Consider the following 57,671-nt stretch of genomic DNA (forward strand, 5'->3'; position numbering starts at 1 on the left):
ACGGGTCGCCGCGCAGCGCGGCGCCTTCGCGGAGGAAGTCGAACCACGCCACACCCGGGAGCATGAGCGTGCGGTACACCGCGTGCTGCGCGATGGGCGCCTCGGCCGGACCGAAGACACGGGAGTACGTGTACCCGGCCGCCCCCTCGTCCGACACCAGCTCCGCGGGTGATCCGGGCTCGGCGGAGCGCAGGGGCTCGGCCAAGTTCAGTGCACGGCCGCGCGGTTGGGCGGACGGCAGCAGGCGTTTGCTCCACTGCACGCCCGTGGATTGCTGGAACGCCGCCCAGTCGATGTCCTGGCCCGCCTGGAAAAGCTCGGCGGCGATCGCGTCGAGCACCACGGTGACCGCCCGCTCGTCGCGGGCTTCTGCGAGGCGTGCGCCGACGTCGTTGCGGTCGCCGGGAGCGGGAGCGTGACCCCGGACGTCGCGCGCGAGTTCGTTGTCGCTCCGCAGGATGTCGGCCAGCGCCTGCTCCAGCGGGACTCGTCCTCGTACGAAGTCCCCGACCGCCTCCCAGCCCGGGGGCAGGTCGACGGCGCCTGCGGGCAGTCCGAGGTCGCGCAGCGCGACGGCGAGGGTGATCCCGGCGGCGATCCGCAGCAACTCACCTCCGAATGAGGCAAGTTGGGTGCCGGTGGCCGCTTCGAACTGGCCGATGACCTCGTGGACGGCCGGTGTGGTGCGGTCAAGGGCGATCAGCCACGCGGGCGGTGCATCGGCCGCTTCGGGACGTACGTGGACGGTTGTACGGAGTTCCTGGGCACCGGCCCGCAGGAGCCAGGAGCGCAGCGCGGCTGCCAGTTGACGCGCGTCGGCGCCGACGACGGCCAGCCGCTCGGTACGGTGCGGCCGGGCCAGGCGGGCGGTGGCGCACACGTCGCCGAGCTCGCGGGGTCCGTCCGGCAGGGTCGGCAGGAACTCCAGCCATTGGGCGGCCAGTTCGCGCAGCGCGTACGGGCTGTCGGCGGACAGCGGCAGCACGTGGACGACCGGCGCGGGCTGCCCGGCCGGGGTGCCGGCAGTTCGCGGGGCAGCCTCGGCCACCACATGGGCGTTGGTGCCGCCGAAGCCGAATCCGCTCACCGCTGCCCGGCGCACCGGGGCGTCCGGCCAGGGGAGGCATGTCTCCGGCAGATGGAAGGGACTGTCCGCGAGGTTGAGGCGCGGGTTGGGCGAGTCCACCGCCACGGCCGGGACGGTACCTTCGCGCATTGCGACGATGATCTTCGCGAGTCCGGCGAGCCCCGACGCCGAGTGCAGATGGCCGATCCGGCGCTTGATCGAACCGAGTGCGACGGAGTTCCTCGCCACTCCGTGCCTGGTGAACACCTCGGTGAGCGCCCGCACTTCGATCGGGTCACCGATGGCGGTGCCGGTGCCGTGTGCCTCGACGTACTGGACGGTCGCCGGGTCGATGGTCCGGTACGCAGTGCCGAGCAACTCGATCTGGGCTTCCAGGTTCGGTGTGGTGACACCCATGGTGCGGCCGTCGTTGTTGACCGCGACGCCGCTGATGGCCCCGAGGATCACGTCGCCGTCCGCCAACGCGGCCGGCATCGGCTTCAGCACCAGCGCGGCGGCTCCCTCCCCGGGCACATAGCCGTTGGCCCTGGTGTCGAAGGTGTGGCAGAGCCCGTCCGGGGAGAGCGCCCCGGTGCGGGAGAGGAGTACGAACGTGAGCGGGTCGATCAGCAGGTCGACCCCGCCCACCAGGGCGAGTTCGGACGTCCCGGCCGCGAGGCTCTGGCAGGCGAGCCAGACCGCCGACAGCGAGGACGAGCAGGCGGTGTCGACCACCAGGCTCGGGCCCGCCAGATCGAAGCGGTCCGACAGCCATGCCGCCATGAAGTTCTGCGACCGCCCCCACAGGGCGGCCGGCCCGGGAATCCCGACGGGACCGGCCGAACCTGGCGGGCCGGGCGGAATCGTGCCCCGGCCCTGGTCGAAGCCGTACGCGTTCATGCGCGCGGCGATGAACACGCCTGCGTCGAGCCGACGTCGGACCCCCCGGTACCCAGAGTCCTCCAGGGCTCGCGCGCCGACCTCCAGCATCACGCGCTGCTGCGGGTCGAGGAGCACGGCGTCCTCGGCGGTCATGCCGAACGCCTCGTGGTCGAAGGAGAACGGGTCCACCAGGAAGCCGCCGCGATGGTGCGTTCCCTGGTGGGGCCCCTCGCCCCGGTACAGCTCACGGGCCCACCGGCTCGGTGGGACCTCGCCGACCTCGACCCCGTCGCGGCCGAGCAGGGCCGTCAGATCGGCGGCGTCCTCCGCGCCCGGGAGCCGTACCGCGAGGCCGATCACGGCGATGCGGGTGTCGCGCTCGCTCACAGCAGTCCTTTCGTTCGGCTCTCCGGTCATGCCTGGCCCACTCCCCGCTGTCCGTCGTGCACGAGCAGCGGACGCAGCAAGGCGCTCAGAGCGGATGTCGTCACGGACTCGGGATCGGGACGGACAGGGTCGGGATCGAGATCGGGGTCGGGGTCGGGGATGGACGGACGGGAGGAGGGCGTGGGCTCGTGGGCGGCGAGGTCCCTGGCGATCTCGTCGGCCGTACGCGCCCGCATCAACAGCGAGGGATCGACGGTCAGTTGGCTGCGCTGCTCAAGGGCCGTGGTCAGTTCGGCGATCACGAGGGAGTCCAGCCCGAGGCTCTGGAGCGGACGGTCTTCCGGGTCCTCTCCGAGCACCTGGACGAACGCGTCCCGGACCCGCGCGCGCATCCCCGCGACGTCCTGAACGGTGCGCGCCGCAGGACGTACGGGTGGTTCGACCGGTGCCACCGACGGCGCGGGCTCGAACGACTCGGCTGCTTTCGGCGGGGTGTCGGGAGCGCTGCCCGGGAAGATCACGGCGCCACCCGACCGCAGGTGGCCGGAGAAGGCGTCCAGTGCGTGCTCGGCGCTGACCGAGTATGCGGCGGAGAAGGACGCGTCCGCCTTCATGCCGATGCCCGTCCAGTTCGGCCACGCGTGTGCGGTGACCTTGGTGACGGCGTCGTTCTCCCGCTCGGCGAGGGCCAGTTGGTAGGCGTTGGCGAGGCTGTAGTCGACCAGGCCGCGACCGGCGGACGCCTGTGTGCCGGCGATCGAGGACACCAGGACGGCGAAGTCGGCGCCCTGTTCCTTGGCCAGCCGTACAACGTTGAGCGAGCCGGGGACCTTGGGGGCGAGTACCTTCTCGGCGTCGCTCCAGGCCCGGCGGTGCATCGCCCCGAACGGGTTGACCCCGCCGGAGGAGTGCACGACGCCGACCAGCCGGCCCCAGCGCCTGCCGAACTGCCCGGCCACGGCTGCGAGCGCCATCGGGTCGGACACGTCGCAGGCCAGATACTCGACCTCGGCGCGCCGCCTCAACTCCCGCAAGGGGGTGGAGCTTTGGGGATCGACGACCGACCGGCCGATGATGCCGACGCGGGCGGCTCCCCGGTCGATCAGCCGCTGGGCCAGACGCAGCCCTACGGCGCCGAGTCCTCCGGTGACCAGGTAGTACCCGGAGGCCGGCGGGGTGTACGGCGGGCCGGCGGGCGCGGGAACGGGTGCCTGTTCCGGGACGTGTCTGACGCCTCGCCGGTAGGCGACGATCGTCGTGTCCGCGTCGTCCCCGGCCGTGGGGTCGGTGCTGAGGGCGGCGTACTCGGCCGCCAGGCACAGGGCCCGCGCCTCGGCGGGGTCGGCCGGGTCCAGCTGGACAACGGCGGTTGGCTTACGGTTCTCGGCCCCGGCCGCCCGTACGGCCATGGCCATGGCGGCTCGTACGGGGGACAGGCCACCGCGCTCGTCGGGGTGCACTGCCACGCCGTGGTATCCGGCCCAGAGCAGTTTGCCGTGCGCGGGCAGCGACTTCATCAGTCCCGCCAACTCAACCCAGAACGCACGCAGTTCGCCGTCGTGGTCCGGTCGGCCGCCGGGGGCGTCGACCACGATGGTCGTGTCCGCCTGTTGACCGGGCTCGACAACGGTGACGCCCCGGTGCCGGAGGACCGTCGTCAGCGCGCGCCCGATCTCGGGGTCGGCGGCGACCAGCCGTACGGTGGCCGGGCCGGCCGAGCCGGTCGGAAGCGCGGGCGCCAGTTCGCGGGCCCGCCACTCGATACGTACCGCCGCGGCGCCGCCCTCGCCGCCCGTCGGCCGTCCGGGGCCCGGCAGGACCACGGGGTCGGTGGTGCGCCAGTAGGACCCACGTGAGAACGGGTAGGTGGGCAGGTCCGTGATACGTGCGCCAGCGGCGGAGAGCGAGGCCCAGTCGGTGTGCGCGTAGCCCGCTCTGACCAGTTCCACCGTGTCGGCGGGCCGGGGCGCGGCCGTCGCTTCGGCGGTCAGGTCGATATCGACGCGGGCCACCGGGACGTTCCCGGCGGCGACGGAGCGCAGGGCGGCGGCGAGTTCGACGGCCGTGGATCCGTGCACCGCCGTCTGGAACTCCATCGGGGAGCGGGCGGTGTTGGCGGTGTGGCAGAGGTCGGCGGTCTCCCAGGCGTCGCGTGCCGTATCGAACCGGTCGGCGTAGGCGTCGGCGAGGGTTCGCAGCGCGGTCTCGTCGGCGGCGCTGACCCGTACGACATACGAGTCCTGCGCGGGCGCCTCCCGCCTGGGCGGCTTCGGAGGCTCTTCCACGATCACATGGGCGTTGACACCGCCCATGCCGAAGGCACTGACCGCGGCCCGCCTGGGTGTTCCGTTCCTCGGCCACTCCACCGCGCGATCAGCCAGATAGAACGGCGTCTCCTCAAACCGGATGTGATCGTTGGGCCGCACCACATGCAACGACGGCGGAACCATCTCGTGCTCCATCGCCAGCAACACCTTCACCAACCCGGCCAACCCGGCCGCCGGCTCCAGATGGCCCACATTCCCCTTCAGCGAACCGATGGCGCAGAACTGGGACTTGTCCGTCACTCCACGCCAGGCACGCGTCAGACCCTCGACCTCGATCGGATCGCCCAGGCTCGTGCCTGTCCCATGGGCCTCGACCAGCCCGATCGATTCCGCCGGCACCTCCGCGTCCCCCAACGCGGCGCGGATGACGTCCTGTTGGGCCGAGCTGCTCGGGACCGTCAGACCACTCGTACGGCCACCGTGGTTGACCGCGCTTCCCCTGATCACACCCCGGATCCGGTCACCGTCACGCAATGCGGCACTCAGCGGCTTCACCACCACCGTCACCACACCCTCCCCCGGCACGAACCCGTCCGCACCGGAGTCGAACGGCCGGGACGCGCCCGACGGGGAGAGCGCGCGCAGGTTCTTCATCGCGACGTAGTGCAGCGGGGACAGGGCGACCCGGACACCGGCGACGATGGCCTGCTCGCACTCGCCGTCGCGGATACTCCGCACCGCCGTGTGCAGGGCCACCAGCGACGACGAGCACAGCGTGTCGATCGTCATGCTCGGCCCGTGCAGATCAAGGAAGAAGCTCACGCGGTTGGCGAGGAACGCGTTGTGGTTGCCGAGGCCGCTGGGCGCGTCCAGCTCCGGCGCGATGTTGTAGTCCCGGTAGTGCTGGTAGCTGGCGCCCACGAACACACCGGTGGACGGGGCCAGTTGGCGCGGCGGGAGGCCGGCCGACTCCAGTGCCTCCCAGGTCGTACGGAGCAGCCAGCGGGCCTGGGGATCGAGCACCTCCGCCTGCTTGGGGAAGAAGTCAAAGAACCGGGCGTCGAACTCCGCCACGTTGTCGAGGAATCCGCCGACGTCGGACTCGGACCCGTCGGCGTACCTCCCCCAGCGGTGGTCCGGCGCCGGACGGATCTCCTCGCGGGAGTCGGCAAGCAGCGACCAGAACCCTTCGGGGTCCGGGGCGCCGGGGAGCGCCAGGGCAAGCCCGATGACGGCGATGTCGTGTTCCCGGCCGTCGGCGGTGCCGGGTGCCGGCTCGCGGACCGCGGCCGTGTCGCGGACCTGAGCCGCGTCGCGGACCGCGGCTGGGGCGAACACGGCTTCGTCGTCGGCGAGTTCGGCGACATGCGCGGCGAGAGTGCGGCAGTCCGCGGCGTCCAGGACGTCCGTCGGGCTCAGCTTCACCCCGTACGTCTCCTCGACGTCGGCGGCTATCGCCGTCGCCAGCATGGAGTCGAGCCCCACGGCGGACAGGGAGGTGGTCGCCGTGACTCCGGGGTCGTGGAGGACGTCGCGTACCAACGCGACGATCGCCGTCTCCGCCACCGCCGCCTGCGGCGTGCGGCGGGTGGGGGCGGACGGCGAGCCGGTGGCGGCGGTCACGGTGCGGTACTCGATGGCGTCGAGCCGGACGAGCACCTGGCCGTCGGCGGCGAGCAGGGACGCGTCGCCGCGTCGCGTGCCGTCGCTGTCGGGTTCGGCACCTTCGAGCAGGACGAACGCCGTCCGCGCCGGCTCCGCCCAGCGCACCACCCGGCCGATGGAGACCGGCAGATGGGTGGCCGACGGGGCCGCCGGATCCGCAAGCGTGAGTACGGCCATGGTCTGGAGGGCGGCGTCGAGTGCCACCGCCTCGGCCTCCAGCATGTCGCCGGCCGGGATGTCGATCCGCGCGAGTACCCGGCCTGGCCCGTAGTGGATCTCGGCGACGGACCGCAGCGGTGCGTCGAGTTCCATCCCCTTCGCGGCGAACCAGGCGTAGAGACCCGCCGGTTCCAGCGTCCGGTCGAGCGCGGCGCGCAAGGCGTCGAGGTGCACCGGAGCGGGGGGCGTGGCCGGGGCTTCGGTGGTGGTGAGCCGGGCGATCACCCGGTCGGCGTGACGGAAGGTGGCGGGCCCGGTACGGGTGGGGTCGGCCAGGTTGTTCGTGAGGGGATGGTCTCCGGTCCCCCGGCCGGTGAAGGTGATCTGCCGCAGGGCGCCGCTCGTCCGCAGACCGAGGGCCACCGGCAGCGCTCCGGGGACGGTCTGCTCGCCCAGCACCCGGTGGGCGCGGGACAGGCGCCGTACGACGTCGGTCGTGTCCGGTGGGGCGGTGACAGCCGGCTCGGATCGCGCGCCGAACGGGTAGGCGGGGAGGGCGGGGCGGCCGGACTCCGCGGGTCCCGGATACACCGTGGCCCAGTCGACGGTTCCGCCGGCCGCGTAGCGGAAGGCCGGACCGCTGAGCCCGGTCGACGCGGCGTCGAGGACCGTCGCGCCGCGTACGACAGTGCCGTGCGCCCGGTCCCCGAGGCGCAGTGCCTCGGTCAGCCCGGCGCGCAGCTCGTCGGCCGTGGCTCCCAGGACCGCGACCCGGTGTGCCAGGTGGTCGCGTCCGACGGCGCTGGAACGGCACAGGGCGCTCAGGCTCGCCGCGTTGTCCTGCCGCAGCAGTGACCGGACGTCCGCCATGCGCCGGGCCAGGGTGTCCGGGGTGTGAGCGGACAGGACCAGCAGGTGCTCGTCCGGTACGGCGGGGGTGGTACGGGTCTGGGTACCGTACGTCTCGTGCCGGGACCGGGACTTCGCGGCGCGGTCCTCGTACCCCTCGTACCCCTCGTACTCCTCCACCACGATGTGCGCGTTGGTGCCGCCCATCCCGAAGGAGCTGATTCCCGCGCGGCGCGGCCCGTCGGAGGTCCACGGCCGTGCCTCCACGGGGATCACGAACGGCCCCGCGGACAGATTCAGATGGCTGCTGGGAGTCTCGAAACCGGCGACGGGCGGGATCTCCCGATGCCGCAGGCACAGCAGAACCTTCAGCAGTCCGGCGAGCCCGGCCGCCGGCTCCAGATGCCCGATGTTGCCCTTCACCGTCCCGATGTGGCACGGCTCGCCACGGTCCGGGTCGCCGCCGAAGACCTCGGTCAGCGCGGCGATCTCGATCGGGTCGCCGAGCCTGGTCGCCGTGCCGTGCGTCTCGATGAGGGAGACGTCCGCGGGGGCAAGCCCGGCGTCGTCCAGCGCCGCCCGTACGACGGCGGCCTGGGCCTCGCTGCGGGGCACGGGCATGGCGCTGCCGCGGCCCCCGTGGTTGACGGCGGTGCCGCGGATGACGCCCCAGATCCGGTCGCCGTCACGTTCGGCGTCCGCGAGCGGTCTCAGCATGAAGGCCAGCGTGCCTTCGCCGGGGAGGAATCCGTCGGCCCGCTCGTCGAAGGGTCGTGGCCGGGTGTCGGAGAGGGCACCGAGCTGGCTGAGGCTGCGGTAGTACCAGGGAGTCAGACCGACCTGGCAGGCCGCCACGATCGCGGCGCCGCAGTGTCCGGCGCGCAGTGCGGCGACCGCCTGCTGAATGGCGACGAGGGACGACGAGCACAGGGTGTCGACGGTCTGCGAGGGACCGGTCAGGTCCAGTGTGTAGGAGATCCGGTTGGCCAGTACCGCGTTCATGGAGCCGAGCGCGGTGTGCGGTCCGACGGTCTGAAGTCCCTGGGTGTCGCGGTGATGGGTGTAGGTGGCGCCGACGAAGACGCCGATGTCGCGGCGGCCGGCGAGACCGCTGTCGTCCCGAACCGTCCAGGCGTGCTCCAGCAGCAGCTTCTGCTGGACGTCCATCTCCTCGGCCTCGCGTACGGAGATGCCGAAGAAGGCCGGGTCGAAGCGGTCGATGCCGGTGACGAAGGCACCGGTACGGCAGTAGGTGCCGGTCATTCGGGGGCCGCGCTGCTCGAAGTGGGCGTCGATGTCCCAGCGTTCGGCCGGGATCTCGGTGAACGCGTGCCCGCCGGAGCGGAGCAGGGGCCACAGCTCCGTGACCTCGCCGACCGCGCCCGGGAGATCACCGGACACGGCGACGATCGCGACGTCCGTGTCACGGGAGGCGGGCGTGTGGCGCTGAGGGCGCGGGTCGGCGGCTGCCTCTGTCGCCTCGCCCGCCTTGACGGTGCCAGACTCGGCGGTCTCCGGCACCTCAACAGCGGCTGCCGCGCCGTAACGGCCGGTCAGGGCCTCGACCAGCTCGTCGAACTCGCCGTACTCAAGGAAGAGCGTCGCCGGAAGGTGGACTCCCCATCTGCTGGACAGTTCCTCCGACAGCTCGACGCTCATGATCGAGCTCATGCCGTAGTCCGAGAGCGGGGTCTCGCGGTCGAAGGACGTGACGCCCAGCCGCTCCGTCAGGAACTGCTCCAGCGCTTCCCCGACTCGCTCACCGTCCCCCTCCCCGGCCGAGCCGACGTTAACTGACATATCGTCAGGAGTCTTTGTGTGTACGTCGGAAGGGGCCCCCGGCTCCTCGATCACGTCGCCCGCGTCCGGGTGGGCGACGATCACCTGGCGGAGGTCGTCCGCCGCTCCCAGTACCGCGATCAGGGCGTCCAGGCCCTCCGTGGTGCCCAGTGGCCGCACTCCGCGTCGCCGTAGCTGCTCCGCGACGGCGGTGCCCATGCCCACCTCGCCCCACAGGCCCCAGTCGACGCTCAGCCACGGCTCGCCGTGCGCCTGCGCGAAGCCGTCCAGGTAGGCGTTCGCCGCCGCGTACCCGCCCTGGCCGAGGTTGCCGAACGTGCCGGAGACCGACGCGAACAGTACGGCGAAGTCCAGGTCCCGCCCCGCGACGGCGGCTGCCAACTCCCGTACGCCGTCCGCCTTCGGCCTCATCACGGCCGCGATGTCCTCGGCGGTGGCGCTGCGGATCAGCCCGTCCTTGAGCGTGCCGGCCGCGTGGACCACGCCGTGCAACTCGCCGAACTCGGCGCGGAAGCGTTCCACGACGGCCGCCAGGGCGCCGGGCGAGGTCACGTCCGCGCCGTACGACACCACTTCGCACCCTCGCGCGCTGATCGCGCCCGTCCGGTCGTCGTCGGCAGGGGCCGCTCCGGAACGGCTGACCAGCGCGACGACACCGGCACCCTCCCGTGCGAACCGGTCGGCGACCTCAAGGCCCAGCCCGCCGTGCCCGCCGAGGACGAGGTAGCGGCCACCCTGTCTGATCGGCCCCTCCGCGCCGGAGGGCGCGGTGTACGCAGACCGGTCGCGCACCCGGACGGGTACGTGGCGAACGCCCCGCCGGTAGCCGACCTCGGTGGGGCCGTCGGCCGCGCCGGCCTCCCTCAGGACGGCGCGGAGCGTGTCGTCGGAGGGCTGGTCGATGTCGATGAGGCGGGGGCGGAGGCCCGGGTACTCGATGGCGGCGGTGCGGAGGAAGCCCCACAGGGCGGCGCGCGCGGGTACCGGCCGGTCGCCGGTCCCGACCGGCTGACCGTCCCTGGTCACGGCGTGGAAACGGGACTTGCGCTGCCGCTCGCCGAGGGTCCGCAGGGCGGCGAGGCAGCCGTACAGTCCGAGGCGCAGCTCCGTCTCCTCCCCGGAAGCTTGCGCGTCGTCGGGCGCGGCATCGGCGTTCCACAGGTGCAGCACACCCGCGACCGGATCTCCGATCTCCTCCCAGAGCCGCCGGAACGCCTCCTCGTCCGGCCCCGTGAGCGTCCGGTGATCGGGGTCGTGCGCCGGTGGCCCGGCGGGTCCGACGCCGACCTCCACCACGCGGGCGCCGTCGGCCCGCAGTTGGCGGGCGGCGCGCTCACCGAGACCGCCCGTGCCGCCGTTGTGCAGGACGACCCACGTCCCGGTCGCCGGGTCGGTCCGTTCGTCGCCCGCCGGTGCGGGGCGCCAGTCGATCCGGGTGATCGGCAGCGTGTCCGCGCGCGGCCGGGGCCGGGTGGCCGCAGGTGGCGACACGGCGGCCGTACGGCGCATCCGCAGTCCCTCGAACTCAGCGACGACGTCGTTCGAGGGGCCGAGGAGCTGGGCGTCCGCGGTCGCGTACGCGCCGTCGACGCCGGTACGGCGCACCACGACGGTCACACCGGCCGACAGAAGCGAGAGGTCGGCGAAGACGGTGAGCCTCGCGACGCCGATGGGCAGCATGGGATACGGGCCGGCCTCACCCGTGAGGTCCTGGAGCGCGCAGCTGACGACCTGGAACACGCCGTCCACCAGAAGCGGATGGGCGTACCAGGGCACCGGCTCGCTGTCGGACCGCAGCGTGGCGCGGGCCACGCCGCTCTCGCCGAGGGCGAGTTCGCGGACGGTACGGAAGTCGGGACCGTACAGCAGCCCTTCCCGCGCCCAGCTCTCGTACAGCCGCTCCGGGGGCACCGTCCGCGTGGCCGCAGGCTGCCGGCCGGTCTCGGCGGGCGGGGGCGGGACGGCGTCCGGGAGCAGCCGGCCGGTTCCGGTGGACAGCGGCTTGCGGTCGCCGGCCACCACGGTGCTCAACTCGAAGCTGGTCTGCGGGCCGAAGGACACGTCGAGGCGGACAGGGGCCGCCGCGTCGTCGGCGATGGTGAGGGGGCGCAGGAAGGTCACACCGTTGAGTTCCAGCGGGATGAACGGCCGCCGCCGGGCGACCCCCACCATCGCCATCTCCAACTGCACCGCCGCAGGCAGCAGCCCGATACCCGCTGAGCGATGCTGGGCGATGAAGGGCTCCTGGCCCGTGAACGTCTTCTCGTAGGTCTCGCCCTGATTCGTCACTGTCCCTCGCTCCGGTGCTCGTAGTGACGGTCGAACAGCGGGTGGCTGAGGGTGCTCGTACCGGTGCCACCACGGCGTACGGGTGGCGCGGTCAGCTCCTGTCGGTTGAAGGGGTAGGTGGGGATGGTGGTGGTGCGGCGGCCCTTGTCCTGGTGCAGCCCGGTCCAGTCGAGGTCGGTGCGGGTGTGGTTGTAGTAGTTCGCCACGGCGCTGTGGAGCTGCACCTGATCGGTGCGGTCCCGGCGCAAGGTGCTGAGCCACATCGGCTGCGTTCCGCTCCACGACGCGCGGGCGAGGGAGGTGAGTTGGGGGTGGGAGCCGATCTCCCAGGCCACCGCCGGGCCGGCCTCGGCCAGCGTCGTCAGCGCCTGCGAGAAGTGCACCGGCTCGCGGATGGCGCGGCCCCAGTAGTCGGGGTCGGTGGCCGTCTCGGCCGAATGCCAGCCGCCCGTCACCGTCGACGCGAACCCGATCACCGGAGCGGAGAGGGACCTGCCCGCCACAGCTTCGACGAAGGGGGCGACGGCTCCCTCCATCGCCGCCGAGTGGAACGCGTGACTGACCGTCAACTGCTGCGTGCGCAGGCCCGACTCCTGACAGAAACCCTGCACCGCCTCCGCCGGACCCGTGACCGTCACCGATCGACGCGCGTTGAACGCCGCGATCTCCACCCCAGGATGAGCCGATATCGCAGCCACGACAGCCTCGGCATCCGCATGCACCACCGCCATCGCACCCGCACCCGGCTGCGACTCCATCAACCGCCCACGCACCGCCGTCAACTCCAGCAGATCACCCAGATCCAGCACACCCGCAACCCACGCAGCCGTCAACTCACCCAGACTGTGACCCACCACCACATCCGGCCGCACCCCCACCGACTCCAACCAACGCACCAACCCCACCTGCACACTCACAATCGCCGGCTGCGCATACCCCGTACGATCCAACCGACCACCACCACCCACCTCACCGAACAACAACTCCCCCAACGGCACATCCACATGCCCCGCCAACACATCCGCACACTCGTCCAACGCCGCCCGGAACACCGGCTCCACCCCGTACAACCCACGCCCCATACCCACATACTGCGAACCCTGCCCCGTGAACATGAAGGCCGAAGGCTGTGCCTTGCCGCCCTTACGGGACAGTGCGCCGCGACCCGTCACCACTTCCTTGAGTCCGGCGGCGAGTTCGCGAGTGTCGGCACCTTGCACGGCCACGCCGTAACGGTGGGCGGCACGGGCGGTGTTGGCGGTGAACGCGAAGTCCCCGAGGTCGTCCTCCGACGTGTCGATCAGAGTCTCGGCATAGGCGTCGGCGAGGGTTCGCAGCGCGGTCCCGTCCGCCGCACTGACACGCACCACATACGAGTCCTGCGCGGGCGCCTCGCGCCTGGGCGGCTTCGGAGGCTCTTCCACGATCACATGGGCGTTGACACCGCCCATGCCGAAGGCACTGACCGCGGCCCGCCTGGGTGTTCCGTTCCTCGGCCACTCCACCGCGCGATCAGCCAGATAGAACGGCGTCTCCTCAAACCGGATGTGATCGTTGGGCCGCACCACATGCAACGACGGCGGAACCATCTCGTGCTCCATCGCCAGCAACACCTTCACCAACCCGGCCAACCCGGCCGCCGGCTCCAGATGGCCCACATTCCCCTTCAGCGAACCGATCGCGCAGAACTGGGACCTGTCCGTCACCCCACGCCAGGCACGCGTCAGACCCTCCACCTCGATCGGATCACCCAGACTCGTACCCGTCCCATGAGCCTCCACCAGCCCGATCGACTCCACCGACACCCCCGCATCCCCCAACGCGGCGGAGATAACCTCCTGTTGGGCCGAGCTGCTCGGGACCGTCAGACCACTCGTACGGCCACCGTGGTTGACCGCGCTTCCCCTGATCACACCCCGGATCCGGTCACCGTCACGCAATGCGGCACTCAGCGGCTTCACCACCACCGTCACCACACCCTCCCCCGGCACGAACCCATCAGCACCGGCGTCGAACGGCCGCAGGGCGTTGGAGGGAGAGAACGACCGCAGTCGTGCGCCCAGTTGGAAGTACTGCGGTGACATCGCCAGGTGCACACCGGCGACGATGGCCTGTTCGCACTCGCCGTCGCGGATGCTGCGCACCGCCGTGTGCAGGGCCACCAGCGACGACGAGCACAGCGTGTCGATCGTCATGCTCGGCCCGTGCAGATCAAGGAAGAAGCTCACGCGGTTGGCCAGGATCGCGTTGTGGTTGCCCAGTCCCGCCGCGGTCTGTACGACGTCCCCGACGACCATGTCGCGGTAGTGCTGGTAGCTGGCGCCGACGAACACACCGGTGGACCGTTGGGTGTCTCCCGCCAGACCGGCGTCCTCCATGGCGCGCCAGGCGGACTGGACGAGATGGCGCTGCTGGGGGTCGATCCACTCCGCCTCTGCGGGCGACAGCCGGAAGAACCCGGCGTCGAAGTCGGTCAGCCCTTCGACGAAGCCGGCCCGCCTGAGGTAGACGGTGCCGGGCTTGCCCTCGGTGCCGTAGTACGAGTCGATGTCCCAGCGGGACGCGGGCACCTCGCTCAGGCAGTCCACGCCTTCCAGGAGTACCCGCCACAGCTCGTCGGTGTTGGCGGCGTTCGGGAACACGCCGTCGAAGCCGATGATGGCGATGTCATGCAGGTCGGCGTCACCGGGCACCGGGGGGTCGGACGGCTCTGCCGTCCGTATTTGGGCCGGGGCCGGGGCCGGGGTTCGGACCGGGGCCGGCTCGGGCTGCTCATCGGGCACGGCGTCCGGCCGGGCAACGCCCGCGTCGACGGGCTCCGAGGCGACGGACGGCGCGGTGGCCCCGTACTCGTCCCTCAGCTCGGCGGCCAGGCGATCGACCGTGCCGACCTCCAGGACCAGCGTCACCGGTATGTCCACGTCCAGCTTGGCCCGGATGTCCTGGGCCAGCGAGACGGCGAGCATCGAATCGAGCCCCTGCTCCTGGAGCGGCCGGTCCGTCTCCAGCTCGTCGACGTCCAACTCCAGTGCGCCTGCCACCCATTGGGCGACGGCCGCGTCCAGATCCCCGGCCGCCGACCGGCTGGGGGCCGGCCCGGGACGGGCGCCGTTGGAGACATGCGCCGGGGTCGGGATCCGGGTGGGTGCCGGGGTGCGCGACGAAGGCGGCGCGGCACGGTGCCCCTTGCCGGTGTCGCCTCCCGTGGCGTCCGGCGACGGCGCCTGGGAGAGCCGCTTCCAGGTGATCCCACGGGCTTCCAGTACGGGTTCGTCACCGTCCAGGATCACCAGACTCGCCGTCAGCAGACCGGAATCCGGGGCGGTGTCCCGGTCCCGCCTGGCGTACACCCGGACGGTGTCGGGTAGCCGGCCGAGGACGGTGAGCCGTGCCACGGTGAAGGGCACGTACAGTCCCTGCGCCCCGCACGCGGCGAGCGCGATCTGGAAGGCGCCGTCGAGGAGCCTGGCGTCCACCGCGCCCGTGCTCGGCGCCTCGCCGCGCAGCTCACCCGTCGCCTCGCCGGGTGCCACGGACAGCGTGGACACGGTACGGAAGCCGGGGCCGTAGCTCAGTCCGGCGCGTTCGAACGCGGCGTACATCGCGTCGACCGCGACGGGGGTGAAGCCGTCGGTCGTCGGCGCGGGGGTGAGTGTCGTCTGCTCGGGATCGGTCAACTCGACAGTGCAGACGACGGCGCCGGCGCCGCCGCCGGCGCGGAAGGCGACGGTGGTGTTGTCGCGTTCGGCCTTGAGGGTCGTGGGCGCCTCGACGGCCGCCCGGAAGGTGAGGTCACGCAGACCGAACCGCTCCCGGCCGAGCAGCTCGGCCACCTTTCCCGGATATCCGGCGCCGGGCAGTGTCGGCCTGCCGAGCACCAGGTGTTCGGCGGCCTCCGGGTGCTCCGTCCAGGTGTTCTTCGTGCTCGGAGCAGCAGCCGGCGTGTTCGGCGGCTCCGCCGGTTCCAGCCAGAGGTACTTCTCCGCGTGCGGCGCGGTCGGGAACCGTACGCCCGCTCGCTCCCGCCGCCCGGCGGGCAGGGTCGCGCCGGCGGCGAACGCGCGGGCGGCCCCGGCCAGGGCCTCCCGGCCCGCTCCGGCGCCGATCGGCCGCGTGGCAGCGGTCTCGGCCGTCGCCACCCCCACGTGGAGGGAGCGGATGTCGGCGACCCCGGCCAGGAACAGCCGCAGCTTGTCCTCCAACTGCTCGACGCTGTCCGCCACGCAGGCCAGCCGGTGTGTGGCGGCGGGCCGCCGCCGGCTGGCCTCGCTCAGGTCGTCCAGGGACGGGCAGTACGCGGAGCGCAGCATCAGCACGAGCCGGTGGGCCAGGGTACGCAGCGCGTCGTCCGATCCGGCGGAGAGGACCAGCAGCCGCGGACCGGACTCCGTACCGTCCGATACGCCGACGGGTCCCGCCTCGACCACCGCATGGGCGTTCGCGCCACCGAAGCCGAAGCTGCTGATCCCCGCGACGCGCGGGCCGCTGCCCCACGGTTGGGGCCGGTCGGCCACGAACAGGGGCGAACCGTCGAAGTCGAAGGAGGAGTTCGGGGTGGTGAAGTTCAACGACGGCGGGATGTGGCCTGCTTGGAGCGTCAGGATCGTCTTGATCAGTCCGGCGATGCCGGCGGCGGGCTCCAGATGACCGATGTTGGTCTTCACCGAGCCCACCGCGACCGGTCGTCGGCCGGCCGGTTCGCCCAGGACCGCGTGGAGGGCTTCGAGTTCGACGAGGTCGCCCAGTTGCGTGCCGGTGCCGTGAGCCTCGACGTAGCCGATGTCGGCCGACGTACGCCCGGAAGCGGCCAGCGCCTTGCGCAGCACCGCCTCCTGGGCCGGCCTGCTGGGTGCGGTGAGGAAACCGGCGCTGCCCCCGGTGTGGTTGACGGCGGTGCCTCGGATCACGGCGAGCACGGGGTCACCGTCGCGTTCGGCGTCGGCGAGCCGTTTGAGGATGACGGCGCCGGTGCCCTCGCCCCGTACGTAACCGTCGGCGTCGTCGTCGAAGGTGCGGCACATGCCCTGCGGGGACAGCATCCCGTTGCGGGCGAAGGAACGGGACTTGGTCGGGGTGAGGACGAGGTTCGCGGCCCCGACCACTGCGGCGTCCACGTCGCCCGCCCGCAGATGCATGGCGGCCTCGTGCAGGGCGACGAGGGAGGACGAGCAGGCCGTGTCGACGGTGAAGCTCGGGCCCGACCAGTCGAAGACGTGCGAGAGCCGGTTGGCGATCATGGAGGCGGCCGTGCCGGTCGCCACGTGCGGGTCGTGGTAGCCGACGCTTCCCGCCACGATCTCCGGGAAGTCGCTCGCGATCACGCCGACGAAGACGCCGGTGGCGGCGCCGAGGGACGTGTGGTCGTGGCCGCAGCTCTCCAGGGCCTCGGCCGTGACGCTGAGCAGGGTCCGCTGGAGGGGGTCCATGCGGCGGGCCTCGCGGTCGGTCAGGCCGAAGCGGGCGGCGTCGAAGTACTCGGCACCGTCCACCCAGGCCATGGGCACCTCGTCGGCGTCGGACCACAGGTGCGACCAGCCGCGCTTGCCCTCCGGGGCGGGTCCGACGCTGGACACGCCGCCGACGAGGTTCTGCCAGAACTCGTCGGGTGTGGTGGCGCCGGGGAACCTGCATGCCATGCCGATGACGGCGAGGGCGCCCTCGTCGGCGGGTCGTGCGGGCTCTGCGGAGGCGGGTGCCGCCACGGGAACGGCGGGCGCCACGGGCTCGGGCTCCGCCAACTCCTCTACGATGACTGCCTGTTCGGCCCCCGGTTCGAGCAGTCGTACGACGCCTTCCGCACCCAGCAGCCGGGCCAGCTTCATCGGCGTACCGGTGGCGAAGATCGACGGGGCGGTGACGGTCGCGCCCAGCTCACGCCCGAGTTGTACGGCCGCGAACGTGACGTTGGCCGATTCGCCGCCCAGGTCGAAGAAGTTGGCGTGGACGTCGAAGGCGGGGTGGTCCAGCGTGGCCGCGAACACCCCGGCGATCGACTCCGCCAGTGCCTCCACCGTCACGCTCACCGCCGACACGGACGTCGGCACGGACGCCGACACCGATGCCTGCTCCGACAGCGCCCCGGACCGCTCCGGTGTCGCGGCGGGCGCGGCGGGCGCGGCGGGCGCGGCGGGCGCGGCGGCCGAGCGGATGACGTTGTCCCTCGTCGGCAGCGGCAGCCGGGCACGCGCGACCTTGCCGTTGTCGGTCAACGGCAGCGCGTCGAGGGTGACATAGGCGTCGGGCACCATGTAGCGGGGCAGGACGTCGCCGACGAACGCGTCCAGTCGGGACTTGGCCGGCGTACCGTCGCCCACCAGATAGGCGGTGAGCCTCGGTTCGCCGCGTCCCTCGAACTGCGCCGCGACGACCACGGCGGCGGTGACGCCGTCGAATCGCTCCAGCACGCGTTCGATCTCCGCGGGTTCGATGCGATTGCCGCGCACCTTGACCTGGGCGTCGCCGCGCCCGAGCCACTCGATCGAGCCGTCCGCGTGCAGTCGTACCTCGTCACCGGTCCGGTACAGACGTACGCCGGTCTCGGGGTGGACGACGAAGACGTCGTCCGTCAGATCCGGCCGCCCTGCGTAGCCGCGCGCGAGTCCGGTGCCGGAGAGGTACAGCGCGCCGGTGGTTCCGGCCGCACTCGGCGCCAACTCCGCGTCCAGCACGTGGAGTTCCATGTTCGGCAGTGGTTCGCCGAGCGGCAGGAAGGAGCCGATCGCGGTGACCTCGTGGCACGAGGCCCAGATGGTCGCCTCGGTCGGGCCGTACAGATTCCAGAGGGCACGGGCGGGTCCGTGCAGACGTTCGGCGGTGGCGGGCGGCAGGGCCTCGCCGCCGGAGAGCACGGTCAACTCCGGATGCGGAGTCCAGCCCGTGCCCAGCAGCAGGCGCCACAGACTCGGGGTCGCCTGAGCCACCGTCACATCGGTGGTGAGTTCGGCCAGTCGGGACGGATCGCCCGCGGTCTCGCGGGACGCCAGGACGACCGTGGCGCCGACCGTGAGCCCGAGGAACAGCTCCAGCAGGGAGATGTCGAAGGCCACGGTGGTGTGCGCCAGCAGGGTGTCGTCGGGCGAGACTCCGAGGCGGTCACCGATCCCGGTGAGGAAGTTGGCCAGCGCGCCGTGCTCGACCTCCACGCCCTTCGGGTCACCGGTCGATCCGCTGGTGAAGAGGAGATAGGCCAGGCCGGAGGGGGTGACCTGGGGCGGCACCGCCTGCGCCGAGCCGTTGGACCCGGGCACGCTACGCGCGTCACCGAGCGACGTGCCGAGGTCGTGCGTACGAGTGTCGGTGAGGATCAGATCGCAGCGCGAGACGTCCACGTACCGCCGCAGCCGCTCCACGGGATATCCGGGATCCAGCGGCAGGAAGGCCGCTCCGGACCGCAGGATTCCGAGCATGGCCGGGAGCAACGGGAGGTCCCGCTCCATCAGTACGCCGACCACCGAACCGGACTCGATGCCCTGGTCGTGCAGGTCGGCGGCGATGGCGTCGGCCCAGGCGTCCAGGCCGGCGTAGTCCAGCGTGCGGGTGCCGCTGCGGACGGCGACGGCCTTCGGGCGGTCGGCCACCGTGGCCTCGAACAGGTCCAGTACGGTCCCGGCGGTCGACGGCTCCGCGACCGGCTCCGGGGACCGCGCCTCGACGAGCGGCTCGGCGGCCGATCCGGGGGCCGACTCAACGGCCGGCTCGGCGAGCGCCTCCGCGAGCGGCTCGGATACGGGCTCCGAGACGGACTCGCCGTGGAGCAGAGCCGTGAGGACCAGGTCCTCGACTCGCTCGGTGAACTCCAGCGCCTCGTCCTCCCCCATCGCCGTCTCGCGTACGAAGACGGTGGGCGGGCCGTCCTCCAGGCACAGCAGCGCGATCTCGGTGTGCGGTTCGGCGGACGCCTCCTCCCCCGCGACCCGGTCCAGCACCATGACGCGGGTGAAGCTCGGCTCGTCGGAGCCGAGCGGCCGGCCGGCCAGGCCGAGCCGGACTTCGAGGTCGCCCGCGTAGCCCTCGCGGGCGGTCGCCTCCGCGAGTTTGTCCCGCAGGGACCGGGAGGAGTCGCCGTCGAACCGTACGGGGAATCGCGCGGCGGCGATGCCATGGGTCCGCTCCGCGAGGACCCGCGCGGCGGCCGGTGACCAGGCGAAGTCGAAGGTCCGCTCGCCGGTGCGTTCGGCCACGACGGTGAGGAAGGCGCGGGCGACCGCGACGGCCTCGTCCCGCGACCGGGGGATGAAGGCCAGTTCGTAGCGGCCGTAGTGGGCCCCGGCGGCGGAGAAGTCGGCGACGGTCAGCGGCGCGGGGCGCAGCGACTCCAGCCGTGCGCGCCACCACGGTTCGTGTGCCCGCAGCGGCTTCTGGGCGGCGGCGATGTCCGCCAGCCGCCGCTCGGAGGCGGCGGGCAGCGGCGAGCCGGGCGCGATGCCGAGCCGCTGCGCGGCGGCCTGGCCGCTCAGCGCGCTTCCGTCGACCGCGACGCAGTCGCTCAGTACGAGGTCGGCGTCCGGGGCGGACAGCGTGATGGCCGACGTGGTGACCGAGAGCACGGTGGTCTCGGTACGGGGGTCCTCGCGCGGGATAAGTCGGACCTGGCGGGTGAAGACCGCGCCCTGTTCGGTGACGAGGGTCGGTACGCCGAGCGGGTTCGGGAAGGAGCCGTAGTCCAGCGCCTTGGAGATGCGTACGGCCTCGCCGGCGGAGGTGCCGGCGTGGATGACACCGCCGGATGCCATGCGGGCGGAGCGTCGGTAGAACCGTCTTTCGCGGTCGCTCGTGTCGACCGGTTCGGGCAGGGTGCGTGCCACCACGTGCGGTACGAGGCCGGCGAAGAGGTCGATGCCCACCTCGGCCGTCTCGTACGTCAGTGACAGGGCGGTGGAGTGGTCGCGGATCGGGAACCAGCGTTCCAGCAGCACGCCGCCCGCGTCGACGGCCTCCGTCATCCGGTGCCAGGTCGCCGCGTGCCGGGACGCGCCTTCGTACAGTGCCCAGGCGGGCACGTGGCTGCCGGAGTAGCGGGGCAGCGGCCCGTCGTGGAAGTTGACGGCGGCCGTGGTCGGCAGGTCGAGGATCGCGGCGGGCAGGATCCGGAAGTTGACCATGCTGAACAGGTAGTCGAAGGGCTGGGCCGAGAGCGTCGCCGACAGATCGCCGTGCGGGTCGAGAACGGGGATCGCGTGCGTGTCCGCCCAGGCGGCCACGGCCGGGTCGTCGCTGAAGACGCCCTCGATCCGTACGCCCGCGTCGAGGAGTTGTGCGGCGCACTGGGTGAGGACCCGGGTGCCGCCGATGATGAAGCAGTTCGTCGGCATGCTCACTCCGCGGCCTTCCCGGTCTCGGAGGTGCCCGCGCCGTTCGCGCCGTTCTTGACGGGTCCGGCCTCGGCGGTGTCCGGGTCCTCCGCGTCCGCCGTCTCGGCGACGACCCAGGAGTCGATCTGCGAGACGACCTCTTCGTCGAGCGAGAGCTGGCCGGGCGTCCAGAGCGGGTTCGACAGGCCGCGGTGCGTCCGCTCGCACATCTCCCAGTCCTCGTAGTTCGCCTTGTCCCACAGCGCGAACACGGCTTCGTGGGAGAAGTCGCTCTTGGCGGTCTCGGAGGGGTGGAAGAGCCAGAAGTGCCGGACAAAACACGTGCCGGGGCTCTCCGGCCAGACCCACTGCATCATCACGTAGTCGGCCGTGAACCCGAACAGCAGATTGGGCAGGATGGTGATCCAGTTGATCTTCTGCCGGTCCGCCTCGGGGACCAGTTCCATCGGTGTCCGGCCGCTGCGTCCCGTCATGGAGACGGAGTTGTAGGCGTTCCGGATCCCCTGCCACGCGCCGACGATGTCGCCCTTGAGGTCGTACGTACCCGCGTCGTCGAAGTCGGTGATGCGGTGCAGGTCCTTGTGGGCCGTGGGGAAGTGCAGGCTCTCGTTGACGTTGTGCGCGACGAGCTTCCAGTTCGAGGCGACCGGGTAGTCCTTGGCCTCGGCGCACTCCAGGTCGGCCAGCTCGTAGACGCGCGCGAACTCGCCGAACTCGCCCAGTGAGGCGTCGAGATCGGGGGCGTCGTCGGAGAGGGCGATGAACACGACGCCGAACCGGATCTCGGTCCGTACCGGCAGCAGACCGTTCTTCTCCTTCTCGAAGAAGTGGTCGAAGTAGGTGCCGTTGAGGCTCTTGAGCTTGCCGTTCCGGTCGTACACCCAGCAGTGGTAGAGGCAGACCAGGCTCTGCCGCTTGCCGGTCGCCTCCTCCACGAGCTTGTAGCCGCGGTGCCGGCAGTAGTTGTGATACGCCTGGATCCCGTCGTCCCCGTGGATGATCAGGACGGATCCGGTGCCGATGTTCAGGGTGGTGTAGGCACCCTTGTCCTTCAGCCGGGAGACGTGGTCCACCGGGAGCCAGCGTCGGCCGTAGATGCGGGACATCTCCCGGCGGTACTGCTCCTCGCCGGTGTAGAAGCCGTGCGACCTGCCGATGCCGCCCGTCTCGAAGTACGGCCTTTCCTCGCCCTGGTCACTGATGAGATCGAACATGCTGGACGCGCGCGTCATCTGCTGGTCTCCCTCAGGGGGTCAAGCGCATGGGATGCGGTGCGGGAACACCGAGGGGGGTCGGGACGCGAGAAGGCCGCGCCGAACCCCGGCGATGGTGGGGCTGCGTGACGAGTGACTACTGGGAACCGCCGCCGAACACGGGCCGGACCGACCAGTTCTGACGATGCGTCAGAAAGATCGACCGCCGCACGCACACCTCTCGGTGAGAGGTGTGCGTGCGAACCGGTGACGACACGCGCTCTCGACTCACGGCACCCGGCTCGATGCGCCCGGGGTTCGGGGTTCGGTGAGTGCGGCGGACGACGGGCGGTCCCGGTGGGCCGTGGGCGGACGGGTGCGAAGAACCGGGGACCGTCAGCCGGCCGCCGGGTCGTAGATCCGCTTCTCCTCGGGGACACCGGCGGCGTCGTAGAGACGCTCCAGGGCGTCCGGCGCGTAGACCTCGTAGTCCGGTACGACTCCGCCGATCAGGCCGAGCATCTTGTTGGTCCACTCCTGGGTCGCGCTCATCGCGGACATCGTCGCCTCGAAGAACGGCGGCAGTTCGGTGAGTTCGCCGAGGGTCGTCGTGAAGTCGTAGACGCCCGCGCTCTCCTCGTCGCGCACCTTGTTGTACTCGGCCAGCGCCTCTTCCATCGGCCGCTCGCCGGCCAGACCCTGGTGGATGCGCTCGGCGAGGAGTTCACCGTGCGTGAAGGCGTCGGTGATGCCCCACCCGGTGTACGGGTCCTTGTGATACCCGGCGTCGCCGACCAGCGCCCAGCCGGGGCCGTGGGCGCGGCGATAGTAGTTGTCCGGGTAGCGCATGGGCTTGAAGGGCTCTTCGCGCCTGCCCTGCTCGCGCAGCTGGACGCCCATCTCCGGGGCGACGTCGTCGAACACGGCCTGGAAGCCGGTCTCGACGTCCTGGCGGAACTCCTTGAGGTGGCGCTTGGTGCAGATGACGGCGAGCATGCTCACGTCGTCGTTCGTCGGCCAGGTGCCGAACCACTTCTCGTTGAAGCCGGTCTTGTGGTGCAGGCCCCAGTCGAGACCGCTGTAGTACGAGTAGTAGATGAAGCCCGCCGCGGGGCGCACGTTGTACAGCTCCGCGCCGACCTTCTTGGCGACCGTGGAGTGGAAGCCGTCGGCGCCGATGACGACGGTGGCCCGGAACTCCCGCTCCGGCCCGTCCCCTTCTCGTCCCCGGATGCCCGTCACTCGGCCGTCGGTGAAGACGACGTCGGAGACGGTGAACCCTTCGATGACCTCGGCGCCGGCGCGGCGGGAGGCGTTGACGAGGATCTCGTCCAGCACGGTGCGGCGCGGGCAGTAGACGGCGTCGACGCCGTCCACCGGGTCGGCGAACCCGTTGAGTTCTATGCCTCGGTAGGAGTAGTTCATGTGACGGAGCGCCGGGGTCTTGGCCCCGATGATCTCGTCCAGCAGACCCCACTCCTGGAGCCGCAGCAGTCCCGCCTGGTGGATGTAGTGGGTGGACACCGCGTCGCTGGGGAACGAGGCCCGGTCCACGACGAGGACCCGGTGCCCCTCCTTCGCCAGCAACATCGCAACCGGCGACCCGGCGCAGCGTCCACCCACAACGATGACGTCGTACATACGATCCCCCATCAAATTTGGTTTGAAGGAACTGACGCACCGCTGTAAGCGGCAGGAGCACGAACCGGAGGCTATGAAAATCGACAGATGAAGGTCAAGTAGGGGTAATAGCGAGGCAATGGAAGGGCGTCGAAATCTCGCCAGTTGAATGATCCATTCCGCCCAAACTCCGCCCGTTATGCACTAGTTGGTATGCTTATAAGCAGTCAAGAATGTGGCGTGCATCACAATAAAATAGGGACCCAGATCCGGCCAGCCAGGGCGAGAAATTCAGCCCTTCTAGCAAAGCGAAGTTTTTTCGTTCTGAACTAAATAACGAGGCGGCGAGGGAACGTCTTGGTTAATTCACCAAGCCATACGTTTGATGACGCCCAGCCACATGAACGCCGAGGCCACAGCCACCTTCCGGCCCGTCACCCCGCACCGTCGGACAGGTTCTGCCACCACTCGGCGGGGACGACCCCGGCCTCCTCGATGCCTACTGTCCGGAATCAAGCGATCACGATCGCAAAGTGGGAGCTTTCCGGGCCCACTTACCCACGGTCCGGCACCAGCTCGCGCGGCTGGAAAACGAACTCACCGTCGGAGGGCGGTAGTTGGCAGGCGGCGGAGGCGGGAGCGCCCACGCTGTGGCAAAGTCCTCCAGGTGGATGAGCTGCGACCCCAGGACCCCGCGCGCATAGGCGTGTGGCAGATACTCGCCCGGCTCGGCGCGGGCGGCATGGGACAGGTGTACCTCGGCCGGTCGCCCGGTGGCCGGCTGGTGGCGGTGAAGGTGATCCGGGACGAGATCACCGACCATCCGGAGTCGCTGGGGCGGTTCCGGCGAGAAGCCGCGGCCATGGAGGCCGTACGCAGCCCGTACACCGCCCAGTTGATCGAGGCGTCACTCGACGCGTCCCCTTACTGGCTGGCCACCGAGTACGTACCGGGACCCACCCTGCGCGAAGCCGTACGCGCGAGCGGGCCGTTCCCGGCCGAGAGCGCGCTGCGGCTGTTCGCCGCGCTCGCCGAGGGGCTGGCCACGGTCCACCGGCACGGGGTCACACACCGGGATCTGAAGCCGCAGAACGTGATCCTCGCGCCGCAGGGACCGCAGCTGATCGACTTCGGCATCGCCCGGGGGCTGGACTGGACGGCCCTCACCCAGACCGGAATGGCGCCTGGTACACCCGGCTACGCGGCCCCGGAGGTGCTCCTCCGTAATGAGGTCACCCCGGCGGCGGACATCTTCGCGCTGGGAGCGACGATCGCCTCCACCGCGACGGGCCGGCCCCCGTACGGAGACGGGGACGCCTCGGCGGTGAGTTTCCGGACCGTGCACGGGGACATCGACCTCGCGGGCGTACGGGACGGTCTGGCCGCGCTGATCCGGCGGTGTGTCGCCAAGGACCCGGCGGATCGGCCCGAGTTGGCCGAGGTGATCGCCGGATGCGCGGTGGACTCGGCGCTGGCCTCGGACGCGCACTACCGGTCGGTGGCCCGCGACACCGACGCCGTCCCCGGATTCGTGAAGGACGCTCCGGCGCCCTCCGGGGCCACCGGTGACGAGCCGGGCGCCGTGACCGCCCCCTGGCGCTGGGGAGACCCCGAGACCACCCCGCACGCCGTGCCGCGGCCGACGCCGGGGCCGGACCGTCAGATTCGGCCCGCCGCCCGGTCGCGACGGCACAAGGGTCTGCTCGTGGTGTGCGCGACGGCGGTCGTCGTATCACTGGCGCTCTGGCTGCTCCCCGGACTCGGCGACGACGACCAGGGCACCGAAGCGGCGCCCAGCACCGAGACCTCCACGGGGACCGGTACGGGAACCGCCACGAACCGGCCGGCCGCCAAGGACGACGAGCCGGAGGGCCCACCGAGCCACATCCTCAACGACCGTGAGTCGAAAGACCGTTGGGCCCTGTCGGAGGACCCGGAGGAGGCCGGCCAGGGCATCGGCCGCTGCGACCTGGCCAGTCTCACCGATTCCTTGCCGCCGTCTGGACTCCAGTCCTCCGTCTCGCACACCACGGGCTCGGGCAGCGCGTCGGTGGAGATCCGCCCCAAGAACGCCGGCAAGGGGAAGCGTCCCGCGCCGTACTACGTCTCCGTCGGAGTACGCCCTCCGCACGAGACCGACCGCACCACCGGGCGCCCCCTCGCATCGGAGGGCAAGGGCATCGGCTTCACCAGCAAGCCCGTCGACCTCTACTCCCAGTGGTCCTCGGGAGGATCCGTCAAGCTCCAGTACCCGGACGACTTCCGGGCCCACTTCGACAAGAAGACCGTCGACGCGATTCCGGTGAGCGAGGATCGGGGCGACTGGACCGTGGTGATCTACCACGTCGAGGGCGGACCCACGAAGTTCAGCACGATCAGCTGCAACGGCTTCCACGCCTGAACCCGCGCCCGTCCCGGCTCCCGGCCTCGGGTCAGTCGCTGCCGCCTTCGGCGCGGGTGTGTACGACAAGGGCGTTGGCGTGCCCGTGGCCGAGCCCGTGCTCGGACTTGAGCCAGTTGACGAGTTCGGTGTGTTTGGTCAGGGGCGAGGCGCGGATCAGTTCCTTCCACTCCTCGATGGGGCGGCCGTACTTCTTCTCGATCGACGGGAAGTAGCTGGCAGGGCCTTTTACGGGTGCGGTCATGACGCGCCGTCCTGTTCTGTCCGAATCGCCTGAGTCATGCGGGACCCCTCGTGCGGAAGCACCGCCACTCCGAGAACTGGACGGTACAGTACCCACCAGGAAACTGGACTGTCCAGTACTCGAAGTTCGAAGGGGGAGGGCATGGCAGCGATCGAACCCGGTGGCCGTTCGGCCCGTAAGCACCAGGCGATCATGGAGGCCGCGACAGCGGCGTTCATGGCGAAGGGCTACGCCGGTACGAGCATGGACGACATCGCCAAGCTGGCCGCCGTCTCCAAGCAGACGGTGTACAAGCACTTCGCGGACAAGGAGAAGCTGTTCGCCGAGATCGTCCTCGCCACCACCGACCGGGTCGATGCCATGATCGACCTGGTGGCGGGCATCCCCACCGACGCGGACGCGGACGCACTGGAGGAGCACCTGCTCCGGCTGTCCCGCCAGTTCCTGACGGCCCTGACCCAGCCCCAGGTGCTCCAGCTGCGCCGCCTCATCATCGCCAACGCCGACACTTTCCCCGACCTGGGCGCCGCCTGGTACGAGCAGGGCTTCGAGCGGGTACTGGCCACGCTGGCCGCGACCTTCCAACGCCTGGCCGACCAGGGCCTGTTGCGCATCGACGATCCCCTGCTGGCGGCGAACCACTTCTCCGGCATGCTGCTGTGGATCCCGGTGAACAGGGCCATGTTCCACGGCGGCCCGCAGCACACCCAGGCCGAACTCGACCACTACGCCGACGAGGGGGTACGGGTCTTCCTCGCGGCGTACCGGTGACCGCGAACCGCGAACCGCGACATGGCGGGATCACGCTCGCCGCGCGCCGTTCACGACCGCGATTGGAAGTCGAATGACCGACCTTGAAGCCCTCGTCCGGCTGTGTCCTCCCCCGAACCCGCCGATGCACATCAACTGGGACGGGATCGATGCCAGGCTCGGGATGCCCGTGCCGGAGGACTACAAGGCTCTCGCGGACCGGTACGGGCCCGGAGGTTTCTGCGACTACCTCACCCTCTACCACCCCCATGGGCCCACGGAGTACGTCAACCTCACCGGCCCCATGCCGGCGCGGATCCGGTCCTACCTGCGCACGGACTACGACCGCGGCACGTACCCGGTTCCCTACGACCCCGACCACCTCTTCACCTGCGGTGTGACCGGCAACGGCGAGTGCATCTTCTGGATCACCGACCCCGCCACCGATAGCAGCCGCTGGCGGATCGCGGTCAACGAGGCCCGGGGTCCGGTCTGGTTCACCTACGACGGAACTGTGACCAGCTTCCTGATATCGGTCCTCACCGGCGAGACGCGCGTACCCCAGTTCCCGGCCGGCCTGCTCGACGAACCTCCCACGTTCTCGCCCTCACATCCCGTTCTCGTCAAACCCCAGCCCTACGTTGCCCCCGTCGCCCACGACACAGGGGCTCTCCGCGCATGGGCTCGCGAGAACGGCTACGACGTGCCCGCCCGGGGGCGCGTTCCCGCCGGCGTCCGCCAAGCGTGGGAGGACGCCCACAACCACTGATTCCCCCGTGCACCCTCAGGAGAGGGCAGTTGGCCTGCGAGGTGGTGGGACGGCTCGTAGCAGTTCCCACAAGGGGCGTGAGCCGGACGCCCACGCCGCGAGGGTGTGGCGGTCGACGACGTGGAGCCGTTGTTGTTCGGCGAAGGCCACGGCCGGGGCGGTGACCCGGCCGTTCGTCACGATCACCGCGACGTCGGCGCCGTGGATCTGGCGGGCGGTTCCGTTGAGGACCTGGAGGTCCGGCGTGCCCACGGCGGAGCCGGAGAGGCCGGCGCGCCGGTGTTTGCACTGAATCACCCAGCGCCGGCCGTAGGGGTCGGTGGCCTTCACATCGGCGCCCAGGTCTCCCCCGCCCCCGACGCGAACCGCGTTCGGGCAGCCGTCACGGCGCATCAGTTCCCGCACAGCGTCCTCGAACTGGCTGTGGTGCAGGGCGTCCAGCTGGTCCAGCCCGTAGCGCAGGCCCCGCACCCGAACGGCCTCCCACCGCGCGGCCTGCCGCCTCTGGTGGAACCAGCCACCGCCGGCCAGTACCGCCAACGCGCCTATGACCACCAAGATCCACCAGTGGGCCAACAGCCAGTTGACGACGGCGACCAACAGCGCGACGGCCAGGGCGGCGGCCACCAGGAGGACGATCAGCCGGTCGTTCGCGCGCCGACGCCGCCGCAGCGCCGCCGCGCGCCTGGCTCTGCCGGTCCGGCCCTTGCGCGCACGGGGGCTCATTCGCCGGCCCGCGTGATGCCGCTCGCGAGTTCTCGCAGACCGTTCAGGATTCCCTCGCCTACATCGTGGACGCCTCAGCCCTCTGTGTATCCCGAACCCGCCCTCCACGCCCGCGAGTTACGAATGGTTGACGCAAAGTGATCCACTGGCCGGATCAACTCCGCCTACCACTCACCGTCCGCATGCACCAAGATACGGAACGTATTTTCCGGCGCTGGAGGTGGGAGGTTCGTGGTGGCAGATGACGCAGCGGGTCACGCGGTGGTGGTGGGCGCCGGGCTGGCCGGGCTGCTGGCCGCTCATGTGCTGGCGGAGCGTTTCGAGCGGGTCACGGTGGTCGAGCGGGACGCGCTCGCCGACGGGGCCCCGGTGTTCCGGCCCGGCGTACCGCAGTCCAGGCATGTGCACATCCTCTGGTCACGGGGCGTCGCGGCACTGGAAGAACTGGTGCCGGGCGTCATCACCGGGCTCGAAGCGGCCGGTGGCACGGTCGTCGGCGCTCCCGAGCAGATGCGGTGGCTCTCTCCCGCGCGGTGGTTCACCGGCGTACGCGGAACGCCCTACCTGTCCGTCTCACGCGAACTCCTGGACACCACCCTGCGCCGCCGGATCGCCGACCGGTCCGCCGTCACCGTGCTGCCCCGCCACGAGGTGACCGGACTCGTGGCGGCGTCGGCCGGGCGAGGGGTGGAGGGCGTGAGGCTGCGTGAACGGGGCGCGGACGGAGGGGAGTTCACCATCGACGCGGGCCTGGTGGTCGTGGCCGGCGGACGCAGTTCCCGTACCGCGGACTGGCTGGACGAACTCGGCTGTCCCGCCCCCGTGACCGAGCGGATCGACGCGCGTCTCGGCTCTTCCTCCCGCTACTACCGGCGCCCGGCCGACCGGGCCGCCCCCTGGAAAGCCATGTACGTGCAGGGCAACCCGGACGTACCGCGCGGCGGCGTGATCGTTCCGGTCGAGGGTGACCGATGGCTGGTCACCCTCATCGGACAGGGTGAACACCAGCCACCCACCGGGGAACAGGAGTGGCTCGCCTTCGCCGCGTCGCTGCGTTCCGGTGAACTGTCCGACGCGCTGAAGGAAGCCGAGCCGCTGTCGGACGCGGTCGCGTTCCGCGCGACGGCCAACGAGTGGACGCACTTCGAGCGCGTACGGCCGTGGCCGCGCGGGCTGCTGGTGGTGGGGGACGCGCTGTGCCGGTTCAACCCCGTGTACGGCCACGGAATGACGATCGCGGCTCTACAGGCCCAGGCGATCGCCGGCCGGCTCACCGGCCGTGAACCCGCGGACATCACCGCCCGGACACCGGGAATCCAGCAGGCGGTGGCGAAGTGCCTGAAGCCGGCCTGGCTGATCGCCACCGGTGAGGACAGCCGCTATCCGGACACGGACGGACCGAGGCCGGGCCGGCTCGGCAGAATGCAACAGGACTACCTGGCAAGGGTGTTGGCCGCCGCCAACACCGACCCGGTGGTCGCCGGGGCGTTCTTCGCGGTCCTGTCGCTGAACCGCCCGCCCCAGACACTGCTGACGCCCCGGATCGCCACCCGCGCCCTCCGCACCCCGTCACCTCGCGGATGAACCTCCTCGGCCCGGCGCGTTCCGCGCGTACGGTCACAGGCTCAGCGTCTCCAGGTGGTCCAGCTTCACGAAGCGGCTCCCCGGGCTCGCCTCTCGTACCGCCGTACGGAGCGCGTCGAGCCCGCCCCAGTCCACCGCGGGCTTGTCCAGCGGCTCGTCGAAGTCGTCCCAGTGGGTGGGCACCACATAGGCGGGGTGGCCCAGCAGATCGAGCAGCCGTGCCACGTAGTCGGGCACGTTGGCCCCGCCCGGCTGGATCATGAGGAGGTCGGCGCGTACCCCTTCGAAGTCGTGCTCGCTGAAGTTGGACGAGCCGAGATTGACGATGTCGAAGCCGCCGACGCTGATCCGGTACGAAAGGCTGCCGCCCTCGACCAGGTCCGCGATCGTCGTGGGGGCCTCGGGGATCCGCTGCCCCGGCCGGGTGCCGGCGAAGGCGACGCGCGGGTGGTCGCCGCCCATGGAGTGCAGCGACCGCAGCACCTGGACCGAGTAGCCCTCGTACTGGAGCCGCTCCCCTCCGGAGACCACCGACAGCTGTTCCTCGGGGGCACCCATGGCCCGCATGAGGTTCGCGTGGGTCTCGGTGCCGAAGACGGTGGCGCCGGTGGTCTTCGCGAGGTGCGGGACGTCGGTCATGTGGTCGTAGTGGCCGTGTGTGACCAGGATCTGGTCGGCGCGCAGTCGGTAGCCGTCGATCACGCCGGTGTCGACCTTGATCGGGGTGTCCGGGGCCGCCCCCGCCTCGGAGTAGGTGCCGGTCCGGAAACGGGTCAGCCAGGGGTCGATCAGTACGGTGGGGGCCGAGGCGCCGGTGCCGACGCGGATCTCCCAGCTGTTGTTGCCGAACCAGCGCAGGCGCAGCCCGCCGGGCGGCACGGGGCGGGGGGCACGGTCGGCGGCCGGGCCCGCGGACGCGGTGGTGCCCTTGCTCATGGCGGTGGCGGCCGTGCCGGCCCCCACCGCCGCCGTGGCACCGAGGAGTCCCCTCCGCGTCAGGAATCCCCGTCGCCGGCCGGTGCCGTTCAAGTCTTCGGTCTTGGTCATGGCGCGTCAGTGCCTTCCGTCGTCCGGCCGGCTCCTTCGAGGGGAGCGGCCGGTGTGGCGAACAGGACGGGATCACAGCACGCGTGTGTCGCCGGGGTCCAAGACCCTGACCGGCGGCGACTCATATCGAGGCCGATATCGTCGCAGCGTGGACCTGTTGCGACAGCTGCGTCACTTCACGGTGGTCGGCGAAGAACTGCACTTCGGCCGGGCCGCCGAACGTCTCGGTATGGCCCAGCCGCCGTTGAGCCAGCGCATCCGTGAACTGGAGCGGGAGCTGGGCGTGGAGCTCTTCGACCGCTCCCGCCGACAGGTGCGGCTCACACCGGCCGGTGACGTCCTGCTCGGCGAGGCCCGTGAACTGCTCGCCGGGGTCGGGCGGATGCGGGAGCTGGTGGCCAGGGCGGCGCGCGGCGAGTACGGCACGCTGCGCGTGGGGGTGCCGCCCGAGCTGCCGGGCAGCGTACTCGGAGCCGTACTCACCGAGTTCGCGGCCAGGACGCCCGAAGTCCGCCTGGAACTCCGGGAGTTCACTTCGGCCGAACAGCTGGAACTGCTGGCCGGGCACGGCCTCGACGCCGGTCTGGTCCATCACCCGCTCGACCCCGCGGCAGGGCTCCACAGCGGCCCGGTGATCGAACCCCCGTGGGGAGTGGTGCTGCCGCGCGTCTCCGCGCTCGCGGGCGCCGGCTGGGGCGGTGAGATCGCGCTCGCCGAACTGGCGGGGCAGGCGCTCGTCACACACCCGCGCGAGGCCGCGCCCGCGCTCTACGACGCGACGCTCGCGGCCTGCCGCGAGGAGGGCTTCCACCCGGTCCGGGTGTCGACGGCGCGCAGCCCCGAGGTGATGCTCGGCCTGGTCATCGCGGGGCACGGTGTCGCGTTCAGCCACCCCGCCATCGCGCGCAAGGAACCACGCGTGGTGTGGCGCCCGTTGCGGCCCCGCGCACCGCTGTGGCGCCTGGTCTTCGCCTGGCCGGCCCGCGCGCCGCACCCGGCTGTGGCGCCGCTGGTGGAGGCGGCGACCGGCGTTCTGCGCGGCCACGGGGCCGGCGCCCTGTCGGCCGCCGGTCCCGGAGACGACAGCGCCGGCCACGCACCGGGCGGCCCGCCCGTCCCCCGGCCCTGGAACGCGGTGTACGACAGATCATGACGATGACGGACCTCAACCGCCCCGCAGGCCTCCCTCGCCGCTTCGAACTCCTCGACGCCCGCGTCTGGTTGCACGCCCGCTGCGTCGACTGCGGACGCGGCACCGGCCACGGCCAGGACGAGCCCGTGGTGCTGGCCTCGGTGGTCAAGGTGCTGCTGGCGCTGGAGTTCTGGCGGCAGGCCGCCGCCGGGCAGCTCGATCCGGCCGAGGTGGTCGTCGTACGCGCGGCCGACCGTCTCGGCGGCACGGGGACGGCCGGCTTCCACGACGACGCGCGACTGAGCCTGCGCGACCTGGCCCTGCTGATGATGTCGGTGAGCGACAACACCGCGGCCGACATCCTCTTCCGGCGTGTGGGCCTGGACACGGTGCAGGCCCTGGCGCGTCAACTGGGCCTGGACCGGGCCCAGGTGACGGGCGCGCCGCGTGAGGTGCTGGAGACCATGCTGGAGGACCTGGGAGCGGCCGACGCGGGCGCGTTCGCGTCGGCGTTCGCCGCTCTGCCCGCCGAGGACGTCCACCGGCTGCGCGCCCTGGACCCGGCGCGCACGACGAGTGCGACACCGCGCGAGATGACCCGGCTGCTGAGCCTGGTGTGGAACGACCGCGCGGGGCCGGCCGTCGCCTGCGCGGGCGTTCGCGACCTCATGGCGCAGCAGGTGAACGGAGCCCGGCTGGGCGCCGCGTTCGACCGCTTCACCACGGTGGTGGCGAAGAGCGGCACACTGCCCGGCGTACGCAACGAGATCGGCGTCGTCACCTGCCCGGACGGCGCGCGCTACGCGGTCGCCGTCTTCACCCGCGCCACCTCCCTCTCCACCCGGCGGCCCGACCTGGACGCGGCGATCGGTGAGGCGGGACGGGGCGCGGTGGAGGCGCTGCGGGGCTGCTGCGGGCGGTAGGGGACGGCGCTGTCAGCCGTGCACGGTGGGCCGGTAGACCAGCTCCTGGGTGTGGTTGTCGAGTGTCCGGTGCGCGATCAGTTCAAGGTCGAAGTCGGCCGCTCCCGCGAAGATCGGGGACCGCCCGGTCTGCCCGGTGATCACCGGGAAGATGGTCACCTGGACGCGGTCGACCAGACCGGCGGCCATCAGCGCGCGGTTCATCGCGAGGCTGCCGTGCGAGCGCAGCGGTACGTGAGACGCCTCCTTGAGTCTCGCGACGGCGTCGACGGCGTCGCCGCGTACGAGGTCCGCGTGCGGCCAGTCGAGGGGGCCCTCCAGGGTGTTCGACACGACCGTCGCCGGGAGGTTCACCATGCGGGTGACCCATGGGTCACGTACCTCGGACTGCTCGGTGCTCGCGGCCAGCATCTCCGCGAACGCCCGGTAGGTGTTGGCCCCGAGGACCATCCGCTGCTCCCCGGCGTAGAGGCCGAGGCGGTGGTCGAGCAGTTCGGGGCCCTGCTTGCCCCAGTAGCCGCCCCAGTCGCCGACGGCGGCACCGAAGCCGTCGAGGCTGGAGAAGACGTCGAACGTGTAGGTGGCGGTCATGGTGATCTCCTTGGGTGCGGATCGGCAATGTGTCTGGGATAAAGACCGGCGGCCACGGCAGGACTCATCGCCCCCGGCCGCCCGTCATACGGAGCATGGTCAGGCCGCCGGTCCGCACGAAGCGGAGCAGGAGCACGGCCGCGAAAGCGAGGAAGACGATGTTGAGCCAGGTGGTGTAGTTCCAGGTGACGCCTTCGGTGGGAAGCTTCGCGTCGGCCTGGTCGGGGATCAGGCCGAGGCCGCCGAAGACGAACTCCACGGCGTATCCGGCGACGACCGCCGCGAGGTAGAACGTGCCGAGGAGGAAGGCCGCCGTCCGCGCGCCGTAGTACTTCCGGTAGATGTTGAGGATCGGCAGGATCAGCAGGTCGGCGAAGATGAACGCCACGACCCCGCCGAAGCTGATGCCGCCCTTCCACAGCACCACCGCGAGCGGGACGTTGCCGATGGAGCAGACGAACGAGACGATCGCCACCAGCGGGCCGACGACCGGCCCCCACAGCTTGGACGCGAGCGGGTGGCCGTCGAAGAAGAAGGCGCGCCAGAACGAGTCGGGTACCCAGGCGGCGATGGCGCCCGCGATGAGCAGACCGGCGACCAGGTCGCGCAGGATCGCCGCCCATTCCATGACGAAGACGTGTGCCGTGGCGGTGAAGCCCTCCCGGGAGAACAGCCGCCGGGTGAAGGAGCCTTCGCGCTTGATGGACATGTCCATCGCGGCGTGGCCCTCCATCGACCCGGCCAGTCCCTTGCGGGCCTGCTCGGCGGCCTGGCGCAGCAGCTTGTCGCGCAGGAGAAGGCGGAACAGGACAGCCAGCACGATGATCATGATCGGGCCGCCGACGAATTCGGCGGCGGTGAACTGCCAGCCCATCAGCAGCGCCAGGATCACGCCGAGTTCCACGACGAGGTTGGTCGAGGCGATCTCGAAGGCCATCGCGGCGGTGAAGTTCGCGCCCTTGAGGAACAGGGAGCGTGCCAGCGCCACCGCGGCGTAGGAGCAGGACGAGGACGCCGCGCCCAGTCCCGCGGCGACGGCGAGGGTTTTCGGCCGGTCGTCACCGAGCAGCGCGACGACGGTCGACTTGCGGACCACGGCCTGGACGACGGCGGACAGGGCGAAGCCCAGGATCAGGGCCCAGGTGATCTCCCAGGCCATGGACCCGGTGATCGACAGGGCATGCAGTACGGCGTGCATCCGTGCAGCCTGCCCTGCCGCCCGGCGTACGGCCGGGAGACCCGACCGGGGACGCCGCCGGATACGGCGTGGTCACCCGGTCAGGCGGTCATCAGGCGCCGCAGGTCCGTCACGTACTTGCGGATGAGGGCCGGGGACAGGCGCGGCACATCCCGGTCCGGGCCGAGGCCGGCCTCCTGGACGGCCTCGCGGAAGCGGACCGAAGGGACGTCCGAACCTGGTACGACCTCCCCCGGTTCCTGGAAGCCTCGCAGCAGCGGGAGAACGGTGTACTGGCGCTGTGCCTCGGGCAGATTGCGCAGGGCGGCCTCGATACGGACGAGCCAGTCCCCGTGGTCCGCGATCCGCTCGATACCGTGGCCGTCCTCGATGAGCCAGTCCACGAACGTGTCGAGTGAGATGCCGTCGTCGTGCGGGTTCACCAGGCTGAAGGTGCGGTATCCGGAGGTGCTCCGTCCCAGCGTGACGACGGACGCCGAGGTGAAGTCGACGGGCAGCCCGTCGTAGTGGGCCCGCGCCGCCTCGCCGCCGCCGGTCCGGTAGAAGGAGTTCGGGGCCACGCCCGTCGCGAGGACGCTGAAGAGCAGCCGGCTGAACATGTCGTGCGCGTTCAGCTGCCCGGCGTACCGGCTGTGCGCCAGGATCATGTTGGAGCGGAACACCGTCACCGGCAGGTCGCACAGGTCGTGTGCCTCGCGCAGCAGCACCTCCCCCGCCCACTTGCTCGTCGTGTAGCCGCCGGCGTACGCGTCGTCGACGGGCTGTACCGGCAGCGCGGCGCGCACGTCGGTGTCCTCGTCGAGAGGCTGTCCCTTCCGCGAGGCGGACACGGCCACGCTGGATATGTACGTGAACGGCTTGAGCCGCTTGGTCAGGGACAGCCGGATGAGCTCCGCGGTCCCGAGGACGTTGGCGTCGAACAGGTGGCGGTAGGGCAGCATGTGGTTGACGAGGGCGCCCGCGTGGACGATCAGGTCGACCTCACCGGTCAGCCGTTCCCACGTCACCTCGTCCAGGCCCAGTCGTGGCTCGGCGATGTCACCGGCCAGCACTTCCAGGTGGTCGGCGGCCAACTCCTCGTAAGTGCAGGTCAGTTCGGGGTCGGCGCTGCCGAAGGCGTCGGCCAGTCGCTGTGCGGCGGCGTCCGGGTCCTTGCCGCGGACCACGACCGTCAGCCTGCCGCCGGCCGGGGCAAGCCGCTGGAGCCACTCAAGGGTGAGGAAGCGTCCCAGGTAGCCGCTCGCGCCGGTCAGCAGGACGCGGCGTGGCTCCCCGGCGGGGCACGGGAGCCGGCGGGCGCCGTCGAGAGTCGCCGCGTCGATGAACCGGCCGAGGACGAGGTCCTTGGCGTGCGTCTCGGTGGCGTCCTCGCCGTGCACCGACGCGAAGGTGGGCCGGGTCGCGGTGGCCGTGCGCTTGGCCTCGATATAGGCGGCCAGCTGCCGCAGGTCGTGCGCGGGGCTGATGATGACGTCGACCGGTACGGGGACACCGAAGGTGTCGTGCAGCAGGTTCGACAGTGACACCGCGGACAGCGAGTCGCCGCCGAGGTCCCGGAAGTGCGCGGAGGGGCTCACCTCCGTCGTCGAGCCCACCAGCAGCGCCCGCGCGGCCCGCTGGACCGTTTCCAGCACCGGCCGGTCGCCGCCGGTGCGGCGCAGGTCGACCAACTCCCGGGTCTCGTGGGCCGAGATCTCGGCGTACAGCTGCTCCAGGCGCTCGCCGTACCGCTCCACGAGCTGGGGCCACAGCAGCTTTCGCTGGTCCGAGAGCAGACCGTTGGCCTGGCTGAACGGCTCGGTCTCGAGCAGCAGAGCCCTGGGGATCTCGTACGAGTGCAGGCCGGCGTCCTTCGCGATCCGCCGGAGCGATTCGCTCAGCAGTTGTTCGAGACGTTCCCGGTCGTCCCCGTACCGCTGAAGGGCGTCCGGCGTGGGTACGACGACGGCGAGCAGGTAGGAGCGCTCGCTGTTGCCGTAGAGGAAGATCTGCCGCACCAACGGGCTTGCGGCGAACGTCGATTCCAGTCTGGCGACCGCCACGAACTCGCCCTGGGACAGCTTCAGGACGCTCTTGCGGCGGTCCACGACGGCGATACGGCGTGGGCCCAGCTCCGCGACGATGTCGCCGGTCCGGTAGTAACCGTCCTCGTCGAAGAGTTCCGCCGTCAGCTCGGGCTGCTTGTAGTAGCCGGCGACGCCGTCGGCCTTCACCAGGAGCTCGCCGCGCGGGTGCGGGGTGTCGGTGCGGAAGTACCCCAGCTCGGGCACGTCGGCCAGCTTGTAGTCGATCACCGGCGGGGACAGCACGTGGCCGTCGGCGGCGATGCCCACGACCTCCGTGGAGCCGTACACGTTGTGCAGGGGAACGCCGAGCAGGTTCTCGGTGAACTCGGTCAGCGCGGCGGACAGCGGCGCGGAGCCGCAGCTGGCCCAGCCGACGCGCCCTCCGAGGACGTCGTCGCGGAGCTGCCCGCGCACCTCGGTGGCGGCCCGCTCCGGGTCGGTGCCGGCGGAGATCCGCAGGTCCAGCTCGCTGCGGTGGAGCTGGTGGAGCATCTCGCACACGCGCGGCACGAGGGAGAGCTCGGTGGGCCGTACGAGCGCGATGTCCTCGAAGAACGTCGACAGGTCGCTGCTGGCGGTGAAGCAGTTGGTGCCGCCGCGCGCCAGTGTGTTCGTCAGCGAGAAGTGGCCCGCGACATGGCTCATCGGTGTGTAGTTGAGGGTGACGGTGTCCGTGCCCGTCCGCTTCGCCAGGTACTCCCACATCACCCTGGCCAGCCGCTCGGTGTACATCGCGCCCTTGGGCGTTCCCGTGCTCCCCGAGGTGTAGATGAGTATCGAGAGGGGGTCCTCGTCGTCGCCGGGTATGTACGGCGGTGCGTCGGGCAGGGCCGCGCCGCGGCCGAGGACCTCCGACAGGGCGACGACCTCCACGTCCCGTCCGGCCCGGGTCAGAGTGTCGCGGGCGGCGGCGAATCGCTCCGCCTGGTCCTCGACGAGCGGGTGGTGGTCGAACACGACCAGCCGCCGGACCGACGGTGTGCGCAGGGACAGCTCGGTCGCCGTGCCCAGTCGTTCGGCGCTCGCCGCGACGAGGGACGGCTCGGCCTCCGCCATGATGGAGATCAGCTGCCCGGTCGCCGCACTGCTCTGCAACGGGGCCATCACGGCGCCGAGATGGGCGCACGCCAGGTTCAGCGTCGCGTAGTCCCGGCTGCTGAAGCCGAGGAGGGCCACCCGGTCGCCCGCGACGAGAGGGGACCGCGGGTGGTGGTGCCACTCGCTCGCCACCGCCTGGACGCGGCTCCACAACTGCCGGTAGGTGGTCGTCTCGTAGCGCGGCAGCAGCCGGACCGAGACGCGCCCGGTCCGGTCGTCCCGTACGAACTCCCTCGCACGCTCACCGACGGCGGGCCGGTCCGGATGGCGCTCGAAGGCCTGTGCCATTACTTGCGCGAGTCGCACGGTGATCTCCGCGTCGCATAGGTGGCGTACGTGTCTGGAGACAGCCGGCCCCTCGGCCCGCCACTTCTCCGCGCCGGGCGTCGGCGGGCCGTTTCTCCAGGGCGCGACATGCTACATGTGCCTTGCAATCAGGGGGAGTTGGTGTAGAGCGTCCCCTCGGACCAGATGTAACGAGTCCCGCCCCACCGGGCCGCCGACTCGACGTCGGGAAAGAAGCCACGGCCCTCGAGGTTCGCGCTCGTGTTGCAGAGCACAGGTACGCCGCTGATCTCCGCGTAGGCGACGAGGATACGAGCGGTGTCGGTGTCCTGGGTCGACGCGATGGTCTGGAGCCGGGCGGTGCCGTCCAGATGCACGACCGCCGGGACGCGCTCGGCCCAGCCGGGCCGCATACGGTGCTCGAAGATCATGTAGGGGTCGGGCGTGCCCGGGGCGAAGACCTCCGGCGCGCGGTCCTCCAGGCAGATGGGCGCGACGGGCCGGTACGAGGCCCGGTTCTTGATGTCGTTGAGCCGGTCCTTCATCCGGGTGTCGGTCGCGGGCGCCAGGATGCTCCGGTTGCCCAGAGCGCGCGGGCCCAGCTCGGCCCGGCCGGACAGGACGACCACCGGTTCGCCCTCGGTGTGCAGGAGGGCGGCCAACTGCCGTTCGTCGCAAGGCTCCGCACGCCACCCGTCGGGAAGGGTGCCCGTGGTGATCCGCGGTCCGCTGTAGACGTCCCACTCCAGCGCCGTCCGGCCGCTCCGGAACATCTCGCAGGCCGCCGTTCCGATGGCCGCCCCCGCGTCGTTGGGGAAGGGCGGGACGAAGACCTCGTCGAAGACCCCGCTGGCCCGGATCGCGCTGTTCCACTTGATGTTGAGCGCGCAGCCGCCGCCGAGCACCAGGTTGTGGCCGCCGTCGGGGAAGCGGCCGCGCACCGCCGAGGTGAGCCGCTGGAGCAGGTTGTGGCCGACGTAGGCCTGGTACGTGGCGATGAGGTCCGCGTTGGACAGGCCCGGCATCAGCTCGTCCCTGTTCGCCGCGACCTTGTCGCCCAGCACGCCCACCTTGTCGACGGGTAGGTCCCGGAACTCGGCCATGAGGGCGTCGAAGACGGCGAAGGCACCGGTCTCGACCCGGCCTTGGGCCGCGTACGCCATGGCCTTCCCCGCGACGGAGAGGTGCTGGCGGATGTACGCGTCGGACGTCACGTCGTCGGTGTTGAGCAGGTACGGCTCGAACCGCGAGCAGAAGGCCGCGAAGCTGCCTCCGAAGACGGGCATCAGGGCCTCGACGAAGGTCACCTCCCTTGTGGCGGCCCGCACTTGGTAGAGGCGCGGCGTGATGAGGCCGTCCCAGACCAGGACGAACGCGTCTTCGCCCCGGGCGGCGAACGGGCTTGAGCAGTACGTGCCGATGAGATGGTTGGCGACGTGGGTGTAGCTGGCGTAGTTGTCGAGACCGTGGCCGCTGAAGGTGTGGCGTTGCAGCGGCCCGTCGTCGCCGGGGCTCTCCAGGTACGGTGCGACCCGGAGCTGGACCGGCAGGCCGGCGGCGTTCACCGTGACGGCGGTCCGGCCCGCGGCGTCCTTCGTGTACCAGCCGTCGACCACGAACTGGTCGATGTCGGCGGGTGCCAGACCCTCCGCGGCGAGGATCCCGGCGACGCGTTCCAGGTCGCCGAGGGGGCTGTAGCGTTCGCCGTTGTTCAGCTTCTCGATCTCGTAGCTGAAGAGAAGACGGCCGTCTTCGATGACGGCGATCCCGCCGTCGTGCGATGCCTTGATCCCGCATATGAGCATGTGGTCAGCCACACCTTTCTGGCCGCACGGCGGCCCGGAGTTCGGCGGTCAGATCGGAGGAACCGGTCACGCGAGTCACGCGGTATTCCGTGGGCGCTTGCATCAGCGGCGGTTCAGCCGCACGGGCAGTGAGTGGAGCCCGCGAATGATCGTGCTGGTGCGCCACCGCAGTTCCTCGGGGTCGGCCGCCAGCCTCATGGCGGGGAACGCGTCGAGCAGCGCGCCGAACGCCACCCGGACCTCCACCCTGGCCAGCGGCGCCCCGAGGCAGTGGTGGATGCCGTGCCCGAAGGCCAGATGGCCGCCGTCGGTGGGCCTGCGGACGTCCAGCGCGTGCGGGTCGTCGAAGCGCTGTGGATCACGGTTGGCGGAGGCGATCGCCAGCAGTACGAAGTCGCCGGCCGGGATCTCGACGTCGCCGATGGTCAGGGACTCCGTCGCACACCGGAAGGAGGCGTGCTTCAACGGGCTCTCCAGCCTGAGGAATTCCTCGACCGCGCCGGGCAGGAGGGAGCGGTCCTCGCGCAGCGCCTCCCACTGGTCCAGGTTCCGCATCAGGTGGAGCGTGCCGTTGCCCAGGGCGTTGAGGGTGGTCTCGAAACCGGCGACGAACAGCAGGTACGCCGTCGAGACGAGTTCGGTCTCGGTCAGCTGGTGGTCGTCGTCGTGTGCCGCGACCAGGGCGGTGAGTATGTCGTCGGTGGGCTCGCGGCGTTTGCGTTCGATGAGTTGGCCGAGGTAGGCGACCACCTCGGTCGTGGCGGCGGCGGCCGCTTCAGGAGAGTCGCCCGAGACGAGCGCCTTGGACCAGGACTTGAAGTTCTCCTGCTCCTCGACCGGCACACCCAGCAGCAGACAGATCACCCGGATCGGCAGCGGGAACGCGAAGTCGTCCAGCAGGTCCACCGTGCCGTCGTCCGTCAGGGTGTCGATCAGCTCGCCGGTGATCCGCTCGATCTCGGGGCGGAGTGCTTCAACTGCGCGACTGGTGAAGGCCTTGCTCACGAGCTTGCGCATCCGGGTGTGGTCCGGCGGGTCGGAGTTCAGCATGTGGCTGGCGATGGCCGGTGAGAAGCCGGCGCGTCGGTTGTTGTCCGGCTCGTTCTGCGCGAACAGGCCGTCCATCCTGTTCAGGTCGGTGCTCAACCGGGGATCCGCCAGCGCGGAGCGCACCGCCTCGTACCCGATGATGAGCCAGACCGGCAGTCCGCCGCACACGGGGACTCCCGGGGGCATCCGCACCCGGTGCACCGAGCCTTCGGGGGCGAGCTTCGCGTACACCGCGTAGGGGTCCTGCACGAACGCGTCGTCGAGTTCCAGAGGGCTTGAGTCCTGATCCATGGGCGCTTCCTCGAAGATGTTGTTGGGTTCACGCGCCGAACGGGGCGGGAGTACTGCTGTGCCGTGCGCCCCAGGCCGTTCGGCGTTCACCGCCGCGTCCGGCGCCGCGACGCCGGCTGCTCCTGGGTCGAACATCTCGGCGACCAGGACGGCGAGTTCGAGCGCCTGGTCTCCGTTGAGGCGCGGGTCGCACGCCGACTCGTATCTGCGGTGCAGGTCGTCGAGTCCCAGCTGAGCGCCGCCGCCGACGCACTCGGTCACGTCCTCGCCGGTCAGCTCCACATGCAGTCCGCCGACGTGGGTGCCGAGCGCCTGGTGCACCTCGAAGAAGCCGGCGACCTCGGCGAGGATGTCCTCGAACCGCCTGGTCTTGTGCCCGCTGGGCGCCTCGAAGGTGTTGCCGTGCATCGGGTCGCACACCCACACCACCGGCGCGCCGGACGCCGTGACCTTCTCCACGAGCTGCGGCAGCAGGTACCGCACGCGGTGCGCGCCCATGCGGACGATGAACGTCAGCCGGCCCGGCCGCCGGTCGGGGTCGAGCCGGTCGATCAGGGCCAGCGCCTGCTCGGGTGTGGCGGTGGGGCCCAGCTTCACGGCGATCGGGTTGTCGATGGTCGCGAAGTAGGCGACATGGGCGCCGTCGAGCTGTCGGGTGCGGTCGCCGATCCACAGGAGGTGGCCGCTGCCCGCGTGCCGTCGGCCGGTACGCGGGTGGTGGCGGGTCAGCGCGGCCTCGTAGTCGAGCAGCAGTCCCTCGTGGCTGGCGAAGAACTCCGGCGTACGCGACGGGTCTTCGCCGCGCGCGTCCTCGCGGGACAGCGCCTGGCCGATTCGGCCGGCGAGTTCGCCGTGGCGTTCACCGGCGGGTGAGCGGGAGACGAAGTCCTGGTTCTCCTTGTGCAGTTGGCGCGGGTCGGTGCCGGCGCGGGCGCGCATGACGTCCAGGGTGTGGCGCGAAGCGTCGTACATCCGAAGCAGCCGGGCCGGGTCCGGCCGTCGTTCGGCCTCGCTGAAGCCGATGCCGTTCACCGCGTCGCCCCGGTAGACGGGGAGCGTGTGCCCGTCGACGGTCTCGGTCGGCCGGGACCGGGGCTTCGCGTACTGCCCGGCGATGCGGCCCACCGTGACCACCGGCACGGCCGACGCGTGGCTGAGGACCACGGCCATCCGCTCCAGGAGACGCAGTTTGCCGTGGATCGCCGGTGCCGAGAGGTCGTCGAACCGTTCGGCGCAGTCGCCACCCTGGAGCAGGAACGCCTTGCCCTCGGCCGCCCTGGCGAGTCGTGCGGTGAGGGTGTCGCACTCCTGCGGCGTGACCAACGGGGGCGAGGCCGCCAGGTGTTCGGTCACATCGCCGAGCTCGGCCGGGCCGGGCCACTCCGGCCGCTGGTGGGCGACGAGTGTCCGCCAGTGCGCGGCGGCTTCGCCGGTGCGGGTCAACGTGTTCTCCGTCCGCTTCTCATGGCTCAACGGCGCGGGGCCGTCATCGCCGGACCATCTCGACCAGGTCGTGGCTGATGCCCAGGTCGTCGAGAAGCAGCTGCAACGGTCCGGTGTCGCGCGCGGGTACGGGACGGGACGCGGCCCACTCCCTCAGCTGACCGGTGTCGATCTCGAAGCCGCCCTGGGCCGCCACGGCCACCCAGGGGTCCAGGTCCGCGGAGCGGAACGCGGTCAGCCCGGTGACGAGTGCCTCGCGGAACATCCCCTGCTGTACGCCGTCCAGGTTCCGGTAGAGCGAGCCGCACAACTCCCTGAACACCACGGCGTGTCCGCTCTCGTCCCGCCGGTGAAGATCGGTGGTGATCCGGTTCATCGGCTGGATCTCCTGGGCGGTGGCCAGCGTGGAGAGGAACCCGCTGATGGTCGTCTCGGCGGCCAGGGAGAACGCGATGTCGACGATGTCGCGGTCGAAGCCGGACAGCCCGGCGCGGACCGCGTCCCGTCCCCGGACGACCGACCAGACGCCCGGCGCGAACCGTACGTCCGCCAGGTCGCGCCGTCTGCGGGTGACGCCGACGGCGTTGTGGCACATCAGGATGTGGTAGTGCTCGTCGATGATCGTCTGGTGCAGCGCGTCGACGGCGACGTCGTCGCGGCGTACGGGGATCCGATCCTGGAGCATCAACCGGCAGGCCGGCAGGATGATCTCGTCCTCGATGGCCGCGGTCTTCGCGTTGTACGCGATCCACGACGCGGACAGGATGCGCTCACGGGCGTCCCGGTCGAGCCGGTCCGCGCCCGGCAGGGCGAGGACCGGGACGAGGTGTTCGGGGAAGTCCGGCAGCGCCGCGTCGAAGTGACCGTCGAGGTCGAGCTCGTCCTTCTTGACGGCCACCCGCTTCCCCCAGCGGAGCGTCAACTGCACCAGCAAGTCACGCTCGTACTCGGGTACTTCACGTGCCGCCGTCATGGGGAAACCTCCTTCATGGGTTCACCGCGGGAATCGGGCAGTTCACCGGTCGGTACGGCGAGCGCGGCCAGGCGCGACTGCCAGCGCGCGGCCTCCTCGGCGTCCGTGTCCCGGAACCGGCCCAGGCCCTCGGTGACCGGCCGGATGCCGTGCAGGGCGTTCAGCGTCCAGACCGGCAGGCCGGCGAGATCCGGCGCGGCGGCCCGCTCGGTGACGGCCCGGAGTCCTGCCGTACGGGCCAGCTCGCCGAGCAGGGAGCGGGTGATCCCGGGGAGCAGACCGGGGCCGGGGGGTGGCCCGCACAGCGTGTCGCCCCGCCACCAGACGATGCTCGTGGACGCCCCTTCGACCACGTGTCCTTCCGCCGAGACCAGCAGGGCCTCGTCGGCTCCCGCCGTGGTCGCGTCGGCGCGCAGGGCGGCCAGGTGGTCCAGGTCGGCGCCCTTGACTGCGGGCAGCCGACGGCGGTCGGGGCCTGTCGGCGTCCACAGCCGGACGGTCGCGGTGCGCGGTGGCGCGGGGCGCAGCCACATCCGCAGCCGCGTTCCCGACCCGGTGTCCACGAGTTCGACGCGGGGGAACCATCGGCCCCGGGCGGGCAACGACTCGGCGACGGCCCGCATGAACCGGTCCGTCCGGTCCGGCCCCGGTTCGGGGAAGCGGTCGCAGGACGAACGGAAGCGCTCCGCGTGCCGGTCGAGTCCCCGTACGCGCCCCTCGTCCACGAGCCAGGAGTCGATGACGAGCACCGTCCCGGTGGCGTCGGCCGTCGACCATCCGCCGTCGGCGTCCCACCACCGGCGGGCGTCCCGGGTGGCCGCTGTGCCCGCCGCCGCGTTCGTCTCCGTGTTCATCGTGGGGTGCCGCCCACGTCCGACACCGCCGGCGCACGCCAGGCTCGCAGTGACGCCGCCGCCTTGAGCAGCATCTCCTCGTACTCCTCGTCCGGGTCGGAGTCGAGCACGATCGCCCCGCCGGCTCCGATGGTCAGCCGGTCCCCGACGCGGACCGCGGTACGGATCACGATGTTCAGGTCCGTGCCGCCGGAGAGGCCGAAGTAGCCGAGGGTGCCGGAGTAGACGCCCCGGGCCTCTGTCTCCAGGCGGTCGATGATCTCCATGGTGCGCAGCTTCGGCGCCCCGGTCATCGACCCGCCGGGGAAGCACTGCCGGGCGCAGTCCAGCGCGCTGACCCCGTCGCCCAGCCGTCCGTGAACGGTGGAGACCAGTTGGTGCACGGTCTCGTAGCTCTCGACGGCCAGGTACGGGTCGACCTCGATGCTGCCGACGTCGCACACCCGGCCCAGGTCGTTGCGGAGCAGGTCGACGATCATCAGGTTCTCGGCCTGCGTCTTGGCGCTGGACGCGAGGGTGGCGGCCAGTTCGGCGTCGCGTACCGGGTCGGCGTCGCGCGGGGCCGTGCCCTTGATCGGCTTGCTGGTGACGGTGCGGTCCCTCTCGATGCGCAGGAACCGCTCCGGCGACGAGCTGAAGACCGAGACGTCGCCGAGGCGCAGGAGCGCGGCGTACGGTGCCGGGTTGGCCCGGCGCAGCCTCAGGTAGAAGGCCGTGTCGTCGTCGTGGAACGGCAGGTGCAGGTTGTTGGTCAGACAGATCTCGTAGCTCTCGCCCCGGTTGAGCTCCTGTCGGCACTCCGTGATGTCCGCGAGGTACTGGCTCCGGCCGCGGCCGAGGAACTCCTCGGCGTTCGGGGGCGGGCCGGCGGCGGGTTCGGGCGGCGGCTCGGCGGCGGCCGGGTGCAGGCCCCTCAGGAGTGCGGAGGTCCGTTCCACCCACTCCTGCGCGTCGCGCCGGGTGCTCTCGTCGTGGACGGCCACCAGGTACGTCAGTCCCTCCTGGTGGTCGATCGCGATGACGCGATCGGCGAACATCCAGGCGGCGTCCGGTGTTTCGGCGGTGTGGCGGGCCGTGGCCCCGCATTCGGCCTTGAGTTCGTAGCCGAAGTAGCCGACGTAGCCGCCGGTCAGGTCGAAGGGCAGGTCCGACTCGGGGATGCGCCGCTCGCGCAGCCGCCGGTCGAGGACGTCGAACACGCTGCCGGCGAGGAGGTGGACGCCGTTCGCGTCGCGCGCTTCCACGGCCCCGCTGCCGGTGCGGTAGGTCAGGACCTCGCTGAGCGGACCCGATGTGTCGCCGAGGAACGAGAACCGGGACAGTCCTTCCTCCACCCGGCTGCTGTCCAGCCAGAAGCAGTACGGGACGTTGTCGAAGAGCTCGCGGAAGATGGTCTCGGAATCGGCGGCGGTCGACACGACCGTGCTGATGATGTCCAGTCCCCCGACCGCGCCGGGCGTGCCGCCGGACAGCGCGGAGACGTTGACCATGTCGGTTCCGGCGCCGCCTCCGGTGACGGACGGCCGTTGTACGGGCCGCGCCCGGCGGGTCAGGTCGGCGAAGTTCCGCAGGATCTCACGCCCGTACTGGGAAGCGACCGACTCGGGGTGGAACTGCACGCCCCACTGCGGCAGTTCACGGTGCCGCAGCGCCATGAGCACACCGTCGTCCGCCCAGGCGGTGGCGACGAGTTCCTCGGGCAGGGGCTCCCGTACGCACAGCGAGTGGTAGCGCACGGCGACGAACTCACGCGGGACTCCGGCGAACAGCGGGTCTCCCTCGTGGGAGACCTTGGCGAGGTGCCCGTGCCGCGGTTCGGGCGCGGCGCCCACCGACGCTCCGGCCAGGTGCGCGATCATCTGATGCCCGAAGCAGACACCCAGCACGGGCAGCGTGCCGCGGCGCAGCAGGTCGCCGAGGAGTCCGACGTCGCGGGGGTTCTGCGGCCGGCCGGGGCCGGGCGAGACCACGATGTTGTCGAAGTCCTCCAGCCGCAGACCGGCCAGCGTCGGATCGTCGTTGACCATGACGACGGGCTTGTGGCCGTTGATGTCGGCGATCAACTGGTACAGGTTGAAGGTGTACGAGTCGTAGTTGTCCAGCAGCAACGTACGCATCACGGACCGTCCAAGATTTTCCCGAGCGCCTGGACGTCGCCCGGATCCAGGGTGATCCCGAAGATCTCCCGGGGAGCGGAAAGCAGCTCGTCCACGCCGAGTTCCCGTACGGTCGGCGGCCCTTCGGGACGTATCTCCGTGAGCGTGCTGCCGGCGAGGAGGTGCCTCACTTCGGGCTGGGTGCGCTGGAGGACCATCCGGTGGTTGAACGGCGAGCGCGGATGTGTGAGGCAGAAGTGGTTGAGGAGCTCGAAGTCCGAGGGGTAGCGCGCGTCGGTGGTGAAGCCGTAGAGCTCCACCGGTCCCTCCGGTCGCAGGAACCGCAGTACGTGTTCACCGGTCGGCTCCCGCAGCAGATCGAACGACCAGTCGCCTTCGAGCCGCGCGTTCTCGGCGAGCCGGATCGGTTCGTGCGGCCCGAGGGCACCGAAACTCACGTCGTGGATCCAGCGTTCGCCGTCCGCCTCCACGCACAGGGCGACGTGCAGGGCCGGCCCGAACTTGCTCCCGGTACGGACGCGCGTCCGGCCGGCGAACGCCGTGAAGGTGAAGCCGACGCGGTCCAGGACGGCCGCCATCAGTACGACCTGTTCCAGGCACCAGCCGCCGCGGCCCTGCCGCACGATCTTCTCCTGGACGCTGTCCAGGTCGATCGGCACCACCGTGCGCCCGAGCAGCGCGTCGAGGTTGTCGAAGGCGATCGCGTCGACGTGGGCGGTGTGCAGGCCGCGCAGTGTGGCGAGGTCCGGAGCCACGTCGCCCTGGTAGCCCACACGGGCCAGGTAGGCGTCCAGGTCGACGCCGCTCCCCTGCCACATCGAGTCTGTCGCACGCAGCTCATCGGTCATGTGAACTTCCCGGCGACCACGGCCGCGAGGATGATCCAGCCGAAGTACGTGTTGGCGACGAAGGTGTCCCAGCACGATTTCGGATCGTCCAGATCGACCCGTACGACCAGACAGGACAGATAGATTCCGGCGAGCACGACGATCAGGTAGAACGCCCAGCCGATCGACGTCTGGGAGCCGGCCCACAGCACGCCGCCGACGCTGAGCACGATGAAGACCGCCAGCCACGCCTTGGTGGCCTTGCCGAAGAGCAGGGCGGAGGACTTGACGCCGATGTTCCGGTCGTACTCCTTGTCCTGATGGGAGTAGATCCCGTCGTGAATCAGGGTCCAGAAGGCGCCGCCGGCGTACAGGCCGTACACCGCGAGCGGGTAGTCGGCGCTCTCGGACACCGCCGTCCAGCCGATCAGCACATAGACGCTCATGACCAACGCCAGGAACGCCGAAGGCCAGAAGAAGACGCGCTTCATGTAGGGGTAGGCGACGATCAGCGGGTACGAGGCCCCGACGACCAGGGCCGTCTCCACGTTCGCCACCGCCAGGACCAGCAGGGCGACCACGGCTTGTGCGGCGGCGAACAGAAGAGCGTTCCTGACGCTGACCGTTCCCGCCGCGACCGGACGCGACACGGTGCGGGCGACCCGGACGTCGACGTCCTTGTCGACCACATCGTTGACCGCGCAGGCCGCGCCGCGCACCAGCACGGCGGCGACAGCGACCACCACCACCGTGAGCGGGTCCGGTCGCCGGCCGGAGGCGAGGGCGACGGCCCACAGCCCCGGAAGCAGATAGAGGACGTACCCCGTGGGCCTGTCGAGTCGCATCAACAGGAGATACGCGCGGACCGGGTCCGGGCTCTTCGTGACTACGTCTGTCGATATCTTGTGCAGCATCAGGATCCAATCACCATGTCACCGGAAGTTGGATCAACCCGCCGATCAGCGTGTTGTGGCGCAGCTTCAGCTCCTCGACACCGACAGCCGGAGCCAGGGTCGGGAATCGTGCGACGAGCTGGGTGAGGACCACCTGGAGCTGCATCCGGGCCAGCGTCGCGCCGACGCAGTAGTGCGCACCGTGCCCGAACATGAGGCTGCCGGTGGTGTCGCGGGTGACATCGACCCGGCCGGCGTCGGCGAAGGCCGTCTCGTCGTGGTTGGCCGCGATGATGTTCAGCATCACGAAGTCGCCGGTACGGATGGTGACTCCGTCGATCTCGAAGTCCGTGAGCGCATAGCGGGGCATGCCGCCGTTGTGCGGGTTCGGCATCGACACCCGCAGGGTTTCCTCGACGGCGCCGGGGATGAGACCCGGGTCCAGGAGCAACGCCTGCCACTGCTCGGGGTTGGCCAGCAACAGCAGCACACAGGTGCCGATCCGGGCCACCGTGGTCTCGTAACCGCCGAACAGCAACAGCGCGGTCAGTCCGAGGACTTCGTTGTCGCTGATCCCCTCGGTCGCGCAGATCCTGGAGATCACGTCGTCGCCCGGATGTCGCCGCTTCTCGGCGACGAGTTGCCTGCAGTAGCCGAACAGCTCGCCCAGCCCCTGCTTGGACCTGACCGGGTCCCCGACGTTGGCGGCGTCCTGGGTCCAGCCGCCGAACCGGTCCTTGTCCTCCTGGGGCACGCCCAGCCACTCGCAGATCACCTGAATCGGCAGCGACAGCGCCAACGCCTCGCGCAGGTCCACCGGTGGCTTCCGCCCGGCCATCGCATCCAGGAGCTGTCCGGTCTGTTTCTCGACGTAGGGCCGCAGCGCCAGCATCCGCTCGGGTGAGAAGTGCGGCTCCAGCAGCGCGCGCAACCGGGCGTGGTCGGTGGCGAAGTCGCCCAGCAGGTTGGCGAGAAGGGCCGATCCGCTGTCCTTCGCCGCGGCCTCGGGATCGGGATGGGAGCGGCCGAGCCGGTCGTCGTCGAGCAACTGCCTCACCCAGGCGTGACCGGTGACCAGCCACGCCTCGTCGCCCTCGGCGGTACGCACCCGGTGGACCGCGCCCTGGGACTGGAGCGTGCGCAGCCCTGGCGCGAGTCGCAGCACATTCGTCTGCTCGAAAGGCAATTGAGCTGGGGAACTCACTGACGGCCTCCGCCGGAATCGAGGTTCAGATCACCTTGTCGAAGACGGTCACGACGTACGGGAGCTCGTCGCCCCGGTGTCCGCCGTGCGATTGACGATGCGGTCGAACAACACGGTCAGTTCGGTGGCCGCGGCCGGGGACAGCTCGGCTTGTCCGAGGTACTCCAGGGCCGAGTCCAAGTGGCCGCGGGACAGTTGCTCGGCCGCGTGCCGGCCGCCGGATTCCTCGACGAGGTCGGCCATGTCCCGCAAGTGCGCCTCCGTGGTGCCGTCGGCGTGCCACAGGCGGCGCAGTCGTTCGCCGGCCGGGCTGTCGGCGGACAGGGCCACCAGCACCGGACAGCTCGGGTTGCGCCGCAGGATGTCGCTCCGGACGGGCTTGCCGGTCACCGCGGGGTCGCCCCAGATGTCCTCGACGTCGTTGAAGATCTGGAAAGCGAGGCCCAGATGCCTGCCGGCGCCGCGCAGTGCGGTCAGGACGTGCTCCGGTCTGCCCGCCCGGAGTGCGGGCGTCACCAGTGCGCACTCCAGCAGCGCGGACGTCTTCTCCTCCACGATGCGTTCGTACTCCGCGATGCCGGTGTCCGGACCGAGCCGTACGGTGAACTCGCGAGCCTGGCCCGCGAGAACCAGACCGATGGCTTCGGCGAACACGCTGGAGATCTCCGCACGGCCGGGGCCGGGGTCGTCGACGACCATCTGGAGCCCGAGCGCCTGCAACGCGTCCCCGGCCAGGATGGCCAGACTGGCGCCGAACACCTTCCAGGCGGCCGGCCGGCCGCGACGCAGCTCGTCCGCGTCGATGATGTCGTCGTGAATGAGGGTGGAGTTGTGCAGCAACTCCAGTGCCGCCGCGTGGCAGCGCACGTCCTCCGGCCGCAGGCCGACGCCGTCGGCCGCCAGCGTCATGAGGGTGGCGCGGGTCAGTTTGCCGCCCTCCGCACCGCTGGGCTCGCCGTGTTCGTCGACGAAGCCGAGGTGGTAGGAGCAGATCCGGGCCAGGGTCGGCTCCAGTGCGGAGGTCTGCTGCCGCATGACGGGCAGCAGCGTGGACTGCACCGTCCTCGGCGACGGGAAGGCCTGGAGCCCGGTCGACGAGGTGTCGAGTGCGCTCATCGAGATTCTCCTCCGGTCGTACGCCTTCCCAATTCCTGGTCAGAACCTACGCGCTTGGGGTTCGCGAATTGCACCACCGAAAATCACCGTGCTGAATATGTGCCGCGCTGCTGAGCCGGAATTCGTGTGACCGTTCCGACCGCCATCCTGAACGACCCCATCGTGTCATGTCAACGACGTGCGGTGAGCGGCTTCGACTTTAGGAAAAACCCCAAAGAAGACGGTGCGGGACCCGGATTGGACTACCCTGCGGAATAATAGGTGCTCCCGGCATCACACAACGTCACTGATAATTACCGGGAATGGTTCGATGAAAGCTTGAGAGGCGGAATGGCTATGTCAGTTGATTCCGGGCAACTGCATGAGGACAGGTCGTTCGACCCGTACGGCGCACATCGCGACGACCCGTATTCATTTCTGGGCGACATCGGAGAGATGGAGTCGGTCTTCTACGCCCCTTTGCTCGACGCGTGGTGCGTCACCCGGCGCGAGGACATGGTCGCCGTGCTGCGGGACGACCAGAGCTTCTCGGCGCGCGATCACAACCCTCGTCCCGCGGTGGCGTTGCCCGAGGACGTGAGCCGGATGTTCCGCACCTGGCGGGGCGCCGACACCCTGGGGGTCGGCTCACTCGACCCTCCCGAGCACTCCCGGGTCAGGGAAGTGCTCAACATCGGGTTCACGCCGGCCAGGGTCCGGGCGTTCGAACCCACGATGCGTACGATCGCCACCGACCTCGTCGAACGGGCCGCGGTCGCGGAGGAGTTCGACTTCATCTCGGACTTCGCCGTTCCCTACGCCCTTGAGGTGATCTGCCGGCGCCTCGGGGTCCCGGACGAGTACCTCGACCGCTGCCGTACGTGGTCCGAGCAGCGCATCGAACTCATGATGCTGCAGCGCGACGCCGATCCCGACCGGCTGCGTGAATGCGCCCGCGGGCTGATGGACTTCGGAGCGTTCGCCCGTTCACTCGTGCAGGAGCGGCTCGCCTCGCCGCGGGACGACCTGATCAGTGAGCTGCTCCACGACGGCAAGGCGGGCCAGACGCTCACCGCCGACGATGTCTCCGGCCAGGTCCCCACACTGATCTTCGCGGGGCACATGACCTGCGCCGAGGCGCTTGGCACTCTTGTCTTCCAGCAGCTTCGGTCACCCGGCGGCTGGGCCGAGGTCGTCGACGGGAAGATCGCCGCGCGGGACCTTGTCGAGGAGGGATTGCGGTTCGACAGTCCGCTGGCGGGCATGTACCGGACCGCCGTCCGTGACGTCGTGGTCGGCGATGTCCCCCTGGCCGCCGGGAGCCGGCTGCTTCTGCTGTACGGGGCGGCCGGCCGGGACAGCCGCGCCCACGCGTGTCCGGCCGCGTTCAGTCCGGGCGGTCGGTCCGCCTCGCATCTGGCGTTCGGGCACGGCATCCACTTCTGCCTCGGAGCCGGATTCGCCCGCGCGGAACTGGAGATCGCGGTACAGGCCATCGCCGCCAGGATGCCCGATCTGACTCTGGCGCCCGGGCCGCCGCCACGGCACCGGCCGGTGTTCCCGCTTCGGGCCTTGACCGAGTTGCGGGTACGGCAGGGGGGCTAGGGCCTGTCGTTTGGATCTTGCCCCGTAACTCGTGACGGCCCGCCAGTTCAACTGGCGGGCCGTTTCGGCTTGTCGGACGTGTCACACCGGCCGGCTCGGCCTGCGCCGGGGTGCGGCGCAGGCCAAGGCGGGTGCGGGCGAGCCGGTCAGGCGCGGACCGCGGTCAGGAAGACGTAACCGCTCTCCGGGGTGACGGCGGACAGACGCATGAAGTCGATGAGCGAGGTGGCCTGTTCGTCGCCGACGAGCGCGGTCAGCTTGTCGCGGACGGTCTCCACGGCGTCGGCCATGACCGCGAGGGTACGGGAGACGTTGTCGCTGATGTCACGGATCTCCGCGTCGACGAAACCGTTGGCGGCCAAGGCCGTCCGGTATTCGTCAATCGTGCCCAGGGAGCGCACCGCGTAGTTCTCGCAGATGTGGTCCAGGACCACGCGTCCCTCGGGGCTGACCGGGCCGCGCTCGATGACGTCGGCGATGGCGAGACGGCCGCCGGGGCGCAGCACGCGGGCGGTCTCGGCGAGCACCTGGCCGCGGTCGGGCATGTGCCACATCGACTCGAAAGCCCAGGCCGCGTCGAACGAGGCGTCGGGGAAGGGCATGTTCATCGCGTCCGTGAACTGGAACGTGGCGCGGTCGCCGAGCCCTGCCTCGGCCGCGAGTTCGTTGGCCCGCGCCACCTGGACGTGGCTGACGGAGATGCCCAGCACGTCCACGTCGCAGGCGCGGACGAGCCGCTGCGCGGGATGGCCGATGCCGCAGCCGATGTCCAGGACCCGCTGGCCGGCCTGCGCGGCGATACCGGCGATCATCATGTCGGTCAGGCGGTCGGTGGCAGCCTCGATGGAGCTGTCGTCGGCGTCGTCGTCCCAGTACCCGTAGTGCTTGTTGGGGCCCCACGCGGAGCCGTAGATCTGACCGATCCCGTCGTACATGCCGGCGACGTCACTGGGAGCGGGAAACTGCTGGAGCGTCATCAGGTACTCCGTATCGTTGTGAAGAAGGTGGCGGGAATTCGGCGACGGAAACCCGCTGTGCTCGGCTGGGCACACCCCAGCCGAGCGCCTGCGTGATCTACTGGCAACCGCTGACGACCCGGCAGGCCGTCAGGTGCCGTGGGGATTACGGGAATTCGCCGGCGCGTTCCGCGCTCACCTCAGCTCGAAGCGCAGGAAGCCAAGCCGCAATCCGCCCGCCTGCCATTCGGTGCCGAGCGCCTGGTTCGCGAGCAGGGATATCCTCAGCTGCCTGCGGGCAACGGCCGAAAGAGTGTCGTCACTGTCCAGTACCGCCTTCGTCCAGGCGGCACTCTCCTCCCAGAACGGCTGGGTCTCCGACGTGGCGTCGACGTCGTCGACCAACTCGAAACCCGCGGCCTTCGCGGCTTCCGCGTAGTCGAGCACCGAGGCCGGCTTCGTGTAGAAGTATTCGGCCCACACATCGGCCCCGTGCGGGCGCGTGGTGAACACCTCCTCGATGCACACGCTCCCGCCCGGACGAAGCACGCGCGACAGCCGCTCGAACCACCGCGGGCGGTCGAAGTAGCCGCTGCTCTCGATGGCCACCGCCGCGTCGTAGGGGCCGTCGTCCAGGGGGAGATGCATCGCATCGCAGACCAGTGCCCGGACCTGCCCGCCCACACCGCACTCGCGCGCGAACCCCTCGACTATGGGCGCGTGTTCCGGCGCGTTGGTGACCGCCGTGACGTCGGCGCCGTACTCCTGCGCCCAGAAGAGCGAGCCACCGCCAAGACCGCAGCCGACGTCCAGGATCCTGCCCGACAGCCGGTGTTCGGCGCCCCAGATCTTCGCCGCGTACCGCAGCAGTCCCTCTTGATGAATCCGTATGCTGCCGCGAATGGCGTCGGCAGTCGCCTCCTGGACATTCAGCGGCGTTTGCGAGGAGGGGTAGTGACCCACGTGATAGTGAATCCTGGGTCCGGGCCCGTATTTGCGAACAAGCCTGGCCGTTTTGTCGTCGTAGTACTGGCCAACTATTCCTACCTCATCCTGAGACTCCAGCGCTGTTTGAGGTGGACTGGAAAGCTCATCCAGATTTGACATGGTCACTCCTCCAGAGCTCGGATGCTGACGACGTCGGCGAATGGCCTGCTTTGGTCGTTGAGCTGCGCGCTCGCCATGTTTCAGCGAGGGCAATTGAATGGCAGCCGTTTGATTCCATGCTGGAGGACGGCCCAGGTCGTGTCAACGACGCAGCGTGAGCGTCTTCGACTTTAGGAGAAACCCCAAAGAAGACGGTTTAAGGCCCGGATTGGACTACCCTGCGGAATGATAGCTGCCGGGCGGCACCAATGCCGTATTCGAGCCAAGCCATTAAGCCGGCGGACGCGCGCGGGCGACCGAGGACATCGTGTTCTCTCCGCCCACACGGCTGACCGGAGTGGAGGACGCGCCGTGATGGACGACACACCATGCGGTTAATCCGCGGTTTCACGCGCGATGCGCGGGGGCCACGAATCCGTTCGCAGAACCTGGAGGACGAAAGCCCTCGAAACCAACGAGACACGATTCGGCGCCTGAAGTTTGTCGGACATGACACGGACGTGATAGTCGATGGTCTTCGAGCTGAGATGCAACTCTCTCGAAAGCCGCCCGCTCGAGAAGCCGGCCGCAACCCCTTCCAGGATTCTGACCTGGACCGAGCTGAGACCCCAGCCACCGACCGACGTGGATACTTCGCGGCCGTTCTGATCATTGTCCATGGCACCCATCCATTCCGTACAGCCGGTTAGGCCAGGACCGTAAACGGAGAAATGCAGAGCGAGAAGCACTAGAATAAGATCCTAGGTGGAATCACTCACTCCTGTCACTGGAACGCCGTGGCAACCCGCCGGTTTCCGCCCGCCTCGGAACCCCCTCCGAATTTTTCGGAGTTCCTGCGTTGTTTGCATTGACGTGTGCCGGGGAATGGCGTCGGCCGACGAGCTACGGGGAGGAGACTCAGCCTTGTGTGCACGGTGGAGCAGCTTCGAGGAACGGCCGTGACAAAAGTCGCGCGCGATACCGGGACTTCGGCGCCGGCAGAGCCGGACGCCCTGATTCAGACGCTGTACGAGGACTTGAGCCAGCTGCCGGCCAGCGCACAGCTGGACGCGACGCTGTGTCTGCTGGAGGCGGCCAGGCTGATGCTGCCCACGCTCACCCCGTCGCGTGGCGAGCTCGCCGGTGACGACCTCGACGACATCCGCGCGGCCATGCGCGCCGCGTCGCTCTCGATGCGCAGCTACCTGTGGCGGACCGGTGACAGCCTTGCGGCGAACCGGAAGAGAGACGCTTGAGGCGCCGGCGCCGGTCTCTGTCAGCCGCGCGCCGCCGAGGCTTCCCGCAACTGGGTCGCGCCGTGCTGGTCGGGCAGGAAGGTCATCGCGATCGCCGAGCAGGCCATGAAGCCGGCGCACACCAACAGCCCCGCGCCGAAGCCCGCGTTGACAGCCAGCACACCCAGCGTGAGCGGCGCGAACGCGGACACGCCACGTCCGATGTTGTAGCAGAATCCGGCACCGGTCGTGCGCACCCTGGTCGGGAACAACTCCCCCATGTACACACCGAAGATGCCCGCGTAGGCGGCGAAGAAGGCGAACATCGGGCCCAGCCAGAACAACGTCATGCGGTCGGCGGCGACCACGTACAGCGGCAAGGTCAGCGCGACACCGGCCAGTGACAGCACCAGGGCGGCCTTGCGGCCGATCCGGTCGGCGATCAGCCCGAAGACGTTGTAGCCGACGAACATCCCGAGATTGAGCACCGTCATGAACATCGCGACCGTCGCGGCCGGTATGTCCTTGTCGGTCTGGAGGTAGGTCGGCAGCCACGTGGACGCGCCCCACGCCCCGAACATGGCGAGCGCCGCCACGGTCGCGGCGAGCACGGTGTTCCTGCGCAGTTCCGGAGCGAAGATCTCGGTCACCTTCACCGGCGTGGTCTTCTGCTGAACCCACTCGTCCGACTCGCGGAAGAACAGTCCGACGACGACCAGCGGGATCACCACGCCCACGCCGCCGATGAAGAACAGCAGGCGCCAGTTCGGCAGCAACGCGCCCGACAGGGTCGCGGCGACCATCCCGCCGATCGGGAAGGAACTGAGCACGAACGCGACGGCACGGCCCCGCTTCGCGGCCGGCCAGGTCTCGACCACGTAGGTCGACACCACTCCCCAGACCCCTCCGAGTCCCAGACCCGCCACGAAACGCAGAAGCAGGAATACCGTGAAACTGTGGACCACCAAGATCGCCGCGGTGAACACGCCGAACACCGCGAGCGAAACCATCAGCGCCCGTTTGCGGCCGTAGTTGTCGGCGAGCCAGCCGACCGTCACGCTGCTCACCCCGATCCCGAGCAACGTCGCCGTGGCAAGCAGGCCGCCCTGTGTCGTCGTGAGTCCCAGATCGTCACGGATCACAGGCAACGTGTACGACAGCAGCAGGATTTCCAGCGCGTCGAACATGTAGGCCAGGAACGAGCCAATGAGCACAACCCATCTGTTACTCAATCGAACCAGTCCATTCAGCGCTCAAGTTTCTCCGCTCGGGAGAACGAACACTAGGTGCCCGCGCAGGGTTCATCATGACCCGGTTCCGATTTTCCGCAATTCGCGGAGAACCACCCGAGAATTGATTGAATTCGGCCACCGGTCGAACCGCGGTCGCGGCTCACGCGTGAGATCGTCGGCTCATCGGACTTGCAGGGTCTCGGCGATCATCGCCGCCGTCAGCATCTGCGCGCCCCTGCCACTGGTCGGGTCACAGCCGGTGACGTCTCCGATCCGCCTCAGGCGGTAGTCCAGTGTGCTGCGGTGGATGAACAGACTGCGGGCCGCCTTGTTCCTGCTGTAGTCGGAGTCGACGAAGGCGGTCAGCGTCTCCCACAGGGCCTTGTGCGCCCGGAGCGGCCTGATCATCGCGGCCAGGTCGGCCCGCACCTGCTCGTGGAGAGTGACCGCGTACTCGACCAGCACGTCCGAGATCGTGTAGGCACCGCTCGGCCGCAGGCCCGCCACCACCAGCCTCAGCACGTAGGACGCCTCGTTGAACCCGTCGACGAGGCCGGCTCTGTCCCGTTCCGCGGTCGCGAGCCAACCGCTGCCGCCAAGACACTGGGTCAGCCGTGTCACCGAGCGTTCGCCGCTGCCGGGACCGGCGGCCGGGATGAAGAGAACGACGTTGCCGTCCCGGTGCGTCAGCAGCGGGTCCTCT

At 70.4% G+C, this 57,671-nt stretch carries 33 protein-coding genes and 1 pseudogene (1 of these 34 running past the window's edge); 8 read left to right on the top strand and 26 right to left on the bottom strand.

Going from position 1 to position 57,671, the window contains the following annotated elements; all coding sequences use genetic code 11:
* The 5 genes from BHU15_RS07725 to BHU15_RS07745 form a co-directional block, all read right to left on the bottom strand.
* The coding region (locus BHU15_RS07725) for a beta-ketoacyl [acyl carrier protein] synthase domain-containing protein (protein ID WP_141726786.1) at positions 1-2,335 on the bottom strand (2,335 nt) is incomplete at its 3' end.
* A gap of 26 nt (positions 2,336-2,361) precedes the next feature.
* Positions 2,362-11,364, bottom strand: a complete 9,003-nt coding sequence (locus BHU15_RS07730) for an SDR family NAD(P)-dependent oxidoreductase (protein WP_069626488.1) — start codon at positions 11,362-11,364, stop codon at positions 2,362-2,364.
* Positions 11,361-20,675 carry a type I polyketide synthase gene (locus BHU15_RS07735; RefSeq protein ID WP_069626489.1) on the bottom strand — a complete coding sequence of 3,105 codons (9,315 nt, stop codon included), beginning with the start codon at positions 20,673-20,675 and terminating at the stop codon, positions 11,361-11,363. Before BHU15_RS07735 ends, BHU15_RS07730 begins: the two co-directional genes overlap by 4 nt.
* Positions 20,676-20,677: 2 nt before the next feature.
* Positions 20,678-21,907, bottom strand: a complete 1,230-nt coding sequence (locus BHU15_RS07740) for an aromatic ring-hydroxylating oxygenase subunit alpha (RefSeq protein ID WP_247748771.1) — start codon at positions 21,905-21,907, stop codon at positions 20,678-20,680.
* A gap of 357 nt (positions 21,908-22,264) precedes the next feature.
* Positions 22,265-23,521 carry an NAD(P)/FAD-dependent oxidoreductase gene (locus BHU15_RS07745; RefSeq protein ID WP_368483189.1) on the bottom strand — a complete coding sequence of 419 codons (1,257 nt, stop codon included), beginning with the start codon at positions 23,519-23,521 and terminating at the stop codon, positions 22,265-22,267.
* Positions 23,522-24,155: 634 nt separating this feature from the next.
* Between BHU15_RS07745 and BHU15_RS07750 the strand changes: the two genes are divergently transcribed.
* Complete coding sequence (locus BHU15_RS07750; protein WP_069626491.1) at positions 24,156-25,889, top strand: serine/threonine-protein kinase; 1,734 nt, start codon at positions 24,156-24,158, stop codon at positions 25,887-25,889.
* A gap of 31 nt (positions 25,890-25,920) precedes the next feature.
* Here BHU15_RS07750 and BHU15_RS07755 read toward each other — a convergent pair whose 3' ends face one another.
* Entirely contained in the window at positions 25,921-26,133 is a 213-nt protein-coding gene (locus tag BHU15_RS07755) for a DUF4287 domain-containing protein (protein ID WP_069626492.1), read from the bottom strand.
* A gap of 141 nt (positions 26,134-26,274) precedes the next feature.
* Between BHU15_RS07755 and BHU15_RS07760 the strand changes: the two genes are divergently transcribed.
* Positions 26,275-26,904 carry a TetR/AcrR family transcriptional regulator gene (locus tag BHU15_RS07760; protein WP_069626493.1) on the top strand — a complete coding sequence of 210 codons (630 nt, stop codon included), beginning with the start codon at positions 26,275-26,277 and terminating at the stop codon, positions 26,902-26,904.
* Between the two features lie 73 nt (positions 26,905-26,977).
* Positions 26,978-27,652 carry an Lsr2 family DNA-binding protein gene (locus BHU15_RS07765; protein WP_069626494.1) on the top strand — a complete coding sequence of 225 codons (675 nt, stop codon included), beginning with the start codon at positions 26,978-26,980 and terminating at the stop codon, positions 27,650-27,652.
* A gap of 15 nt (positions 27,653-27,667) precedes the next feature.
* On the opposite strand, the gene BHU15_RS07770 is transcribed toward BHU15_RS07765, so the two are convergent.
* Positions 27,668-28,378 (bottom strand): restriction endonuclease, encoded by a 711-nt coding sequence (locus BHU15_RS07770; RefSeq protein WP_069626495.1) that lies wholly within the window; start codon positions 28,376-28,378, stop codon positions 27,668-27,670.
* A gap of 234 nt (positions 28,379-28,612) precedes the next feature.
* Between BHU15_RS07770 and BHU15_RS07775 the strand changes: the two genes are divergently transcribed.
* Positions 28,613-29,962, top strand: coding sequence for an NAD(P)/FAD-dependent oxidoreductase (locus BHU15_RS07775; protein ID WP_069626496.1), 1,350 nt, complete (start codon positions 28,613-28,615; stop codon positions 29,960-29,962).
* A gap of 33 nt (positions 29,963-29,995) precedes the next feature.
* Here BHU15_RS07775 and BHU15_RS07780 read toward each other — a convergent pair whose 3' ends face one another.
* On the bottom strand, positions 29,996-31,009 hold the full coding sequence (locus BHU15_RS07780; RefSeq protein ID WP_069626497.1) for an MBL fold metallo-hydrolase: 1,014 nt from the start codon (positions 31,007-31,009) through the stop codon (positions 29,996-29,998).
* Between the two features lie 148 nt (positions 31,010-31,157).
* Here BHU15_RS07780 and BHU15_RS07785 point away from each other — a divergent pair, with 148 nt between their 5' ends.
* Positions 31,158-32,162, top strand: a complete 1,005-nt coding sequence (locus tag BHU15_RS07785; protein ID WP_069626498.1) for a LysR family transcriptional regulator — start codon at positions 31,158-31,160, stop codon at positions 32,160-32,162.
* The gene (locus BHU15_RS07790; RefSeq protein ID WP_209269203.1) at positions 32,159-33,064 is read left to right on the top strand and encodes a serine hydrolase; all 906 of its coding nucleotides are present in this window, start codon (positions 32,159-32,161) and stop codon (positions 33,062-33,064) included. Before BHU15_RS07785 ends, BHU15_RS07790 begins: the two co-directional genes overlap by 4 nt.
* A 12-nt stretch (positions 33,065-33,076) precedes the next feature.
* Here BHU15_RS07790 and BHU15_RS07795 read toward each other — a convergent pair whose 3' ends face one another.
* From BHU15_RS07795 to BHU15_RS07850, 13 genes and pseudogenes are all read right to left on the bottom strand, one after another.
* The gene (locus BHU15_RS07795) at positions 33,077-33,655 is read right to left on the bottom strand and encodes a dihydrofolate reductase family protein (RefSeq protein ID WP_069626500.1); all 579 of its coding nucleotides are present in this window, start codon (positions 33,653-33,655) and stop codon (positions 33,077-33,079) included.
* Positions 33,656-33,719: 64 nt separating this feature from the next.
* A complete protein-coding gene (locus BHU15_RS07800; RefSeq protein ID WP_069626501.1) occupies positions 33,720-34,853 on the bottom strand; it encodes a permease in 1,134 nt (377 codons plus the stop codon).
* Positions 34,854-34,933: 80 nt separating this feature from the next.
* Entirely contained in the window at positions 34,934-38,323 is a 3,390-nt protein-coding gene (gene car / locus BHU15_RS07805; protein ID WP_255293052.1) for a carboxylic acid reductase, read from the bottom strand.
* A gap of 128 nt (positions 38,324-38,451) precedes the next feature.
* Complete coding sequence (locus tag BHU15_RS07810) at positions 38,452-40,107, bottom strand: carbamoyltransferase N-terminal domain-containing protein (protein ID WP_069626503.1); 1,656 nt, start codon at positions 40,105-40,107, stop codon at positions 38,452-38,454.
* Between the two features lie 102 nt (positions 40,108-40,209).
* A complete protein-coding gene (locus tag BHU15_RS07815; RefSeq protein ID WP_368483191.1) occupies positions 40,210-41,583 on the bottom strand; it encodes a cytochrome P450 family protein in 1,374 nt (457 codons plus the stop codon).
* Positions 41,578-42,891: pseudogene (locus BHU15_RS38125) on the bottom strand (3-deoxy-7-phosphoheptulonate synthase class II); the annotation flags it as partial. The pseudogene BHU15_RS38125 and the gene BHU15_RS07815, both read right to left, overlap by 6 nt.
* Before the next feature lie 43 nt (positions 42,892-42,934).
* Positions 42,935-43,864, bottom strand: a complete 930-nt coding sequence (locus tag BHU15_RS07820; protein WP_069626504.1) for an AurF N-oxygenase family protein — start codon at positions 43,862-43,864, stop codon at positions 42,935-42,937.
* Complete coding sequence (locus BHU15_RS07825) at positions 43,861-44,718, bottom strand: aminotransferase class IV (RefSeq protein WP_069626505.1); 858 nt, start codon at positions 44,716-44,718, stop codon at positions 43,861-43,863. The genes BHU15_RS07820 and BHU15_RS07825 overlap by 4 nt, the downstream gene beginning before the upstream one ends.
* Positions 44,715-46,835: an aminodeoxychorismate synthase component I gene (gene pabB / locus BHU15_RS07830; protein ID WP_069626506.1), complete on the bottom strand. Its 2,121-nt coding sequence runs from the start codon at positions 46,833-46,835 to the stop codon at positions 44,715-44,717. Before pabB ends, BHU15_RS07825 begins: the two co-directional genes overlap by 4 nt.
* A complete protein-coding gene (locus tag BHU15_RS07835) occupies positions 46,835-47,683 on the bottom strand; it encodes an arylamine N-acetyltransferase family protein (protein WP_069626507.1) in 849 nt (282 codons plus the stop codon). The genes pabB and BHU15_RS07835 overlap by 1 nt, the downstream gene beginning before the upstream one ends.
* Complete coding sequence (locus BHU15_RS07840; RefSeq protein ID WP_069626508.1) at positions 47,680-48,576, bottom strand: UbiA family prenyltransferase; 897 nt, start codon at positions 48,574-48,576, stop codon at positions 47,680-47,682. The genes BHU15_RS07835 and BHU15_RS07840 overlap by 4 nt, the downstream gene beginning before the upstream one ends.
* Positions 48,577-48,586: 10 nt before the next feature.
* A complete protein-coding gene (locus BHU15_RS07845) occupies positions 48,587-49,720 on the bottom strand; it encodes a cytochrome P450 (protein WP_255293053.1) in 1,134 nt (377 codons plus the stop codon).
* Between the two features lie 87 nt (positions 49,721-49,807).
* A complete protein-coding gene (locus tag BHU15_RS07850) occupies positions 49,808-50,875 on the bottom strand; it encodes a polyprenyl synthetase family protein (RefSeq protein WP_079127985.1) in 1,068 nt (355 codons plus the stop codon).
* Between the two features lie 336 nt (positions 50,876-51,211).
* Between BHU15_RS07850 and BHU15_RS07855 the strand changes: the two genes are divergently transcribed.
* Complete coding sequence (locus BHU15_RS07855; RefSeq protein ID WP_247748765.1) at positions 51,212-52,459, top strand: cytochrome P450; 1,248 nt, start codon at positions 51,212-51,214, stop codon at positions 52,457-52,459.
* Positions 52,460-52,605: 146 nt separating this feature from the next.
* Here the strand turns inward: BHU15_RS07855 and BHU15_RS07860 are convergent, their stop codons facing one another.
* From BHU15_RS07860 to BHU15_RS42100, 3 genes are all read right to left on the bottom strand, one after another.
* Positions 52,606-53,436 (bottom strand): methyltransferase domain-containing protein, encoded by an 831-nt coding sequence (locus tag BHU15_RS07860; RefSeq protein WP_069626511.1) that lies wholly within the window; start codon positions 53,434-53,436, stop codon positions 52,606-52,608.
* 174 nt (positions 53,437-53,610) lie between these two features.
* Positions 53,611-54,522, bottom strand: a complete 912-nt coding sequence (locus tag BHU15_RS07865) for an SAM-dependent methyltransferase (RefSeq protein ID WP_069626512.1) — start codon at positions 54,520-54,522, stop codon at positions 53,611-53,613.
* Between the two features lie 374 nt (positions 54,523-54,896).
* Positions 54,897-55,190, bottom strand: coding sequence for a helix-turn-helix transcriptional regulator (locus BHU15_RS42100; protein ID WP_069626513.1), 294 nt, complete (start codon positions 55,188-55,190; stop codon positions 54,897-54,899).
* A gap of 270 nt (positions 55,191-55,460) precedes the next feature.
* On the opposite strand from BHU15_RS42100, the gene BHU15_RS07875 reads away from it, so the two are divergent.
* On the top strand, positions 55,461-55,757 hold the full coding sequence (locus tag BHU15_RS07875) for a hypothetical protein (protein ID WP_069626514.1): 297 nt from the start codon (positions 55,461-55,463) through the stop codon (positions 55,755-55,757).
* A 20-nt stretch (positions 55,758-55,777) separates the two neighbouring features.
* Here the strand turns inward: BHU15_RS07875 and BHU15_RS07880 are convergent, their stop codons facing one another.
* Positions 55,778-56,923, bottom strand: coding sequence for an MFS transporter (locus tag BHU15_RS07880; RefSeq protein ID WP_069626563.1), 1,146 nt, complete (start codon positions 56,921-56,923; stop codon positions 55,778-55,780).
* Between the two features lie 225 nt (positions 56,924-57,148).
* A protein-coding gene (locus tag BHU15_RS07885) for a PucR family transcriptional regulator (protein WP_031228696.1) crosses the window boundary here: on the bottom strand, positions 57,149-57,671 show its 3' portion. Its footprint extends 401 nt past the window's final position; 523 of the gene's 924 nt are visible here — the last part of the coding sequence; its start codon lies off the right edge, out of view; it ends in the stop codon at positions 57,149-57,151.

Origin of the sequence: Streptomyces niveus (assembly GCF_001723055.1) — a bacterium.
GTDB classification, from domain to species: Bacteria; Actinomycetota; Actinomycetes; order Streptomycetales; family Streptomycetaceae; genus Streptomyces; species Streptomyces niveus.

Excerpts from the sequence above, each read along its gene's own strand:
- BHU15_RS07765 (WP_069626494.1), top strand. The coding sequence starts at position 26,978 with ATGACCGACCTTGAAGCCCTCGTCCGGCTGTGTCCTCCCCCGAACCCG.
- pabB (WP_069626506.1), bottom strand. The coding sequence starts at position 46,835 with ATGCGTACGTTGCTGCTGGACAACTACGACTCGTACACCTTCAACCTG.
- BHU15_RS07800 (WP_069626501.1), bottom strand. The coding sequence starts at position 34,853 with ATGCACGCCGTACTGCATGCCCTGTCGATCACCGGGTCCATGGCCTGG.
- BHU15_RS07865 (WP_069626512.1), bottom strand. The coding sequence starts at position 54,522 with ATGTCAAATCTGGATGAGCTTTCCAGTCCACCTCAAACAGCGCTGGAG.
- BHU15_RS07820 (WP_069626504.1), bottom strand. The coding sequence starts at position 43,864 with ATGACGGCGGCACGTGAAGTACCCGAGTACGAGCGTGACTTGCTGGTG.
- BHU15_RS07745 (WP_368483189.1), bottom strand. The coding sequence starts at position 23,521 with ATGGGGGATCGTATGTACGACGTCATCGTTGTGGGTGGACGCTGCGCC.
- BHU15_RS07740 (WP_247748771.1), bottom strand. The coding sequence starts at position 21,907 with ATGACGCGCGCGTCCAGCATGTTCGATCTCATCAGTGACCAGGGCGAG.
- BHU15_RS07795 (WP_069626500.1), bottom strand. The coding sequence starts at position 33,655 with ATGACCGCCACCTACACGTTCGACGTCTTCTCCAGCCTCGACGGCTTC.
- BHU15_RS07790 (WP_209269203.1), top strand. The coding sequence starts at position 32,159 with ATGACGATGACGGACCTCAACCGCCCCGCAGGCCTCCCTCGCCGCTTC.
- BHU15_RS07835 (WP_069626507.1), bottom strand. The coding sequence starts at position 47,683 with ATGACCGATGAGCTGCGTGCGACAGACTCGATGTGGCAGGGGAGCGGC.
- BHU15_RS07815 (WP_368483191.1), bottom strand. The coding sequence starts at position 41,583 with ATGTTCGACCCAGGAGCAGCCGGCGTCGCGGCGCCGGACGCGGCGGTG.
- BHU15_RS07880 (WP_069626563.1), bottom strand. The coding sequence starts at position 56,923 with ATGTTCGACGCGCTGGAAATCCTGCTGCTGTCGTACACGTTGCCTGTG.
- BHU15_RS07755 (WP_069626492.1), bottom strand. The coding sequence starts at position 26,133 with ATGACCGCACCCGTAAAAGGCCCTGCCAGCTACTTCCCGTCGATCGAG.
- BHU15_RS07780 (WP_069626497.1), bottom strand. The coding sequence starts at position 31,009 with ATGACCAAGACCGAAGACTTGAACGGCACCGGCCGGCGACGGGGATTC.
- BHU15_RS07855 (WP_247748765.1), top strand. The coding sequence starts at position 51,212 with ATGTCAGTTGATTCCGGGCAACTGCATGAGGACAGGTCGTTCGACCCG.
- BHU15_RS07825 (WP_069626505.1), bottom strand. The coding sequence starts at position 44,718 with ATGAACACGGAGACGAACGCGGCGGCGGGCACAGCGGCCACCCGGGAC.
- BHU15_RS07860 (WP_069626511.1), bottom strand. The coding sequence starts at position 53,436 with ATGACGCTCCAGCAGTTTCCCGCTCCCAGTGACGTCGCCGGCATGTAC.
- BHU15_RS07735 (WP_069626489.1), bottom strand. The coding sequence starts at position 20,675 with ATGCCGACGAACTGCTTCATCATCGGCGGCACCCGGGTCCTCACCCAG.
- BHU15_RS07850 (WP_079127985.1), bottom strand. The coding sequence starts at position 50,875 with ATGAGCGCACTCGACACCTCGTCGACCGGGCTCCAGGCCTTCCCGTCG.
- BHU15_RS07760 (WP_069626493.1), top strand. The coding sequence starts at position 26,275 with ATGGCAGCGATCGAACCCGGTGGCCGTTCGGCCCGTAAGCACCAGGCG.
- BHU15_RS42100 (WP_069626513.1), bottom strand. The coding sequence starts at position 55,190 with ATGGGTGCCATGGACAATGATCAGAACGGCCGCGAAGTATCCACGTCG.
- BHU15_RS07810 (WP_069626503.1), bottom strand. The coding sequence starts at position 40,107 with ATGCTCATATGCGGGATCAAGGCATCGCACGACGGCGGGATCGCCGTC.
- BHU15_RS07840 (WP_069626508.1), bottom strand. The coding sequence starts at position 48,576 with ATGCTGCACAAGATATCGACAGACGTAGTCACGAAGAGCCCGGACCCG.
- BHU15_RS07770 (WP_069626495.1), bottom strand. The coding sequence starts at position 28,378 with ATGAGCCCCCGTGCGCGCAAGGGCCGGACCGGCAGAGCCAGGCGCGCG.